Raw genomic sequence first — 57,671 nt, 5'->3', positions numbered from 1 at the left:
CCGACATCCTGCTGGGCACCGACCCCGATTCCGACCGCGTCGGCATCGCCGTCAAAGACCACACCGGCAAATGGATCCTGCTCAACGGCAACCAGACGGCCGTGCTGCTCTTCAATTACATCGTGGAAGCGCGCAAACGTAAAGGCCTGTCCAAACCCAACGACTACATCTGCAAAACCATCGTTACATCTGACCTGATCGATGTATTCGCCGCCAGCAACCAGATCAACTGCTATAATACCCTCACCGGCTTCAAATGGATCGCCGACCTCATCCGCAGAAAGGAAGGCTCGGAAAATTTCGTGTGCGGCGGTGAGGAATCGTACGGCTATATGATCGGCGACAACGTGCGCGACAAAGACGCCATCGCTTCCGTGGCCATGATCTGCGAAATGGCGGCCTATGCGAAGAACGAAGGCCGTTCGCTGTACGAACAGCTCATCGATATCTACCTCCGTTACGGATTTTACAAGGAATCGCTCATCAGCATCACCAAAAAAGGGATGAAAGGCGCCGAAGAAATTGCCGCCATGATGACGCGTTACCGCGAAAATCCGCCGGCCGTGATCAACGGTTCCAAAGTGGTGAAGATTTTCGACTACCAGCTGCAACACGTGACCACGCTGGCTTCCGGCGAAAAAACACCGCTCGACCTGCCGAAGTCCAATGTACTGCAATTCCTCCTGGAAGACGGCAGCCGCATTTCGGCACGCCCTTCCGGAACGGAGCCGAAAATCAAATTCTATTTCAGCGTGCATGAATCGCTGGACAGCGTTGCCGACCTGGAAAGAGTAGAACAGGCCCTCGACGCGAAGGTGACCCATATCATTAACGACATGCAATTGTAATGCGCCTCCAGGTCGTATCGATACACCTGACCCTGACATTATTGTATAGCTCGGTATCCGCACAGGAGGCCAGCCGCCTGGGATTCTTCGAACGGCCCGACACAACCGTTCCGGCCCGGATGCTAGCCCTCAGCGCGGGTACCGTTGCTGTATCTGCGGGCTCCATGCTGGTACTGAACGAGTATTGGTACAAAGGGTTCCCGCGGCGGCAGTTCCATTTCTATAACGACGCCGGCGAATGGCTCCAGATGGACAAAGCCGGCCACGTTTTCACCACTTACTTCTTTGCCAAATATAGCCGTGAGCTCTGGCGCTGGACCGGCCTGCCGCGCAAAAAGCAGATCTGGTACGGAGGCCTCAGCGGGCTGGCCTACCAATCGGTGATCGAGGTGCTGGACGGGGGCTCCACGAAATGGGGGTTTTCGTGGTCAGACATGGCCGCCAATACGCTCGGCGCCGCGGCAATGGTCAGCCAGGAATTGTTGTGGAACGAACAGCGCGTGCAGCTGAAGTTTTCCTGGTCGCCCAATCGCTATCCCGACCCCGTGCTGCAACGGCGCGCCAATGATATTTACGGCGTGAATTTGCTGGAAAGGATGTTGAAGGATTACAACGGACAAACCTATTGGGCGTCGGTGAACCTGTCGCGCTTTTTCCCGGGGTCGCGCTTGCCGGAATGGCTCAATATTTCGTTCGGGTACGGTGCAGACGGGCTGTACGACGCGTACGAAAATGTGTGGGACGTGGCGGAAGGGCACCCCGCCGATTATTCCCACATCCGGCGGGTGCGCCAGTTTTATCTTTCGGCCGACATCGACCTCACGCGCATCCCTACACGGCGCAAAGGCATCAAAGTGCTGTTGCAGGCGCTCAATATGATCAAAATACCCGCACCTGCGCTGGAGCTCACCAGTGCCGGGAGGTTCAGGGCGCATGCCATACAATTCTAATGCTGACGGATTTACACCAAGTAGGCGGAAGCGATCTCCTCCCCTTCCACATCCACCATCACCATATTTTGCGGCGTAGTGGCCAGGCTGTAGCCGACGAAGTCGACCGACAGCGGGAAGGACTTATGCCGGCGGTCTACCAGCACGGCGGTCTGTATTTTTTTAGGGAGATAGGCGAGGAAGGGCTTGATGGCGTAGAGCATGGTGCGGCCGGAATTGGCCACGTCGTCGATCACGACGATGACTTTCCCGGTGAAATCGGCCGTTTTGGACAGGGTTACTTCTCCGGGCGACAGCTTATCGAGGCGGATTTCCATTACTTCCACATCGAACGGGGCGATGCGGCGGAGGTGGTCGGCGATCTTTTGGGTGATGAGCGATCCCCGGTCCCAGATGCCCGCGAGGATGATGGAGGGCTCGTCGTAATTGTGCTCGTAGATTTCATACGCGATCCGTTCGATCTTCTTTTCAATTACTTCCCCGGTGAGGATGACGTTCCGATTTTCCATACTAAAAAATTGTTCAGCCGTAAAAATACATAAATTGCGACAACAACCGGTCAAATCAAGGATATGCAAATTGTTTCGCAACTGCTCTTTTTCGCAGCCCTGGCCGCTGCCGTTTATTTCTTCAGCCGCAGGGCCGCGGGCATCCGCCGCAACATCCTGCTGGGGAGGGATATTGACCTGACGGACCAGCCCGGCCGCCGCTGGAAGAACCTGCTGCTGCTGGCTTTCGGCCAGAAGAAGATGTTCCGCAACCCGCTGGTGGCCGTACTGCACTTCTTCGTGTATGCGGGCTTCGTGATCATCAACCTCGAGATCCTGGAGATCATTATCGACGGGCTGGCGGGCACGCACCGGATCTTCGCGCCGGTGCTCGGGCCTGTTTACCCGGTGCTGATCGGCTGTTTCGAAATACTGGCGGTACTCGTGGCGGTTTCCTGCGCCATATTCCTCATCCGCCGCAACATCCTGAAACTAAAACGGTTCATCAGCCACGACCTCGACGGGTGGCCGCGGTCGGACGCCAATTATATCCTTATCACCGAGATCGTGCTCATGCTGTTGTTCCTCACCATGAACACGGCTGATGGCGTATTGCAATCACGCGGCGCGGCGCATTATACGGAAACCGGCAGTTTTTGGGTGACAGGGATGTTCCAGCCCCTGTTCGAAGGTTTTTCCGATGCCACGCTGGTGGGCATAGAACGGGGCGCCTGGTGGCTCCACATCCTTGGTATCCTCGCCTTCCTGAACTACCTGCCCTGGTCCAAGCACCTGCACATCATCCTTGCTTTCCCCAACGCGTATTTCGCGCGGCTGGAGCCGAACGGGAAGATGGAAAACATGCCTGCCATCCAGCAGGAAGTGCTGTACGCCATGCAGCCCGAACTGGCCCCGACCGACGCCCCGGCGGCGGAAGTGCCGAAATTCGGCGCCAAAGACGTGCAAGACCTCACCTGGAAAAACCTCCTCGACGCGTTTTCCTGCACGGAATGCGGCCGGTGCTCGGCAGCCTGTCCCGCCACGCAAACCGGCAAAGCCCTTTCCCCGCGCCTCATCATGATGAAAACGCGCGACCGGGCCGAGGCTGCGGGCCGCGGCGAAACCGATAAAACGCTGCTGCGCGATTATATCACCGAAGAAGAGCTCCGCGCCTGCACCAGCTGCGGCGCCTGCGTTCAGGAATGCCCCGTGAGCATCAACCCGCTGGATATCATCTTCCAGATGCGGAGGCACCTGGTGATGGAGGAATCCAGCGCCCCGCAGGAATGGACCCTCATGTTCTCCAATATCGAAAACAACATGGCACCCTGGAAATCGTCGCCCGACGAAAGGGACGCCTGGATACACGCTTAAAAATATGAGTATGCAGATCAAGACCATGGCCGAATACTTTGCCGAAGGCGAAACGCCCGAAGTGCTTTTCTGGGTGGGATGCGCCGGCAGCATCGACCAGCGTTCGCAAAAGATCACGCGCGCCTTCGCCGAAATCCTTACCCGCACCGGCACCAGATTCGCCGTACTGGGCAAGGAAGAAGCCTGCACCGGAGACCCCGCCCGCCGCGCCGGCAACGAGTTCCTGTTCCAGATGATGGCGTACAACAACATCCAGGTACTGAATAATTATGGCGTGAAAAAGATCGTGACGGCCTGCCCGCATTGCTTCAACACGCTTAAAAACGAATATCCCGAACTGGGCGGCCATTATGAAGTGATGCACCACACCACTTTCCTGCAGGGCCTCATCAACGAAGGCCGCATCAAAATGAAGGAAGGCGGCAGCTTCAAAGGGAAAAAGATCACTTACCACGACTCCTGCTACCTGGGCCGTGCCAACGGCATCTACGAAGCCCCCCGCGCCGTGCTCGAAGCCCTCGACGCCGAGCTCGTGGAAATGAAACGCTGCGGCAGCCGCGGGATGTGCTGCGGGGCCGGCGGCGCACAGATGTTCAAGGAAGAGGAAAAAGGGACGACCCGCGTCAATTTCGAGCGGGGGCGCGAAGCGGTAGGAACCGGCGCGGAGATCATCGCCTCCAACTGCCCCTTCTGCATGACCATGCTCACAGACGGGGTCAAGGAAACCGGGAAGGAAGACAGCGTGAAAGTGCTGGACCTGGCCGAGCTCATCGCCCGCGACATGCAGGAATAGCCCCATTTGCCCGTGATTTCGTAAATTTGCCATTATGGACCAGACTAACATCATACAACAACTGCCCGAAGGGTTCGCCCCCGAATCCCGGGTTTGGATATACCAGAGCAACCGCCCCTTTCACGAAAAGGAAGCCGTGGAGATCGAAGAACAGCTGCACCAGTTCACGTCCCAATGGAACGCCCACGGCGTACCGGTAAAAGGCTGGGGCAAGCTCCTCTTCAACCAGGTGATCGTCCTCATCGCCGATGAAACCGAAACGCATGTGAGCGGTTGCAGTACCGACAGCTCCGTCCGCATCGTGAAAAGCATCGAGCGGCAATACGAAGTAAACCTGTTCGACCGCCTGCTGCTGGGATTCATCGTGAAAGACAAATTCCAGCTGCTGCCCCTGCAACAAGTGGCATACGCGCTGGAGAAGGAGTATATTACGAAAGACACGCTGTATCTCAACAATACCGTGCTGACCCTCGGCGAAATGAAAGCCAAATGGCTGGTGCCGCTGAAAGACAGCTGGATCATGCAGCGCATCGGTCAAACCGCCTGATAACAGCTGCACGAAATTTTTCGAGGAAGCCCCCCGCCCGGGGGCTTCTTTCGTTTATGCCCGGCGTCGTAACAACTTCATCGTGCATCACTCCCTCTACCGCCACCGTACAACTACTCAATCGGAAAGCAAGGTGCTTTTACGGTAGTAATCCCCCTTCCTCCAGATTACTTTTGCGACCGGTCGGAAACGCATCGAACCGATGACGGTTTCCAAACCGATACACCTGCATATCATCATATCCCTTCGTAAAAACCAAGAAGTACATCCGTTCGAGTTATTACCCGCATTCAGCAAGGCCGCCTGGTATGGGCGGCCTCTTCGTTAAGTACAACTACTCAGGAAAAAATTGAGCCTTTTTACTGAAAAATCCCCCTTCCCCCAACCCTAGATTTGCATCGTAAATAATGCTTCATCATCATGCAAAAACATTTCACCCCAACACGGAAACCATCCGGTAATCGCCTCAACATTCAAAAGTCACGATCATGAAAAAACTCTTTATTTGTCTTACCGTTTGCACCGTGGCCATCTGGGCCGGTTCCTGCGGCGTAGATTCCCTCCCCGAGCCCGACCGCCAGCAACAGGACGATGACGACGAAGCGCCCGACTGGAGCGGTGAGTTCGAGCTGTCCCCCATCATTTACGTGGGCGCCCCCGGCATCGGTGTCGACACCACGGAGCCCTACTACCGGTCGGTAGACACCTGGCCCGGTGTTAAACTGGTACGCCGGCCCGGGCACGTTTTCGACCCGGCATTGACCAAACTCTACGGCAACACGAATACGTTTTATGTAGACGTGCATTTCGTGAACACGACGCAAGCGCCCCGCGAGCACAAACTCCCCGCCGGCACACTGTTCTATTCTTTCCGGAGGAACGATGCCGGGAAACGCTACCAGACCGGCATGCTCACGCAAGACGTAACCGTCACGGTTCCGCCCACCGGCCCGCAGAAAGATACCATGACGATCTATGTAGGCGTGGTCAGCATCAACAAAAACGCACCTTCGCCCCTATCCGCGAAGAACGCGAACAAGCAATACCCCATCCTGCTGAACGCATACGATATGATCGGCTGGACCGACCACAATTCCCTGCTCGAAATCGGCCAGTACCTCGATCATTTCCCGAAACTGAAGCTCAGCCGGCATTGCACCCCGGCAGACCTGGCGAAGCCCATCGCAGATCGCCCGGAATGGATGCGCGCGTACGGCCATATCCAGGAAGCGGTATACCAGGTCACGGATGGCGATGGCATGTCGCTGGAGGAAATGACGGAGTTGACGAAGAAATTGGTCCCGTACATGAAAGACAAGTAAGATTAAAGTACACATACATCCTGTAACAGTAACCCCGAAAATCCGCAACAAAAGCCGCCTCTACGGGCGGCTTTTTTATTTGAGTAGAATTACCGGAAAATGCATTCACGAATTAGTACGGTAAAAACGGGTGGTTGGATGGAATACCTTTGCCCCGATGCAGCGGCACAAACTGCATGCGGCGGACCGGTTGGGCTGAAGGGGCTATCCGGGCGCCGGTATCCTTGGAAATCATGCGCTGATGAGCGAACGCGCGAGCGCCTCCTTTGCGGGGCGCTTTTTCGTTTATTTTGAAGTACGGGCCGGCTTTGCTACATTAGCTGATATGCAAACTCACCTGGAAGTAATCAAGGGCGATATCACCAAAGTGAAAGCGGACGCGATCGTAAACGCGGCCAATACATCCTTGCTGGGCGGCGGTGGCGTGGATGGCGCTATTCACAAGGCTGGTGGCCCGCAAATCCTGGAAGCATGCAGGGAAATCAGGAACCGGCAGGGCAATTGCAAGGTGGGCGAAGCGGTTATTACGACAGCGGGCAACCTGGACGCGAAGTTTGTCATTCATACCGTCGGGCCCGTCTGGAACGGCGGCAAATCGGATGAAGCAACGCTGCTGGCCAACGCCTATCGCAACAGCCTCCGGCTTGCCCTGGAAAATGGCGTTACCACCATCGCGTTCCCGAATATCAGTACCGGTATTTACAAGTTCCCGAAAGATAAAGCCGCGGAAATCGCCGTTGCTACCGTCCGCGAATTCCTGCAACAGCCAGGAACGCTGGAACGGGTGATATTTGTTTGTTTTGATGAGGAGAATTATCAGCTATATGCCGGTCTGCTGAAAAACGCAACGTAATTATTTTTCTCACCCATTTCCTTGCCTTGAACGGCTAGCCGCTTCCCCCCTTAATTCCGCATCCAGCAACCGGTTCATCACATCAGCCACCTTTTTCGCGCGCATAATTGCTTCTGTACGCGGATAGCGGTTGCCGAAGTTAAAGATGTTAGTAGTGGGAAGATAAACCAACGCCACCAGGCGCCCGTTTTTCAGGCGTAGCCGCAAGGTGCGGGGAAGGGAACGGCGGATGTAGTGCAAAGGGCTCGGCCGGCTGCCGCGCTCACTGGAAGTGAGGCCTGTGACGGCCTTCAGGGGAAAGGTACGGCGTGTGAAAATGTTGGGCCGGACGGTGAGGGTTTTCGCTTTTTTATCGATCCATAAAATCTTGCCTGTCGGGCTCACCACCCGCGACCAGGCATCCGCCGCCAGCAGCACGGTGATGATCGTGATGAAAACCCCAAACACAAGGCTCCCTCCTCCCATTTCGTCTCTTTGAAAGACAAACACCGTCAGCCATGCGGCGCCAGCAGTAAAAAGTAGTGAAAAGAACAGGTCGAACCAATCCTTAAACGACCTGCGGAACCACAGTTCTGCGGCGTCGGGCGTTTCGATGATGCGGAAATTATCGATCTCGGTTTGCATGGAATTTTCGGGGGTATTTTCAAGGTCGCAAGGTAGATTTAATTCGCAGGATCAGGCCAGCCCGATTAACGGATACGCTTTCCCGGTTAACGAAGCGGATATTACTGTGTGTTGGGTGTTGTCTTAATCAACTAACCAACATGGTGCCTACGGAGAGATTTGATTGTGAAGCCAGGTATCACTTCCTGAAAAGAAATGCCAATACAATGAAAAATGTAAAACTCAACACGCCATAAACGATGAGCCATATTCCGCCCATCCTCACTTCCTTCACGCTGTAATGCAACTTCTTAATTTCTGCCGGTGGTGCCAACAAGAATACCACAAGAATCGCGGGCAATAAAACGAACAATACTTCCGCAGTCGGGAAAGGACGCATTTTATCGATAACAATCAACAGCTGGAAAAGATGCATCATTATCATTAACGAAACAAGGATCAGGGCATCAAAATATGCAGCACCCCGATATCTTCCTTTCGAATAGTACTGATAGAGGATAAACATGACAAATCTTAACAGTTTCATGGGTAGGTATTTGGGCACCTTCGCCAGGACATAAAAAAAGCAAACGCCATCCGACGTTTGCTTTATTCCTGAGCGGGAAACCGGGCTCGAACCGGCCACCCTCAGCTTGGGAAGCTGATGCTCTACCAAATGAGCTATTCCCGCTGATCTTCCCCGTTTTTTGCAGGGAAGAGGACAAATATACTATTGTTTGCGACACAAAAACAAATATCCCGGCGCGAAAATTTTAGCGGCGGCACAAACCCGCGCCGCCGCTATGTTTGCTATTTCTTCATAAGTTTCTGATGGATCGCTTTATTGCCATGCCGCAACTGCAGGATGTACATGCCGGATGGATGTTTCGCCACACCGAACGTAGCCCTGTGCCGGCCCGCAGGCTGCACGGCATCCGCCAGGAGCGCCACCTGCCGGCCCTGCACGTCGAACAGCGTGAGCTGCACCCTGCCCTCGTGTTGGAGCGTGTAGGTCACCGTCAACTCGTTGCCGAAGGGGTTCGGGAAGCTCGCTAACAACTCGCCTTCCTTCGCCAGTTCGGGCAGTTTCGCCATGGCGACCGCCGGCGGCGCGAGGCTTTGCGTATGCGTCAGGATGAGCTGTGGAACGTTGCCGCCCGCCTCGTCTGACCGGAACGTCAGGATCGGCGTGGAAACCGCTGTGGCCTGGATGGCGAACGATACCGTGTTCCTGCCGGCCGCCCTTTCGGCGTTTACATAACTGGTCACGTCCCAATCGTAGGACCTGGGCACGGAATCGGTCACCGTTACCGTCGCCAGTGCGGACGCGCCTGCGGCCGGCTTATTGTTCCAGGTGAGGGTATTTTCCGTCCACGAAGTAGTAGCCACGCTGCTGGCGGTTACGGGGATGTTGGCACTGCGATTGTCCGTCAGCCCGCCGAACAGCCTGATCTTCGCATCGCTCACCGTTCCGGTGATCCCGGCGGTATTGAAGGTGAGATAGGTAATACGGTCATTGCCCGCCGTGGGGGAACTGTTGAGCTTCACTACAAGCGCGTTGGGATCAGTGGTGCCATGCGTCACCGTCGCGTTGGTGCCATTGCGCACATAAGCGTCGTGAATGGCCGTCAGCGCCGTTTCCACCGTTCCTCCCCCACCACCGGTCGTGAATTTCACTTCGGTGTAACTGTTCCATAAGTTCACGCTGTTGCCGTGCCCGACGATGCGCATATACTTGGCCTGCGTTGCGGGAATATTGAACGTTTCCAGCGCCAGCGAAGTGCCGCTGCTGCTGAGGCCCGCCGCCACCGTGCTCCAGCTGCTTCCGTTGTTGCTCGCCTGGATGTCGAAGTTGGAAGACCGCACGTTGCCGTTGTAGAAAGCGATCTGCACCGCCGTCACGTTGAGCGTATCGCCCAGGCAGAATGCGATCCACTGGCCGTCGCCCTGGAACGACCAGCGCGTGGCCAGATCGTTGTCGAGCACATTGGCCGCCACGTTGCCGTCGTCGCCGCTCGCCGTTACCGGTTCACAGGGCGGTTCGGTACCGCCGTCTCCCGCGATTACCGACAATAGCGGCGGGTTGGACCCGAACTCGCTGGCGTTCCAGAATATCCGCGGATCGTGTGCCGCCTGGCTCTTCAGGGCAAACGATACCTTGTTGCGGCCGGCGGCTTTCTCGGCCTGCACATATGCCGTAACGTCGAATTCGTAATAGGCGAACGCCGCATTGGTGACGGTCACCGAAGCCAGGGGATTTGCACTGGTAGCGGGCTTGTTGTTCCAGGTAAGCGTGTTTTCCGTCCACGTGGTGTTCGCCACCGAATAAGCGCCTACGCCTACCGAAGGCACCGTCGTCAGATCGAGTTTTCCATACACCTTCAAAACCACCGATGCCAGCGGACCGGTAATACTGCCGAGATCGAATTGCAGATAGCTTTCGCGGGCGTTGTTCAATTGCCCTGCGGGCGAAACTTTGGTGATGAGCAGTGTGGAATCGGTGGTGCCGTGGGTAATGGCGGCATTCGCTCCGTCGCGCACGTAGGCGTCGTGCACCGGCAGGAGGTTCACGGGCGCGGGCGCGGTTTTGAACACTGCCGTGTAGGTAATGGGATTATCGCCGACCGTGATGTTCTGCACGCGCGGTCCGCCATGGGCCCAATAATCGAAAATATACGTGGTACCGTTCAGCACCTGCGGGCTCACGGCCGCCATGGGCCGCACCATGCCCGAAAGGGAATTCTGGACGTGGGGCGTGGTATAGGGAATGTCGTTCAGCGTGATGGTGAGCCCCGCCGGTACCGACTGCAGGCTTACATCCGACGTCACCGGGAAAATTTCGACGAACGTCGTGTCTTTACCACCCTGCGAGTCCGTTACTTCCAGATAAAGCCGGTACCAGATATCGGTTTCGGTATGGCCTTGCGTGGAAATGGGGAAACTGCCCGATACAGCGCCGGGCGTCAACGCGGGACCGGGGTGATGGTGATTGGCGTGATGGAAATCCACCCACCAAACGAACGCCGAAGCCGGCAAGGTGCCGTCTTCCGCATCGGAACCGGTGCCGCTGTAACTGATCACGTCCCCTCCCCTGAACACGGAGCCGTTCGCCGGACCGGTGATCGAAGCCACAGGCGCGGTGTTGGGCGCGGTTACGGTGAGGGTGGCACTGGCGCTGGTCACGGATCCCGCGCTGTTGGTCACCACCACGTTATACGAACCGGCGTTGGCGGGTTGAACGTTATTGATGGTGTACGCCGCAGCCGTGGCCCCGGCAATATTGGCAGCGCCTTTTCTCCATTGGAACGTGGGCGCCGGTGTGCCGTTCGCCGACACCGTGAAGGTGGCGTTGCCGCCCTGGGGCACGGAAATGCTTTGTGGTTGCGCGGTGATAACGGGTGCCGCGCTGCCGGTGTAAATGATCTTGTAAAGCGTGTTGTTGGCCCTCCGGAGGAAATACAGATCGCCGTCCGTGCCCTGCTTCATGGTGGTGAGCTCGTCGCTGAGCGCGGAAGCGAAGCCGTTCCGGGTACCGGGGGATGCGGGGTTGATGTAATCGATCCAGGAGCCGCAGTAATCGAGGAAGAAGTATTTGCCATGATAGGTAGCCGGCCAGTTAGTGTTGGTGGCCGCGAGGAACGTGCCGCCGTTGATGGCGCACCCTTGTCCGTTGGGCGGATTGGTGGTGCGGTTGGTGGCGTACACGTAGATGGGGTTGGTGAAACCGGTGCAGCCGGAGGTGCAGGTCCCTTCCTTGGTGGGCCATCCGAAATTGCGGCCGCCGGTGGTGGCGTCGTTGATTTCTTCCCAGGTGGCTTCTCCCACGTCGTTCACGTAGATTTTACCGCTGACGGGGTCTGTGGCGATGGTGAAGGGGTTCCTGAGGCCGTAGGCCCATACCCTGCTGCGCTGGGCGCCGCCGGTGAAGGGGTTGCCGGATGGCACGGAGCCGTCGGTGTTGATGCGGAGCACTTTGCCGAGGTAGCTGTCCAGGTTCGAAGAGTTGGCGCCTACCTTGTTATCGCCCGTGGCGATGAGGAGCTTGCCGGTATTGTCGAATGCCAGGCCGCCGCCGTTGTGATAGATGGCGCTGAGGATGGGCATATCGAGCAAAGCGAGCTCCGACTGCGCCAGGTCGCCGTTCATGGTGAAGCGGCTCACGCGGTTATGGGGGCCGGAAGAGGAAGTGTAATACAGGTAAATATAGCTATTGGTCGAAAAGGCGGGGTCCACCGCGATGCCGATCAATCCCCTTTCCCCGCTGGTATTCACCGATAGGGAAACGGCGGGGGTAGGCAGGAGGCTGCCGTTCTTGAACACCCGCAGCTGCCCGTTTTGCTGGCAAATGAGGATGCGCCCGTCGGGCAGGAAGGCGAAGGATGTGGGACCGGTCAAACCGCCCGTTACGCTCACCCGCGAAAAGTTGGCGGGCAAGGTTTGTGCATACGATTGCATTAAAAAGGAAAGGAATAGCGCGAGCAGGGCAGTGACTGGCCGCCGGCATTTGTCGAGGACAATTTTCGTCATAAGGGATCGGGTTTATAATTGTTAACAAAAAGCGGATAGCGGGTACGATGCTCGACTGCAGGGGATTTACGGCTAACAATCCATAACGGGGACAATACTTCCGGGTTTTCGGTTGTTTCAATACAGCATATAGTCAGGTTCGCAAAAACTTAAACAGACCGGCAACGGCACGGCCCCTGGCTCAGGTTCAACTCTTTCCTAAATTATGCAATCGTTTGCATACAACCAGATAGTTTTTTAACCTTTTCCGGTATCATTTTGCGGGACGTATATTCCCGTCCTCCGGATCCCGCCACCCGCCCGGGTGCGTTCCCGCCCCGTGATTAGTCCCTCTTTTTCCGTGATTCGCCCTGTCATTCTGTCATTTTTTTACTATTTTTGCTGTTCAAAATTTTGACAGGCATGCTGGAAACAGTTCAGAAAGTACATGACGAGAGCCGCCAGGGCGAAGCTATCGCCCCGAATTCGGGTGATAGCCAGACCTATGCAAAAAAATTCTATATCGAAAGCTATGGTTGCCAGATGAATTTCAACGATAGTGAAATCGTCGCCTCCATCCTCAATACACAAGGCTTCGGCGCCACCCGCAACGTCGAAGAGGCGGACCTCGTCCTCCTCAACACCTGCTCCATCCGCGAAAAAGCGGAACAGACCGTTCGCCAGCGCCTCACCGAGTTCAGGAAAACCAAGCAACAGAAACCCCACTTCCTCGTAGGCGTCCTCGGTTGCATGGCCGAACGCCTCAAATCCAAATTCCTCGAAGAGGAAAAACTGGTAGACCTCGTCGTAGGCCCCGACGCATACCGCACCCTCCCCAGCCTCATCGAGGAAGCCGGCACCGGCCAGAAAGCCATCAACGTGCTCCTCAGCCGTGAAGAAACTTATGGCGACATCAGCCCCGTGCGCCTGGACAGCAACGGCGTCACCGCCTTCGTGTCTATCATGCGCGGCTGCAACAATATGTGCACTTTCTGTGTTGTGCCTTTTACCCGTGGCCGCGAACGCAGCCGCGACCCGCATTCCATCATGGCAGAAGCCACCGACCTTTTCGAACGCGGCTACCGCGAAGTGACGCTCCTCGGCCAGAACGTGGACTCTTATTACTTCGTAGACGAAGCCAGCAACGAAACCGTCACCTTCGCCCGCCTCATGGAAAAAGTGGCCGGGATCAGTCCCCTCCTGCGTGTGCGCTTCAGCACCTCCCATCCGAAAGACATTACAGATGAAGTGCTGCACACCATGGCCCGGCACGAAAACATCTGCAATTATATCCACCTTCCCGTGCAAAGCGGCTCCACCCGCATTCTCCAATTGATGAACCGCACCTACACCCGGGAATGGTACCTCAAGAAGATCGACCGCATCCGCGAAGTCCTCCCCGATTGCGCCATTTCCACAGACGTCATCACCGGCTTCTGCACGGAAACGGAAGAAGATCACCAGGACACGCTTTCCGTCATGGAATACGCCAGATACGATCTCGCCTACATGTTCGCCTATTCCGAACGCCCCGGCACCCTCGCCGCCCGCCGGTACCAGGACGATGTGCCGGAAGACGTGAAAAAGCGCCGCCTCGCCGAAATCGTTGCCCTTCACCGCGGCCATTCGCTGGAGAGCATGCGCAAAGACGTAGGCAAAACCTTCAAAGTGCTCGTGGAAGGCACTTCCAAAAAATCGGACGCGCAATTGTTCGGTCGCACCGACCATAACAAAGTAGCCGTGTTCGACAAATCCGACCTCCGTAAAGGCGAATACGTGATGGTCAAAATTGATGACTGTACGGCAGGCACCCTCATCGGCACCGTTGTAGGCCGCTGCTGAAAAAACATATTATAGAATGGACAATATTCAAAGCATAAAAAACCGCTTCGGCATCATCGGCAATTCGCAGTCACTCAACTACGCGCTGCAGGTAGCCGCGCAGGTCGCCAATACGGACCTGACGGTGTTGATTTCCGGCGAAAGCGGGGTGGGCAAGGAAGTATTTTCCCAGATCATCCATGCATTGAGCGCCCGCAAGCACAATCCTTTCATCGCCGTGAACTGCGGCGCCATCCCGGAAGGCACGATCGATTCGGAGCTGTTCGGCCATGAAAAAGGATCTTTTACCGGCGCGGTAGATAATCGCAAAGGTTATTTCGAGACGGTGAACGGCGGCACCATCTTCCTCGACGAGATCGGGGAAATGCCGCTCGGCACCCAGGCGCGCCTGCTGCGTGTCCTGGAAACCGGCGAATACATCCGCGTGGGCTCCTCCAAGGTGCAGAAAACCGACGTGCGCGTGATCGCCGCCACCAACCGCGACCTGCTCGAGCGTACACAGCAGGGCAAATTCCGCGAAGACCTTTATTATCGCCTCAACACCGTTCCCATCCGCGTGCCTTCGCTGCGCGACAGGAAAGAAGATATTCCCATGCTCTTCCGCAAGTTCTGCGTGGATTTCGCGGAGAAGTACAAAACGACTTCCATCCAGCTGAACGAAGAAGCGCGGGACGTGCTCGTGAACTACCCCTGGCCGGGGAACGTGCGCGAGCTGAAAAACATCGCCGAGCAGATTTCCGTACTGGCACCCGAGAAGCTGGTGACGGCAAACGACCTGCAACACTTCCTGCCGGAGCAGCCCACCGTCAACCGCCTGCCCATGCTGGCGCCGGGCGGCCACCAGGGCAACGGCGACTTTGCTTCCGAGCGCGATATCCTTTACAAACTTTTCTTCGACATGAAAAAGGATGTGACGGAACTGAAAAAGATGTTCTTCGAGGTGCTGCAAAACCCGAATATGGCGCAACACGCCGCCTACGCGGATTCCGGCGTACTGGCGGGATCATATCAGCCGGCCGAAGCACCGGTGATGACAACCCCCAACATCATCGCCGCACCGGCCACCGCGCAGCCGATCATCCTGAAAGACAATGCCATCGATCATCATGAAGAGGTGGAAGAAACGCTTTCCATCGCCGACAAGGAAAAAGAACTGATCGAAAAGGCGCTGCGCAAGCATAAAGGGAAAAGGAAAGATGCCGCGCTCGATCTCGGTATTTCGGAACGCACCCTGTACCGTAAACTGAAGGAGTATAACATTCATGAATAAACGACCTATGTCCAGATACATCGCCCTGCTGGCGGGCCTGGCCCTTTGGGCAGGCATCGGTGGCTGTACCATCAAGTATTCCGCCAGCGGCGCCCGCATCGACCCAGCGGCAAAAACCGTACTGGTGCGCTTTTTCGAGAACCGTGCACCGCAGAATAACCCGCAGCTGAGCCAGAACATCACCGAAAAGCTGCGCCAGAAGATCCTCGCGCAGACACGCCTTGCCCAAACCAACGACCAGACGGCCGATTACGAGTTCCGCGGCACCATCACGGGCTATTCCGTGTCCAACTCGGCGGTGACCAATATCGATAAACCGGCTTCCGCCCGTTTGACGATCACCGTGAATGTGACCTTCATTACCCGGGTGGGCGACAAAAAAGGCGGATTTACCAACCAGTCGTTCTCCCGTTCGGCCGACTTCAACGCCCAGCGCACGATCGCCGAGGCGGAATCCGCGCTGATCGCCGAGATCGTCCCCAACCTGGTAGACGATATCTTCAACCGGGCATTCGCGAACTGGTAGCCTTTCTTTGATTTAGACATTATTTTCATATTTTAGCGCACATGACGCCAAACAGGATCATAGATCATATTTTTCATGAAGATGAGCTGCGGAACGTAGACCAGCAGGCGCTGGAGCGTTTGGTGGAGCAGTACCCGTATTTCGCGGCCGCCCGGGTCCTGCTGGCGCAAAAACAATTCGCTTACACACCGGATTTTCAGGACCCGGTTTTTAAGGCGGCACAGTTGTATACCAGCACGCCGCAATACCTGTACCAGCTGGCATCCGAAAATGCGCCTACCGAAGCCGCAGCCCCCGCGGCCGAACCGGCAGACGCCTGGCAGTCCGGCGAAATTGCCGTGCAAGACGCGGTAAACGGCCAGGACCAGGCCATTATCGATAACGTGGAAGCCGCGGCCGACCAGCAGCCTGCCCTTCACAGCCCGTCGCTGGAAGCGGAAGTGGACGAGGAAGCATCCGCGCTGCTCGACGAACTGGAAGCGCCCTCCCCTGCCGCTGATTCCCGGCCGGCCTGGGAAAGCGACCCTGTCGTGGAAGATTCGGCACTGCTGCCGGAAGAGAAAATCGTGTTGCAGACCGAGGAAGACGGGATCAGTGCCGAAGACCAGGCTATTCTGGACGAACTGGAAGCCGAAGACCGCGCCGCTGCTGCCGCCCTCGTTGCCGATACATCCCACATCGCTGCCCCGCCTATGGAAGTAGACGAAGTGGTAGCTGTGGATTATGAAGCGGAGGAAGAGAAAATCGCGTTCGACGCCGCCCGTAACCTCGAAGTGCCCGACGATGTGGTAGCTGTGGATTATGAAGCGGAAGAAGAGAAAGTCGCGTTCGACGCCGCCCGTAACCTCGAAGTGCCCGACGATGTGGTGGCTGTGGATTATGAAGCGGAGGAAGAGAAAGTCGCGTTCGACGCCGCCCGTAACCTTGAAGTGCCCGACGATGTGGTAGCTGTGGATTATGAAGCGGAAGAAGAGAAGGTCGCGTTCGACGCCGCCCGTAACCTCGAAGTGCCCGACGATGTGGTGGCTGTGGATTATGACTCCCTCCGGACGAAAGCCTCCGCCGGGTACGAACCGGAAATAGAAGAAGAGGAAATAGAAGTCCCGACGGGACATGCCCCCGAAGGCCCCGGCATCGCCATTCCGCCTGCGCCGGAAACCGCCCATCCCCAAGAGCCCGCTACTTACGAACCGGAGATCGAGGAGGAGGAAGTGGAAATCCCCACGGGCCACGCCCCCGAAGGCCACGGCATCGCCATTCCGCCCGCGCCGGAAACCGCCCATCCCCACGAGCCCGCTACTTACGAACCGGAGATCGAGGAGGAGGAAGTGGAAATCCCCACGGGCCAGGCTCCCGAAGGTCACGGCATCGCCATTCCGCCAGCGCCGGAATCAGAGCCGGCCGAAGACGAAGCGCCCATCCGCATCCACCCCATGGATGCGCCGGCCCAGGAAACCGAGCTTACCTTCCAGCCCCTGTTCACGGAAGACTATTTCGCATATAAAAAACTGAAAGAGCCGACTAACGCAGAAAGCATGACCGCAAAAGCCGCCGCTGAAATGAGAAGCTTTACCGACTGGCTCCGCCAGATCAAGGACAACTTCGCCGGTAAAGCCACTAAAGACTGGTACCATCAGCAATTGCACAAACTTTACGAAGACGATGACCCGGAAGTAACCGAACGAGTGGAAGCCATGGCCATACAGTCTATCACCCTGAACGACGACATCGTTTCCGAAACGCTGGCGGAGATCTGGGTACGGCAAAATCAGCCTGAAAAAGCCATTGCCGTTTATCAAAAATTAAGTTTGCTTAATCCGGGCAAAAAAGCGTACTTTGCGCAGAAGATTAAAGACTTACAAAACAATTGACAACTCATAACTAGTAGCTAATATGTTGATTTTCTTTGGAATATTGATTGTGATTGCCTGTATTCTCCTTGGCTTTTTCGTATTGGTACAAAACCCCAAAGGCGGCGGTCTCGCCGGTAACCTCGGCGGTTTTGGCAACCAGGTGATGGGCGTTCGCCAAACGACCGACGTGCTGGAAAAAGGCACCTGGGTACTGGCGGCCGTTATTGCCGTACTGTGCCTTACTTCTACCATGTTCATCGGTTCCGCAGGCTCCGGCAGCGGCAGCAACATGCCCCAGAGCGCCAGCGAACGCGCACACAGCGCAGCTCCGGCTACCAACGCCACTCCGCTCCCCGGCGCACAACAGCAGGCCGCTCCTCCGGTTCAGCCCGCCAACGACTCCGCCAAACACTAAATATTCCTTTCGAATAATATTTACAAAGACCTCGCCGTTAAAAGCGGGGTTTTTTGTTGACTGTACCGCCTTCTATCCAATATGCGAAACAAAACCAAAAAGAACACCTCTCCATGGGTGCGCCGGATCGCCATCATCGGCTCCTGCCTTATCGCAGGCGCCCTCGTGGTAGCGGCTTACCTGCTCATGGGGCCCAACACCCGCTCCTTCGGCGATAAAAAGTACTTCTACATCCCCACCGGCAGCCGGTACGAAGATGTGTTGAAAGGCTTGCAGGAACAGGAGATCATTTCCTCCCGCGCCACCTTCAACCTCGTAGCCCGCCAGCTCGGATACCCCTCACGCGTGAAAGCAGGACGTTACGAAATCAAAAAAGGAATGGGCAACCTCGAGATCGTCCGCATCCTCCGCAGCGGCCGCCAATCGCCCGTACGCCTCGTCATCAATAAACTCCGGCTGAAAGACGATTTCATCCGGCTCGTTTCCAATAACCTCGAAGCGGATTCCACCACCATGCGCGCCATTATGGAAGACGCCGTGTACCTCCGCCAGTTCGGGCTCGATTCCACTACCGTGATGTGCGCCATCGTTCCCAATACATACGAGTTTTACTGGAACACCTCCGCCGCCAAAGTTTTCGAAAAGATCGAAGAAGGCTACGCTGATTTCTGGAATGAAAAGCGCCGGAGCAAAGCCGCCGCGCTTAATCTCACCCCCGTTCAGGTAACCGTGCTCGCTTCTATCGTGGAAGAGGAAACCAACCGGCACGACGAGAAGCCCGTGATCGCCAGCGTATACCTCAATCGCCTGCGGACCGGCATGAAGCTCGGTGCCGACCCCACCGTGAAGTTTGCGTTAAGAAACTTCGCGCTGCGCCGGATTTACAATGTGCATACCGAATTCGATTCTCCGTATAATACCTACCGTTATTACGGCCTCCCTCCCGGCCCGATCTGTACGCCTTCCGCCAAATCCATCGACGCTGTGCTGACGCCCGCCGAAACGGATTACCTCTATTTCGCCGCGAGGCCCGATGGCAGCGGATATCATTCTTTCGCGGTGACGTTCAAGGAGCATCTCGACAATGCCCGCGCCTACCAGAAAGGCCTCAACGCGAGGGGCATCAAATAATTCGTATTTTTACGGCGGTCCAACTCCCAATAGATGATCGACGTAGAAAAACTCATCCTCGAATCCCGGCCCGTACGGTGGCTGACGCATAAAAGCAAAACACTGGTATTACCGGGGTTCGACGGCGCGCCCCTCTACGACGTCATCGTATTTTTCCTCAAGGAAACGGCGAAGGAAAGCCTCGTGGAAAGAGCGGCGGCCATTTCATTCAACTTCCTGCTGGCCATCCCCCCGTTTTTCATCTTCCTTTTCACGCTCGTGCCGTTCATTCCGCTGCAAAACGTGGAACCGACGCTGTACGACCTTGCGCAAACGATCACGCCGAATTACAACAGCTACATCATCGTGCGCGACATGATCCACGATTTCCTGTACACCCAGCGCAATACCCTGCTTTCCGTCGCATTCGTGCTCAGCTTTTACTATTCGTCGAACGGGGTGATGGGCATGCTGCGGTCGTTCGATAAATTGCTGCCCGGGTTCCGGCAGCGCACCTGGTGGCAAACGCGGCTCACGGCACTGAAGCTGACCATCTTCCTCGTTTTCCTCCTCCTGGCCACGGTGGTGCTCATCATCATGCAGGGCACGCTGTTGAAGAGCGTGCTCGAATACATCGGCATCGATAACGAATATTCGCAGTTTTTGCTGCAGGTAGTGCGGTGGACGCTCATCGTGCTGCTATTCTTTTCCATCATTTCGTTCATTTACCGGTTCGGGCCGGCGGTGCGGAAGAAGTGGAAATTCATTTCCGCGGGGTCCACTTTCGCTACCATCGCGATGATCGTGGTGACGCTCGGGTTTTCTTTCTGGGTGAACAACTTCGCGCGGTACAACCAGATTTACGGTTCGATCGGGACCATCCTCGTGCTCATGCTGGTCGTGTATTTCAACTCATTTATCCTGCTGATCGGCTTCGAGCTCAACACGAGTATCAGTACGTTGCGTGAGATTGCGGCGGAAAGGGAGAAGGAAGAATCGCCTGAGTTACAGGGACTTTCATAGTACCATCCGGAAAATAGGATGGATGGCTTTTGTTTGCACCCGAAATACCTTAATTTCATATCAACCAAATTATGGAGGCCTATGAAAAAGCAGTTCTTTTTCCTCCTGTTGATCGCGGCTGCAGCGGTTTCGTTCCGTTCGCCCGCTTTCCTTGACATCGGGGCGAAGTTGCCAAAAGCCGATGTGAAGATGAAGGATGTTTCCGGCAGGGAATTGTCGCTGAACGATGCGAAAAAAGCCAACGGATTGCTGGTTATGTTTTCCTGCAATACTTGTCCGTATGTTGTCCGCAACCAGGACCGTACCCGTGCCATCTGCCAGTTCGCGCAGAAGAACAATATCGGCGTGATCCTCGTCAATTCCAACGAAGCGGCCCGTACCGGCGGCGATTCTTTCGAAGCCATGCAGGCGTATGCGCGCCATCAATCGTATCAATGGCCTTATGTCGTGGATAAAGACAACCAGGTGGCGGATGCGTTCAATGCAGACCGTACGCCCGAATGTTATTTGTTCGACAAGAGCGGCACGCTTGTCTACAAAGGCGCGATCGACGATAATCCCGGCAGCGCGCCAGACGTAAAGGAGAAATACCTGCAAACCGCCATCCAGGCCATGGTTGCAGGAAAGCCCATCCCCAACCCTTCTACCGCCTCCGTAGGTTGCGGGATCAAGCGGAAGATGTAAATGCAATTGTTTTCGATATAAACAAAGCCGCCCGGTATCCTGGGCGGCTTTGTTATTTTTTGCTACATGGCAGCGGAAGTTGCTACAATGTGAACGGTATATTCAATTCCCATTCAAATTCACTGGATATGCCCGCCAATGCCAGTATTTCAGCGCTCGACTGGAATGAAAGATCCGAAATTGAAAATAAGTGGCCGGATGCTGAAAACACAATATTGGATCAGCTCAATACAATAGCCGACAGCATCGTTACTTTGATAATCAATCGTACCGGCGTTTCCTGATATACTTCGTATTGATTTTCCTGCATTACTGCCCCACGAAGAACACGGCGTTGCCGAAAAGCAGTTTACCGTTTTCCCAGAAGGAGCGGAAGAGCGGGTTATCCGTCATCAGCACCACTTCTCCGGTGCCGATTTCCTTGACGCCGAAAATGAGGCCGTCGCGGAGACGCTCCCGGGCCGTGGCGCCCACGAAGCCGGTCAGGTAGTCGTCGCCCTTGAGCGCGCCCACGTTCCAGCCATCGTCCTTGAAATACGCCAGCAACTGATCATTCTGTTTCAGCGTATAGTAATATTCAGGATAGCCGAATGCCAGCGGATGGGTTTTGTCCAGGTGCACTTTGTAGATCGCCCCGGGGATGAATCCCGATACGCTTTCGCGCTCCCGGTTGGCGTAGGATTTTAAGTTGACATATGGGCTTGGGACTGCTTTCTCGTCGGCTTCTTCCTTCTCATCTTCCTTTTCCTTCTTCATGGCGATCCCCCACTCTCCTTCCGCCAGTTGCGCCACCGCATCTTCCATCACGATCAGGCGGCCACCGGCAGCAACCCAGTCTTTCAGGCGGGAAGCCGTATTTTTATCTTTCAACGCTTCATATCTGCCGTCGGGGATGATCAGCACATCGAGATCCTTCCAGCTGGAACCGGGCAATGCCGCCACGGGCAACACCGTCAGCGGATATTCTATCTGTTCTTCGAAGTAATGCCAGACTTCGCCCATTCCCAGGGACGACACACCATCTCCGGCGAGCACGCCGACTTTGGGCTTGCGGATGAAGCGGATCTTATCTGAACCGAAATCGGCCCCTTTGTCTACAAACCCCGTTGGTACGCGGGTAACGTTCACGCCCATACGCGCAGCTAATGCGGGAACCGCATCCAGCGAGCTATTGCCCGATTTGGTAATGATCAGCGTACCGGCGGGATGGATTTTCCCTCCGATAGTGAACGGCGCCTCTGCATACCGGACCCGCATGTTGCGGTTGAGCAATGCGGCGAGGAATTTCACGTCTTTCATACTGTTCCAGGCGGCGAGGTAGGCGTACGTGGCACCCTCCGCCGGAGGGACCACTATTTTCTCCGGCGCATCCGAAACCGCAGGCTGCAGCCGCGCCTTCACGGCGTAGGCGGGCAATCCGTAAGCGTAAGGCATCGCCCAGGCGGTAATGTCGTAAGTGACGCTGTCCGTCAGCCGGGCTACCGGCTCAAAAAGCACGCGCACCATCGTGGAGCGCGGCTGGTAGGCGCTCACCACCAGGTCGCCTTTTTCGATGGAAAAATTCTCCGTTTTGCCCGTAAAATAATTGAAGCCATTACCGGAGGAGTTACCCGTCGCGAAGCCGTATTTAATATCGTTCCTGCGCAGCGTTTCCACCAGCGACATGAGCTTTTCGGTATTTCCACCACTCTTCACCACGAAAGTTTTGTATTCGCTAACCGGCTGCTGGCGGGCATCCCGGAAGAATTTCCCGAATTCGTCCACCAGTTTTCCCGCTTGTGCCACGGAAACTTCTATGGTAGCGATACCGGTCGTAAAGTGATGGTCGAGCCGGTCTTTCAACCGCAGCGTATCGCCTTCGCGGTTGAGGATCGCCAGGCCGGCGCGGCCGCTTCCTCCCTGCTCGTACGTCATCCCGATGGCGCCGTTGTAGGTGGGATAGGTATCGCCGTAACTGGGATAGAACAGGTCGAACTGCTCTTTGGTGAAATACAGCCAGCCGTTGGCATCGAAATAAGTTGCGTTATGTTTTCCGATCTGTGTCTGGAAGGCGCGCTGCCATTCGGTTACAGCATCGTGCAGCGGTTCCGCCGCCGGCGCGAAATAATACGGCGCGTCTACCCCCTGTTCATGAAAATCTACATGCACCTGCGGCATCCAGCGGTTATACTGGGCCACGCGCTGCCGCGACTCTACCTGCGATTGCCAGGCCCAGTCGCGGTTCAGATCGAAATAATAGTGATTGGGGCGGCCACCGGGCCAGGGCTCCACATGCTCCCGTGAGAAAGGCGTAGCATCGGGGATGCGGGCGTGCACGGAATTGTAGAAATTCACGTAGCGGTCGCGCCCGTCCGGGTTCAGGCAGGGATCGATGATGATCACTGCATTCTTCAGCAGTTCCTGGCGGTCGGTCAACAGCGAATGCGCCGTGCGCATGGCCGCTTCGGTAGACACGGCTTCGTTGCCGTGCACGTTATAGCTCAGCCAGATGATAACGGGCTGGTCTTTCGTGGCTCCGCCCTCCAGCAGTGCAAGGTTCCCTTTCCTGATATCTTCTATCCGCGCGATGTTTTCCGGCGTAGACAGCACTGCCAGGAAGAGGGGCCTCCCTTCGTAGGTTTGTCCGTACGTCTCGAGCTTTACCATGCGGTTGCCGTCGGCCAGCTTACGGAAATAATCCACTACTTTATGATGTGGCGTAAACCTCGTCCCCAGCGGATATCCGAGGAATTCCGAGGGGGATTGCTGCGCCCGGGCGGCCAGCAGGGAGATAGTCAGGATAATGGAGCAGAAAAAGGACTTCATATGGTCGTAGTATCCGGCTAAGATAGGGAAAAAGCGCATCGCGGTAGCGCCTCCCAACCCGGAAAATATCCGTATTTTAGGGCGAAACGCTCGAGACCTATGCGCATTTTTTTGTTCCCCCTGCTGCTGTTGGCCTGTCTTGTTTCCGTGGCGCAGCAGCCCGGCCCGTACCATTATTCCATTCGTAAATACATGGAAGCGAAGCGGTTCGCCGTATCGAGCGCCCATCCGCTGGCCAGCGAGGCGGGTGCGCGGATCATGCGGGAAGGCGGCAATGCCGTGGATGCGGCGATCGCGGTGCAACTGGCGCTGGCCGTCGTATACCCGGCGGCGGGGAATCTGGGCGGAGGAGGCTTTATGGTGGCGCGGCTGGCCGACGGGCGGACGGTTTCGATCGACTACCGCGAGAAAGCCCCGGCCAGGGCGCACCGTGATATGTACCTGGATTCCGCCGGGAACCCGGTAGTGCGCAAGTCGCTGGACGGGCACCTGGCCGCAGGTGTCCCCGGAACGGTAGCGGGGCTCGTGGCATCGCAGGAATATGGCAGGCTTCCCCTCTCCCGCCTCGCGGCCCCTGCCATCGAACTGGCGGAGAAAGGGTTCGTGATCACGGCGCACGAGGCGGACGGGCTAAACCGTTTACGGGAAGCATTCATCCAGCTGAACACGCGCCCCGTGGCGTTCGTGAAAGATACGCCCTGGAAACCGGGAGACACCCTCGTACAGCGGGACCTCGCCGGCACCCTGCGCCGGATCGCGCGGAAAGGCATGAAAGGATTTTATGCCGGGGAAACCGCGAAACTCCTGGCCGCAGAAATGAAACGCGGTGGCGGGATCATCACCGGGAAAGACATGGCCGCCTATAAAGCGGCTTCCCGTAAACCCGTGGAATTCGAATTCCGCGGGCATACCGTCATCAGCATGCCCCTCCCCAGCAGCGGCGGCATCGGGCTGCAGCAAATGCTCGGCATGGTGGATGCCACGCATCCGGAACGGTTCGCGTTCCACAGCCCGGAAGCCGTTCAGCGCATGATCGAAGCGGAAAGGCGGGCATATGCCGACCGTGCCGAGTTCCTGGGCGATCCCGACTTCGTGAAAGTTCCGGTAGCGCAATTGACCGGCAACGCCTATCTGCGGCAGCGCATGGCAGACTTCACACCCGGCAAACCCACGCCCAGCAAGGGCGTCAACGCCGGCGGGCCTTTCGAGAGCACGGAAACCACCCACCTCAGCGTTGTAGACGCCGAAGGCAATGCAGTAGCCGTTACCACAACACTGAACGGCAGTTACGGCAGCAAAGTGGTGGTCGGCGGCGCGGGGTTCCTGCTCAATAACGAGATGGACGACTTCTCCGTGAAGCCCGGCGCCCCCAACATGTACGGCCTCCTCGGTACGGAAGCCAATGCCATAGCGCCGGGAAAGCGCATGCTGAGCTCCATGACGCCTACCATCGTGCTGAAAAACGGGAAGCCGTACCTGGTGACCGGCACGCCGGGAGGTTCCACCATCATCACATCCATGTTCCAGACGATCATGAACGACATCGTGTTCGGCCTCGACGCGAAAACCAACGTCAACGCCCCTAAATTCCACCATCAGTGGTGGCCGGATGAAGTGCGCATCGAAAAGGAATTCCCGGAAGCCACGCGCCTCGCACTGGAAAAAATGGGATATACGTTGAAAACAGGCGTACCCTGGAGCCGGACGGAACTCATCCGCATCGAAAACGGGAAGATCGAAGCGGTAGGCGATTGGCGGGGAGACGACAGCGTGGCCGGTGAATAAATTCGTACATTTAATCTTCCAACAAAAAGATCAAACCGTATGAGACTTTACCTGGACAGTGCGAAGAAACGACTGCTCTCCTACAAGGACCTGGCCGAGAAAACCTTCCGGCAGCTGAACGATCAGCAGATCCACTGGCAGCCTGCGGGCCAGCCCAACAATATTTACATCATCGTCAAACATATGAGCGGGAATATGCTGTCGCGCTTCACGGATTTCCTTACCAGCGATGGTGAAAAACCCTGGCGCCAGCGCGACGCCGAGTTCATCGACGATGCGCCAGACGCTACCATGGCCGATTTGCTGGTTATGTGGAACAAGGGATGGGATTGCCTCATCAGCGCCATCGACAGCTTGTCGGAAGAAGACCTTGGCAAAACGGTCTACATCCGCACCGAACCACATACCGTGATGGACGCCCTCAACCGCCAGCTTTCCCATTATCCGTACCACGTAGGCCAGATCGTGTATCTCGGCAAGATCATGCGGGCAGACGCATGGGACAGTTTATCCATTCCCGTGGGGCGGTCGCAACAATTCAACGACGAAAAAGCCGCCGGCAAATGAAAATACCCATCCTCTTCCTTTCGGCCGCGATAGCGCTCGCCGCCTGCAATTCCGGTAAAACGAACGCCCTGCTGCAACACAAGAAATGGAAAGTCTACGATGTGACCGTTCCCGCGGGAAGTTCATATAATCACGTACAGGCTTCGCAGGCCAAAGACCTGAAAGACGGATATTACAGCGACGCTTACTACCAGTTTCTCGACAATGACCTCTTCATCGCCACCATCGGCGGTGTGCCCGACAGCGGGAAGTATTCCCTGCTCAGCAATGGCAAGATCATTTCGGTGACGGGCGCCAACGGATCGCGCGGGTCTGAGCATTTGGTGGAGGTAGTGAAATTGACGGACACGGAATTCGACATGAAAGTGACGACCGGCGAATATTATTTCGTACTCCGCACCCGCAAACAATAACATGGTCAAGATAACAGACAGTATGCCTGGCAGGACGGTCGTTTGCGACGGCCGTGAAATGCTGTTCTTCTCCGGGTTTTCGTACCTGGGGATGCACACGTCTCCCGTTTTCCGGCAATTGCTGGCGGAAGGACAGGAACGCTTCGGCAGCGTGTACCCCAGCAGCCGCATCGGCAACCTGCAACTGCGGTTGTACGAGGAGCTGGAACATGCGCTGGCGGTGCATACCGGCCAACAGGCGGCGGCCTGCTTCTCGTCGGGCTACCTTTCCGCCCAGGCGGCCGTTACCTACGCCGTTACCCGGGGAACGCCGTTGTATGCGCCCGGTGCGCACCCTGCATTGCGCTATCCCGGAGCGGCGGTGACTTCCGGCAATTGGGAAGCCTGGCTGGATACGACGGTAGACATGCTCAACCGCGAGCCGGACCACACTTACGTACTCATCAGCGACGCGGTGGACCCGTTGCGCGGCGAAGTGCATGATTTCAGTGCATTGGCGCGCCTGGAGCGTAAAGCCCTCGTCCTGATCGACGATTCGCACGGGATAGGTGTGTTGGGCGCGCGGGGTGAAGGGATTTCAGGGATGTTGCCGGCCTCGGAGAACGCGCATTACCTGATCACCGCATCACTGGCGAAGGCGTACAGCCTGGAAGGTGGCCTGGTGGCGGGGCACGCGGCGGATATCGCCGCCATCCGCCGGCTACCGCTTTTCACGGCCAGCACGCCGATCATTCCTGCGAACGCATACGCCTGGCTGAAAGCGGAGCATGCTTTTTCGGAGGCACGCAAACTGCTCCGCGGCAATATTACCGCACTGGAACGGCTGACCGGTCCCATCGATGAACTGCCGCATCCGTACGAACTGCCCATGTTCGTGCTGGAAGACCCGTCGGAAGCCGTGTATAGCTGGCTGCTGTCCCGCGATTCGCTCATTTCTTCCTTTGCCTATCCCGATCCCCAGGGCGACCGTATCAACCGGATCATCCTGTCGGCCCTTCATACACCGGACGATCTCGAAATGATCGCCGCCCAGCTCGTTCAATATTATTCCCATACTTAAATGCTCCGCTTCATGTTCAAAAAAACGCTCGCCGCCATCGCATCCCTCTGCCTCACGATCCCTGCTTTTGCCCAACAAACGCTGCTGTACAGGATTTCAGGCAACGGCCTCACACAGCCGTCGTACCTCTACGGGACCGTCCACCTGATCTGCGAGCAGGATTTCAAAATGCCCGGCGGACTGGAAAAAGCGGTCAAAACCACCCAATCGCTCTACCTCGAAGTAGATATGGACGACCCGAAGCTCATGCTGGCCATGGCACCGCTGCTGCAAAGCAACGAACCGGGCTATTCCCTGTCGGACGCCTTTACCCCGGCAGATTTCAAAAAGCTGGACCGTTTCATGAGCGACAGCCTGGGCATGGACCTCGTCAACTTTAAAAAGATGAAGCCCATGGTGTTGCTCAGCGTGATCCTTCCCAGGATGCTGGAATGCAAAACTTCCGTTTCCTACGAACAGAAGCTCATGGAACTGGCCAAAGGCGCCGGCAAGCCGGTGGAAGGGCTGGAAGACATCACCGACCAGATTGCCGTGTTCGACAACATGCCCGACTCGCTGGAGGCGCGCATGATCATGGACTATATTAATGACATTCCCAAGCAGAAAGCGATTTTCAGCCGGCTGATCGCCAATTACAAAAAGGGCGATGTGGCCGCGTTGCACCAGATGCTGGGGGAATCGCCCGAATTCAAAGGATATGAAGATGTGCTCGTGTACAACCGCAACCGCAACTGGATCCCTGTGATGGACAAGGCCATGCGGCAGAACGGGGCGCTTTTTGCCGTGGGGGCCATGCACCTGGGCGGTGAGAAAGGAGTGATCAACCTGCTGAAGAAGAAGGGTTTCAAGGTGGAACCGGTGAAATAAATAATTGATTATCAAATGCATTCAACGCCGTTTTCGTAGGAAGACGGCTTTTTTCTTTGTACTGCGGAGGTAGCGCGATTCGTCAACCGCAAACCGGTTTCATCATGTAAAACAGGCTGTTGGTGTATCGAATTTTTAGTCCGGCGAACGCCGGTATAAGTTTGCATCATCAAATTCAGTGTATGCAAACCTTTTTAACCGCTATCATTTCAGCAACTATTCTTTCCGCAGCTCCTTCCGCCCATGCGCAGCAAAAGAAAGACAGCATCCCCGCTCCTTCCGTCAAGCAGCTCAAGACCCATGAAGTCACCAGCACCACGCCCCCTGTTACCATGCAGGGCGGCACCATGATCGTGAACGTCGGGAAGTCGGTAACCGCCGCGGGCTCCAATGCCTGGGACGTGGTCACCAAATCTCCCGGCGTCATCACAGACAATAACAACAACCTCCAGCTCAACGGCAAGCCCGTGACCGTTTACCTCGACGGGCGGCCGGCGCGCCTCAGCGGGGAAGACCTCAAAACCCTTCTCGCCTCCACCGCAGGCAGCAACATCGACAAGATCGAGCTGATGAGCATGCCCAGCGGTAAATACGACGCGCAGGACGGCGCCATCATCAACATCAAAATGTTCAAGCCCAAAGACCTCGGCACCAACGGCAACATGACGCTGACCGGCGGCTTCGGGCGCTACCTCCGCACCACCGAGGGCATTACGCTGAACCACCGCAGCAAGGGCGTGAACCTGTACGGCGGGTATGATCATAACTATGCCCAAACGTTCACCCACAACACCAACGACCGGCTGTATACCGACGGTTATGTGCTCACCGAAAGCGATTATAACCGCGAAAACAAGCATACGCATAACCTGCGCGCAGGAGCCGACTTCGACCTCTCCAAAACCTCCTCTGCCGGGGTGCTCATGAAAAGCATGTTCAACCGCCGCACCCGGCTGGGCGATAACTACACCACCCTGCCGGACTCCATTTTCCGCCAGGGCGCCACCGGTACGCAGCGCCTCGTCAATCCCAGCGTGAACGCGTACTTCCGTACCGCCAGCGCCAAAAACAAGAACGAACTGACCATCAATGCCGATTACTTCAATCACCGTAAAGACTGGGACGACCAGTTTTCCGGCCAATACCACGCTTATGTGACGGAAGCACCCATCGGCAGCTCCACCCACATCCGCAACTTTACCGAATCCGCTATCGACCTGTATTCCCTCAGCGCGGATTACACCCAGCAGTTCAAAGCGTTCAAGCTGGAAGCAGGGTTGAAGACCACCTTCACCGAAACCGACAACAACATGCATTGGGAAACGATGGAGAGCGGCAAATGGGAAAACGATCCCAGCAAAACGAACCACTTCATATATAAGGAAAACGTGAACGCAGCGTATGCCGGCGCCACCAAAACCATCAAGAAATGGACGTTCAGCGCCATGCTGCGGATGGAGCACACCAATGCGAAAGGGAACAGTCTGACCATGGACCAACAATTCTCCCGCGATTACGTGCAGTTGTTCCCCAGTGCGTCTGCCTCCTATGCCATGAGCCAGACGGACCAGTTCAGTTTCAGCTACCGCAGGAGCATCAACCGTTTCGGGTTCGACATCGTGAACCCTTTCATCACCTACGTGAACGCTTACTCGCTCCGCCAGGGCAACCCGAACATCAAGCCCATGCTTTCGCAAGCGGTACAGGCCACCTGGAGCCACAAATACCAGCTGTTCACCACGGTGGCGTTTACCCGGATGACCGACAACCTGAGCATGACCTTCCGCCAGGACCCCGTCACCAAAGTGCAGATCATGAGCTTCGACAACCAGACCAATTTCAACCTGGCGTATGCGAACGTGGTGTGGGTGAAGCCCTTCACCCCCAAGATCCGCTCCACATTTACCGTGACCGGCCTGTACCTCGGTATTAATACCAAGCTGGACGGTATCGATTACAAGAAGAACAGCGTGACCGCCTTCGCCAATATCCAGAACTCCTTCACGCTGCCCAAGGGCTTCACGGCAGAGGTGAACGGCAACCTGCGCGGGCCTATCATGGCGGGCTACGCCGTCCTGAAAACACAGGGGAACGTAGACCTGGGGCTGAGCAAAGCCATCATGAAGGGCAACGGCTCCCTGAAACTGGCGGCGGTAGACATCTTCAACACGAACCAGATGCGATACAAAGTGCAATATTCATCCATCAATAACCTGGGCAGGATGAACATGGACACGCGCGCCGTGAACCTGACGTTCAATTACAAATTCGGCAACTCGAACGTAAAAGCCGCGAAAGCGCGGAAGAACAGCATCGAGACCGAATCCGGACGAACATCCACGCAACAGGGCTTTTAACCATTTAACCAGGAAGCCCCCGCATGGGGGCTTTCTCGTCTTATTTTCAGTATTTTTGAACGAAAGCACACCCTCCTGCACATGTTAATGGACAAAACCGGCCAATTTTTTAAACGGGAATGGAAAAGGATCCTGACGCTGTTCTCCATCGCGCTCGTCTGGAACATCATCACCTTCCTTTTCATTTACACCCTCGACCCCGACCTCACGGCGAACGCCTACGAACGCTTCGGGGGCACGTGGATCACCATTTTCCGGTCGGTCGTAGAGTTCACCATCACCTACTATGTGCTTATTTTCCTGGCCTGGCTGCCGGGCTTGCAGGAAAACCGGTGGGGGCGCTTCGTGGCGGTGGTAGCCATCCTCTTTGCCGTTAAGTTCGGGTACTCGATGTTATACGAATACGCCAAAACGGTGTATGAAGTAAATGGCCGGTCGGACAAGGTGACCAAATTCATGACGGCCAACAAAATGTTCGTTTTTTCCCTCACACAGATATTCACCTACCTGTTCAATCTCGCCATTACCTTCGTGGTGGCCGTTTTCATGCATTTCAGCCGCCGGGAGAAATTGCAGAAGGAACTGGAAAAGCAGAAGATGGACGCAGAGCTCAGCGCCATCAAGTACCAGATCAACCCGCATTTCCTGTTCAATTCGCTGAGTTTTATTTATAGCAAGACGGTGCCCCTCAGCGAGGAGGTATCCAACGCCGTACTGCTGCTTTCGGACATTATGCGGTATGCTTTGGGGAAGGAAGAAGACGCCGAGGGAAAGGTGGCCCTCACCAAAGAGATCACCCATATGAAAAACGTGATCGGGATCAACCAGATGCGGTTCAACAACAAGCTCAGCATCCAATACAGCGAGCAGCTCGAAAATCCCGGTGCGCGCATCGCCCCGCTCATCCTCATCACCCTCGTGGAAAACGCGTTCAAGCACGGCGATCTTCTCGACCCGGCCAACCCGCTCGTTGTCCGCACCGAAGCAGACGACCAGCGCATCCGGTTTTACATCGGCAATAAAAAGAAACAGGGGCCCAAGGAGCTCTCCACCAGCATCGGCCTCAACAACGTGCGCCAGCGGCTGCAATTGACGTACCAGGGAAACTACAGCTTCACCATCAACGAAACGGAACATTTCTATACCGCCGAACTGATCATTCAACTGCATAAAAAATGATTAACTGCATTATCATCGACGACGAGCAGCACGCCATCGACCTGCTGACGCACCACATCCGCCAAACGCCTTTCCTCAACCTCCTCTATTCCACCACCGACCCGCTGGAAGGCTTGCAGGTATTGCATCAGCATAAAGTAGACCTTATTTTCCTCGACGTCCAGATGCCCTCCATGACGGGGATCGATTTCATCAAGGCCATCAACGGCAAATGCAAAGTGATCCTCACCACCGCCTACAGCGAATATGCCATGGAAGGTTTCGAAAACGAAGTGGTGGATTACCTCCTGAAGCCCATCTCCTTCGCGCGGTTCATCAAAGGGGCCCAGCGCGCATTGACGCTTATCCAACCCGCAACACCGCCGGTGAAAGAAGACAGCGACTTCATTTTCGTGAAAACCGAACAGAAAGGGAAACTCATCAAGATCAATATCCGCGATATTATTTTCATCGAAGGATTGAAAAACTACGTGAAGATCCACATCCGGAACGGCGAAAAGATCATCGCTCTGCTGAACATGAAAGACCTGGAAGAACGCCTCCCTGCCGCCGATTTCGTGCGCACCCACAAATCGTTCCTCCTCGCCACCGGCTCCATCCGGATGATCGAAGGGAACACCGTCCACCTCGACAATTCCGACGAAAAAGTGCCCGTAGGCGATACCTACCGCGAAACGTTCATGAACCTCATGAAAGACAAAATCATGACCAACAAGAAATAACGCATTGCGGCCACGGAAAATTGAATCCCGGCGGCCCTTTTCATCCGATATTGCTAAACGAACGGCTAAAACGGCGGCTCCCGGCATGGGTGGCGCCGTTTTTTATATGCAAACCGGATATTATATTTGTTTACCCCCGGCGCTGGCAGCATGGCGTCCCGGTTCAACCAAATCCCATTTCAATTTTAGCTATGAAGAAGATCTTACTCCCCGTACTCCTATGCTGTTCCGTGACGGCTTTCGCCCAAACGCCGGAACAGTGGAAATCCATCAGCACCGAAATTGACCCGGCGGCCAGAACTGCGATCGACGAGATCGTCCGCCGCATCGGCGACAAGCGCGTGGTGGCGATCGGTGAAGAAACCCACGGCACCGGCGACTACTACAAATTCCGGCACGCCCTCACCCGGAAGCTCATCGAAGAAAAAGGCTTCACCGTGTTCGTCCTCGAAAACCCGCACGAAGACATGGCCAGCCTCCAGGCCGGCTTCGGCAAAATACCCCTGGACACCCTCATGCGGCGGCACCTGTTCGAGATCTACCAGTCTGCCGAGATGAAGGAGTTCCTCCAATGGCTGCAGGCATCTCCCCAGGGTAAGAAAATGAAGCTGGCCGGTTGTGACGACAGCTTCCGGGAAGTGACGCCGAACCTGCTGCAGGAGCGCCTGTCGAAATACAATAATGCGCTGCTCAACGAGCTTTTGGCCGATTACGCATTGCGTGGCAGCATGCGGGCGGCCCAGTATTATGCCCTCCCCGGCAAGCAGCGCGTGGTGAATTCCGGCAAATATAACGGGGCTTACGACTATTTCGCGGAAACGTACGGCGTTGTAGACAGGGTCGACAGCATTTACCGCACGCTCCCGGAAAAAGACGAGCTCGCGGAAGACCTGCTCTTCCACGCCAGGAGCACTTTCGCCATGGCGCCCGCCGCGCTGCGCGACGTGTATATGTCCAGGGATTCGCTCATGGCGGCGCGGATCAACCATTACGCGAAAAGGACCGGCGCCAAGGTGATCGTTTGGGCGCATAACGCACACGTCGCGAAAAAACCGGTGATCGATGATATCGGGCGGATGGGCCAGGAGCTACAGATCGCCCATGCCGGCCAGTTCATCAATATCGGCCTGAACTCGGGCGATGGCAGCACCTATTCCTACATTAAAGTCCGCAACATCAACGCAGACCACAACTTCCGCGACCCCATCTTCCAAAAAGAGCTCCTGCCGCTGAAAGCGGACTCCTGGAACGCGGCGATGCAGGCGTATGCGAAGAAAAGCGTGCTGTTCGATTTCAACCGGGCGAAACCGGCGGACAAATCCGCTTTCGAAACGCCGAAACCCTATCGTTTCGTAGGCTACGGCATAGAAAAAAGCGAAGACGATTCCTATTTCAAATCGGCGCCGGCGCTGCTGTACGACCTCGTGGTATTTATTCCCGTCACCCAACACACAAAACCGATATTCTGATGATCAAAGGGGCCGTCGTTTCCATATGCTGCCTGCTGATGCTGCGGCAGGCGGTTGCACAGCCGGTGATGGACAGCACCGGTATTTCCCGCCGGGCGCTGGAATATTATCTATCGCGGGCCGTTACCATGGCGGAGTTCCTGGCGGTAGACCCATACGGCAACGACGGCCCTTATCCCTACAAAGAAGACGACATCAGGCTCATCCGGAACATCGGCGCCAAGTTCATCGGCCGGGCCATTTACCGATGGGGCCACGAAACCGACCTCGGGAACGCGGATTTCCTCGCCAAAGCGCAGGGCCTCATGCGCAGGGTGCATGCCAACGATCCGGAAGTCATTTTCCAGGCGGCGGTGTTCGAAGCCATTTCCCGGCAAACCGATAGTCTTACCGTACCGGAATGGACTTTCCTGGCGATGGGGCTGCCCGTCGAGCACCGGCGCTTCCGGTATGCGGACATGCTCAATACCAACGGCAAATTCGTGGACCACTGGGGCAAAGGGAGGAGCGTTCCCGATATTACCCGCACCGAATCGCAGCTTTGGCTCATGTTCCTCTGCGGAACGTATATCCGTTTGGGCTGTGAGGCGCTGCACATGGGCCAGGTGAACCTGATGGCCATGGCCGACCGTGACTGGGCGGCCTGGGACGGGTTCCTGCAAAAGTTAAGGGCGTTCGCGCGGCAGGAGTCACGCCGTGGATGGGTATTGCTGGACGCGCATACGCCGCATGGCGGAATGGTGACCAAAGGCAGGAGCCTGCTGGATTTCAACTCTTTTCCACTGCGCATCAAACCGGTCGTGGATAAGCCGCAGCAAGGGGTGCTCCAGATGGGTTACCTCGACGCGCTGTACGGCCGCAGCAAAGGGTGTGTAACGCCTTCCGGGTGGGAATGCGCTTCCCTGCCCTATCTTGTTGAGTTCGATAACTTCGGGATCAGTCGCGCTCCGGGCGTGGCCGATACCACTTCCCATTACATCTGGGGGTACGACGAGATATCCTGGTTTTACCTTCAACCCGAATCTTACCGCAACCAGTGGCTGCGATATGCGTACGACTGGCTGAAAAAGAACGACAGCAACGGGTTTCTGCAAATGCCCATCGCGCGGGTGGTTACCATTGAACGGGGGAAGGGCATGATCCGCAACCGCGGTAATACGCGCTCACCGCAATGCCCGGACGGGTTGAATGTTGAGGAAACCGTCCGCCGGATCTGGCGGACGCGCTAAGCCGCGATCGCCCACAATCCCCAGGCTGCCAGTGCGGCTACAACGGTGTTGAGAAAATTGACGGCGTCGTTTTTGATCACGCCATTCCTTTCCAGCGTTGCTCCCAGCACGGAATCCGCGAGATTACCCAACGTTCCGGCGACTACAACGATCCAGCAGCCGGTCCACGAGCCGGTAAACGATACGAAAATACATCCGATCACTGCCGATGCGGCGATGCCGAAAAGCGTTCCTTCGCGGCTGACCACGCCATCGCGCCCATTTTCGTCTTTCCCGAAAGTCAGTATGTTGTAGAACCGCCGTCCGTACAGCGTTCCCAGCTCGGAAGACACCGTGTCCGCCGCTGCGGAAGCCATGGTGGCGGCCAGCATCAGCGGATAAGGAATGACTACGGATGGTGCGGCCACGATCAGCAAACAGATGAGTGCCGCTGCGCCGCCGTTGGCGAATACCTGACCGGCGTTCCGGCGTTGCTGCGCGTCGCCCGTGAGCGCCTTGCGGGATTTGCCGTGCGCCGTGGCGAGGGTGCCCATGGCGAAGAAGGCGATCAGCATGCCCAGGCCCAGGTAACCGGCGCCGGTGAATACGATGATCCCCGTGAACCAGGCTGCTACTGTCGCCGGCGGGGTCAGTTTCCCGAGGCGGAAAGCAGCCGCGGCGCCGGCGCCCAGGGCGAGGATGACGAGGAGGTATTCGAGCATGGGGGCAAAGGTAAATATTTACCGGGTTCCGGGACGTTCATTCCGGCGCAAAAAATAAGGGCGGTATTGCTACCGCCCTATCTTCTATGGTTCAGATTCAGGGTTTCGATCAGGGATAAAAAACCTTCCATGTAATCTTCCAGTTGCCGGGCCGGAATATTCTAAAATGTACTGCAGCGAACATATCGTAATGATCGTCTTTGCCGAAAGTAGCGCCTGGCACCCACCACTCAAATTCGCGGTCCTGGGTATTGAACGGATACGCTACATCGTATTCCAGGCGGTTATCGAACTTGCGGAAGGCGAATGTAAAATCTTCCATACGCTTACCTTTCTGTTTGCTGCCTTCGGGGAAGGATTTGGGATTTATTACTGAACCATCCGGTGCAATAAATTGGAAAGTCACGGTGCTACCCTCTCCCATATATTCTACTTTCTGAAAACGAATATTAATGGAATCGAAGTAGGGATAACATGCCTCGTCGTAATCTGCACAAACGATCCATGCATAGTCGTTACGGTATTCAAAATCGGCGCCTTTCACCACCTTTATCTCCAGAGCGTTGGTGATTACGCGGGAACCGGCGCCGTTAGTAACTTTTACGTCGATGAAATAAGTGCAGGAGTCCATTTCGTAGCTTTCCTTGCGGAAGATGATGCGGCCATCGTTCTTATTGATCTCGAACACGGGACGTTTCACTTTCTTCTTCTTTTTTTCGAGCTCTTCGAGGGTTTTCTCCTGTCCGGTGAATTCGTCGATCCACTCCACCGCGTCTACCTGTTGCAGCATTTCGGGAGCGGGCTGGCCGTTCCATTTGCGGATGGCGGCCAGTTCTACGGTGATGGGGCCGGTAGATCGATCGAGCAGCAGATCCCCTTTCATGACATCGCGCCCGGTTTCGAGTGTCATGATCTTGTCTCTATACCGGATATTTTCTCCGAAGTACCCGTCCTGCAAATCCACTTTTCTGCATCCGTATGCGAAGCTTCCGATGACGGCTGCTCCGAGTAGTATTTTAATTATAGTCGTCTTCTTCATGATTGCATTTTTTTTAATATCCCGCATGAAATATTATTTGAAGGGGAAATTGAAGGTATGCGTGCCGTTGAGCACCTGGATGTTCCCGTTGGTAGCCTGCAGATCTGTGGTGATCACGATACCGCTACTGATCCAGGGGTTCCAGCGCTTGCCATTTACTTCTGTTTCGGGCCATGTGTTGTTGGCATCGAAGCGGCGGCTAAAGAATTTCGCATAACCGTTGTGATACCAAACGCGGAAAAACTTTGGGCCGGCTTCTTTCACACCGTTGTAATCGTCGCGGCGGGGAGAGTCCAGGAAGAGGGAATCTCCAGACAGCGTTTTAACGAATTGTCCACCACCTTTTGCAGCTTCGTAATCAAAAGGCACTTCCTCCCGCCAGACCCTTACATTGGGGAGAATGTATTTCGACATTGCCTTGCGGAGGGTATCTGTATTCATCGTATCCAGTTTGGCGCCACCTATCTGTTTGAGGTATTTTACAACACAAAGGTCTTTGGGTGCGATGAAGGTGATATTGCTCTTCTTCACTTCCTCAGCCAATCCTGTTTTGTCCAGTATCCAAACAATGGTATCGAACTCCAGCGGCCGGCTTTTCAGGAAGTCGTATATGTTCATGTCGAGTTTGCCCGTATGCACGCCTCCATCGAAGAAATGTTCCTTCTGGCAGGCGGTGGTCATCACAATTGCCACCACCATTAACCAATATTGACGAATGTATTTTTTCATGTTTTCAGTTTTTTTTCGGTTAGTACCGTTGCCAGTAACGCATTTGTTCCATATTGGGGTTTTCTGAGAAAGCACGGTTGGAAACCGGCCATGTCCAGGCACCGTCATTGAACTCTTCCGTGGTCATATCGGGCCGGGTGGGCACTTTATTATAATCCGGGGAAATGATGAGCTTTGTGCGCACCAGATCGTAGTAATAATGCCCTTCGCCTATAAGTTCGCGGCGGCGTTCTTTGAAGATCTCCAGTGGCAGGTCGGTATCAGCCCCTGTCCATTCCTTCAGCCAAACTCTTTTGCGAATCTGGTTGAGATCCTTACGGGCATCATTAAAGTTCCCAAGGCGCGCATTACACTCGGCCCTGAGCAGCTGAATATCTGCCAAACGGAATATCACGATGTTGGCATGATAAATGAATCTTACGGGGTCTACCACCCATGCATATTTGGTGTAAACGTATTCATCTGGTTTGGTGCTGCTGCCTGTTTTAGGGAAGAAAGCTACAACCCGCTGATCTTTTGTTGAGTCCGGATATATTGTTTTTGGATCTTTCAGCCTGTCCAGCACGCGGGACCCTGCCGCGTTGGAGGGATCTTCGACCTTGAGGTTATTGATCGTCCACAACGGCTCGTTCCGGTTGGCCAGGTTGGGGCCATACAATGTGAGGTTCGCAAGTGAGGTATTTCTACCGACTTCACCGGTAGCAGGATCAAAGTCGATTTCCATAATCCCTTCCGAACTTCTGCCCCGGAATATGGTCGGATACTGGAGGAATACGGGTTTTTCAGGGGTGGGAATACTGTCCCAGATCAACTTGTAAACACCGCTGCTGATGACTTTCGTAGCAAATTGCACCGCCTCCGCATCTTTATGGCGCCATGCCAGCGAATGCGCAAGCGTAGCCTGCACCATACCCCTGGTAGCGCGGATGGCATTGATCGACGGGTTACTATATTGCAATGGCAAAACCGATTCAACGGCTTTCAATTCAGACTCCACAAAATCCAGCACCTTATTATAGTCAGTGCGGCCCAATTTCGCTGTAGTGCGGGGCGCCGTTACCAGCGGCACATTCCCCCATACACGTACCATATAGAAGTAGGTGAATGCACGTACAAACCGGGCTTCAGCCTCATAATGCGCACGGTTGAAGGTAATGAACTGTTTTTCGGGTACGCGGCCCGCATTTTCCAAAACGATATTGCATTGTTCTATCACCTGGTAAAACGGTGCCCAGTTAAACAGGATACCATCCCAACCATTGGTTGTTCCCCATTCGCTACGCAGCCTGTTTTTTTTCAGCGCAGCATCGGTACCAGAACGGATTGGGTCTCCGGTAGTATAGGAAGTAAGGTTCAGCCCCCTCCTGTCTCCGTACATAAAGAAACGCGGTTGATAACCGTTAGGGTCGTTCGTGTTCATCGGGCTTTCCACCAAAGTGGAGCGCAACAAGGCATAAGCTCCGGCCACTGCGCCGTCGAGATCACGCTCATTCGCCCAATATTTACCATCCGGAATGGCCTGGATCGTGTCTATGTCCAGCTGTTTGTTGCAGGAAAAGGCCGTTAATCCCACCATCCCCATCAGCAAATAATATATTCCTCTTTTCATACGATGCTAGTTGTTTGGATTAGAAAGTCAAGTTTAAGCCCAGGGTAATTTTGCGGGACAACGGATAGTTACGGCCGCGGTCGTACCCGGACGGGAACTCGATGCCTTCCGGATCTCTGCCGGAATATTTCGTCAGGATGAATACATTTTCCGTATTGGCGTAAACCAACGCTCTGTCCAGCCCGATCCTCCGAATGGTCTTCGAAGGAACGTTATAGCTGATCATGAGGTTTTTCAGGCGCATGAACGAAGCGTCTTCGACGAAAGCACTCTTGTAGTCATAAATGTTCCAGAATGTCTGAACAGAACCGGTCCAGTAATCGAGCGTCGGGAAACGTGCATCTTCCGCACCACGGCTGCCGGGAGCGAAGCCGAAAATGTCATATTCTCCGAGTGGGGGAATGCCGCCCCAATCGAGGGAGTTGCCGTTGAAATAATCGAAGGATTTGTAGTTCGGATTATAACCACCCGTTACTTTGGTAGAGTTCCAGTAGCGTTGCAACGCGGAGTTCACCACTTTAACACCAAATCGATAGTTGAACATCATGTCTACAGTGAAGTTCTTATACGAGAAGGTGTTCGTCCAGCCGCCTTCCAATTTGATGCTGGGATCACCTACCCACATACGGTCGTTCACTTCACGCCCGCCATCGCCGTTCAGGTCATTGATCTTGTAGTCGCCGTTAAGGTCGAGGAAACGGGGAGAACCGACGCGGTAAGGCAGATAGCCGTAATCGAAGTAGAGTTTTTTACCAGAGAAGGGATCCACGGGCACTTCGGCATCACTTTGCCAAACGCCGTCGTTCACCATGAACAGGTAACCATACGGTGCGGAGCCTACTTTTACCATGGTGAGCTGATCGAGGTACCAGGGCTGGTTGTTGTTGGGCAGTTTCGCAACTTTTGTGGTATTGCGGGCCAGCGTCACCCGGGTCGACCAGTTAAATCCACCTGGCTTGGTGGAATTAAACACCTTACCGGAGAGCGTCAACTCGAAGCCTTTGTTCAGCATGTCTACCCCGTTGCGGTTGATCATCGAATAGCCGGAGCTGGTGGGCAGCGTTTCAGCATAGGTGCCGCCTTCTGTATAGCGCTGATAGAAATCGGCAATTAAGCTGATCCGGTTTTTCAGCACGGCAATTTCAATACCGAGGTTCGACTGATCAGAATATTCCCAGTCCAGCTCTCGATTCTGCATTTGCGCAAAGTTCTGCACCGCTACAGGTGTGCCACCGTAAGTAGAAACATAGTTTTCCTGGGGTTCTCCGAATCCGCCGCCGATTGGCAACAGGCTGCTGATGCTTCCGTAGTCCTGCACGAACTGGTTCGCGGTTTTACCCCAGCTGTAACGCACCTTCGCTTCGTCGATCCAGGGAAGGTTGTTTTTCACGAAAGGCTCCTGGGTAATACGCCAACCCACCGAGAAGGTGGGGAAGTAACCCCAGCGGCGGTCGGGCGACAGCTTGGAGGAACCGTCTGCGCGAAGAGATGCATCGAACAGGTATTTTTCACGGAAACCATAGTTCACCTTACCGAGAACGGATGAGGTCGCGTTCGCGCCAAATCCCGTTTGGGTTACGGTATTCCTGCGCGAATATCCGTTTACGATCTGTATATAATCGGAACCTCCTCCTGTGCCCTGAATGATGGTGGATTCCATGGTGTTCTTGTTGAACTCCTGCACCACGAATGCACCGTAATTATGGTCATTGTTAGCTGAAGTACGGTTATAAGACAGCTGGTTAGTGATCGTATAAGCGTTGCTGGTGCCGTTGTACTGGCCGGCTTCGGAAATGCCATTGTTAGCCACACCTGCAAAGAAGTAATCACGCTTGTCCACTGCGTAGCTGATCGACCCTGTGGAGGTGAAAAGCAATTCAGGCGTGAACTGATACATTACCTGCAAGCTGGTGTTGACGGTATTGGTAAAGTTCTTGTCACGGTTGCGCGTATATGCATCGAGCATCCCCCCGCCATAGGGGCTCTTGTCGGGCACCATGTAAACAGATGAAGGAACGCTCCAGATACCGCGGGAACTGATACCCTGCCCGTTACGGCTGTTGCCGCGCGAACGGTCGGTGCGGCCCAGGTAAGATTGCAGCTGGATAGTCGTTTTCTTATTCGGCAACAGGCGGCCGGTGAAACTCGCCGAATAGCGTTTGAAACCGGTATTGAGTAAGATGCCCTGTTCGTTGTAATAACCACCGCCCAGGCGGAAGTTCCCCATTTCGTTGCCAGACGAAACGCTGGCGTCGTAGTTCTGGATACGGCCTGTACGGAAGTACATGCTCTGCCAGTCGGTAGAGTTGTTGAAATACGGGTTGAGGCTGTCCGTCATCTGGATAGGCATGCCCGTCATCTGCTGATCGTACGGCGCAAAGCGCTGCCAGATGTCGACTTTCGCTTCACGTTCGGCCTTGCCGCCCAGCATAGGGAACAGCTGCGGAGCAAAGTTCACGCCGTTATACGCGCGAAGGTCGATTTTAGGCTTGCCGGTTTTTGCCGTTCTGGTTTTGATGATGATAACGCCGTTGGCACCACGGGAGCCGTACACGGCAGCGGCGGCGGCGTCTTTCAATACGTCGATGGACTCGATGTCGTTCGGGTTCAGCCAGGAAATGGGGCTGTTGCCGGTGGCGAAATCGTTGGCGGAAAAGCTTTTCGAGCCCGCCCGGTCTGCCGGCACCTGGATACCGTCCACCACGTACAGGGGATCGGAATAAATCCGGTTGTCGTTAAAGCTGGAAGCCACGCTGGCGTTACCGCGGATAAACACTGGCGCGCCGATGCCCGGTGCACCCGAGTTGTTAATTACACCCAAACCAGCGATACGCCCCTGCAGCAAATTCACCACCGATGCTGCCGGGATGTTCTGGATCTCGTCGCCCTCAAGCCGCGTAACTGCAGTGGTCAGGGTTTTGCGTTTCTTCTGCTCGTACCCGGTGATCACAACGTCTTTCAGTTGTTGCGCATCCGATTGCAGTACAACCTTGAAATCGGTGCGCCCTTCCACTTTGATAGTGGTACGGGTGTACCCCATGAAGGAGAATTCCAGCGCCGGACTGGCAGATTTTAAGGTCAGGGTAAATTTTCCGTCGGCCAGGGTTGCCGTACCGTTGGTGGTCCCCACTTCCCGGATAGATACCCCGGGCAGGGCCTCACCTTTGGCATCCGTCACTGTACCGGACACCTTTCGGTCCTGAGCTAGGGCAACAGCATACGCTGCCCCTAGCAGGACCAACAAAAAGAGTAGCTTCTTGGTCATACAAATCTTGATTGATAAAACTGGTAATGATGCTGAACGTATTGCAACGAAGTAGAACTTCTTTTGCAAATCGTTCAACCGAAAAATAGAATGTTTAAAATTTTGTTAAATATCCGGGCATCAAATCATGATAATGCCATTACATTTCATCAATCGAAAAATATGTCTGACTTAAAACGTAAAAATTAGTTGAATTATTAGTTTGATTATCAATAATATACGTACTTGATAAATTCAAAGATATTCTTACGATTTTTTCGTATCACAATTTACCATCGATTTTGCATAAAATAACATCAATGCAAATATGTCTGCATGACAATAAGATGACATACGCTATTGGAAGATCATCACCTCCATCTTCCCATTTTCAGTAATAGCCGCCCGGTACATCCCCGCCGTGTTAAAAGGCATCGCGATCCGTCCGTTCCTGTCGATAGCGATCAGTCCACCATCGCCCCCCAGTGCCGGTACTTTCTTCATTATCAATTCGTTCGCCGCATCCCGGACGCTCATTCCCTTATATGCGACCAAGTCGCAAACCGTTTTCGCCACCGCCAACCGGATGAAATACTCACCCCAACCCGTACACGAAACAGCACAGGTCGCGTTGTCGGCATACGTCCCGGCCCCGATCACCGGCGCATCCCCCACCCGGCCGTATCGCTTGTTGGTCATGCCCCCGGTAGACGTAGCCGCCGCCAGGTCTCCCCGCCGGTCGAGCGCCACCGCCCCCACCGTCCCGAATTTATAGTCGCGCATCTCCGCTCCCAGCCTCGCGGAAACCGCCGTGTCCGCATGGTCCAGCAGCTGCCGCGTCGAATCCAGCTGCCGGGCGCGCAGCAGCCCCTGCCAACGTTCCTCCGTCCGGAAATAAGACGGGTCCACGATCTCCAGGCCCGCTTCCTTCGCGAACGTCTCCGCTCCTTTCCCGACCATCATAACGTGTTTACTTTTCTCCATCACCGCCCTGGCGGCGGATATCGGGTTCTTCACCACCGTAACGCCCGCCACCGCGCCGGCTTCCAGCGTTCTGCCGTTCATGATCGCCGCATCCAGCTCATTCTTCCCCTCAGCCGTGAACACCGCCCCCTTGCCGGCATTGAAAAGCGGACAATCCTCCATAGACCGTACCGCCGCCTCCACCGCGTCCAGGCTCGACCCGCCCTTGCTCAGCACATTATAACCCGCCGTCAGCGCAGCTTTCAGCGCATCGCGGTAGGCCGTTTCCTTTTCCGGCGTCAGTTGCGATCTCAAAATGGTACCGGCCCCGCCGTGAATGACGAGCACGTATTTTTCCTGGGCCGATGCCCAACCGGTTTGTACCAGGAGGCAAAAAATGAGTAAAAAGCGCATGGGATGGGTTTTATTCAAATTTATATGTAGCAGAATCAATTGGCAAACATTTTGGTAATGACTATTTTTGCCGGAATAAATCGGAGTTCCCTGAAAAAAGTTCGCAAAATATTGACCATTGCCCTGCTGAGCCTGCTGGGCCTGTTACTCCTCGTCAGTATCCTCGTCAATATTCCCTACGTTCAGAACCTGCTGGTCCAGGAAGTGACGGCGCGGCTGTCCAAACAGCTCAACACCCGGGTCGAAATCCGCCACGTCAACTTCCGCCTGTTCAACAGCATGCGCCTGGAAGGCACGCTGGTGGAAGACCGGAACAAAGATACCCTCCTTTACGCAGAAGCCCTCCACGTACGCATCACCGACTGGTTTTTCATGCAGGAAAAACCGGTGCTCAAGTTCGTAGGGCTCGAAGATGCGCAGGTCAACCTCATCCGCCCCCGGAAAGACTCCCTCTGGAACTATCAATTTATAATAGACGAATTCGGCGGCGCCCCCGTTCAGCCGGCCAAAAAACAGAAAACCGGCATTTCGCTCGACCTGAAAAAAGTGGATTTCCGCCGCGTGCGGTTCAACCTGGTCGACCAATGGGTTGGCGAAGACATGAACGCCTCCGCCGGCCGCATTTACCTCGACGCCGAACAGCTCGATCTGCTGACCCGCAACATCAAGATCAACGAGCTCCTGCTCGATCAGCCCTCATTCGTAGTGTCCAGCTACCCGGCCAGCCCCCTGCGAAAGCGCCGCGCACCTTCGCCCGCCGCACCGAAACCCGTGCTGGACTCCGCCACCATCGTGCCTTTGCGATGGAATGCCGACAACTGGAAACTGATCGTCAAATCCCTCACGATCAAAGACGGCGCTTTCGGCGTCAACAACCTCAGCGATTCGGTGCCTTCCACCGCCGGGCAATTCGACCCCTCGCGCATCCGGTTCGCCCAGATCAACCTCACGATCTCCAACAGCCGGCTCGTGAAAGACAGCATTTTCGCGGACCTGGCGCTCAGCACCCGCGAGCGCAGCGGGTTCGAGGTGAAATCGCTCAAGGCGAAATTCAAGATGTCGCCCGTAGAAATGGAATTCAACGATCTCGACCTGGTGACCAATAACAGCCACATCAAGGATTATTATACGATGCAATACGAGGACATGGCCGACCTGGGCGACTATGTAGACCTCGTGACCATGAAGGCCAATTTCCGCGAAACCCGCCTGTCGTCTGACGATATCGCGTTTTTCGCGCCGCCGCTGTCGGCCTGGGATACGGAAATCCTGGTGAATGGATCGGTGGAAGGGCCGGTGAGCAACCTTTCGGCAGACAGTATGCAGCTGCAGGGCGGAAAGGCGACGCGGCTCCGGGGGAACTTCAGCATGAGGGGGCTTCCGTACATCAACGAAACCTTCATCGATTTCAACGCGCGGGAGCTCACGACCAGCGGCGCCGACGTCCGCCAGTTCTTCCCCATGCTCAAAGACATCACGGCCGTGAAAACCGAGCTCATCCAGCGGCTCGCCTTCCAGGGGAGCTTTACCGGGTTCGTGAACGACTTCGTGGCCTACGGGAAATTCCAGACCAACCTCGGCAACCTCGATTCCGACATCAACTTCAAAACGAGCAAAGACGTGCCCGTATACTCGGGAAGCTTGACCACGTACGACTTCCAGCTCGGCGAGCTCCTCGGCAACACCATCGTGGACCGGGTAACGATGAAAGCCAAGGTGAAAGGCGAAGGTTTCAATTTCAAAAACCTGAAAGCCGCGGTAGACGCAGATATACAACAGATCGGGCTATACGGCTATCAATATCAGAACCTGAAGACCGAAGGCGAAATGAACCGGAAGTTCTTCAACGGTGCGCTGACCGTGAACGATCCCAACCTGGATATGGACTTCACGGGAACGATCGATTTCAACAGCCGGCTGCCCATTTTCAATTTCTATTCGGAAATACGCAACAGCGACCTGAAAGCGCTCCACCTCACGGAAGATTCCATCACGCTGCAAGCCAAAGCCGACCTCAATTTCGCCGGCAGCAACATCGATAACTTCGACGGCACCGCCCGGCTGTACGACCTTTCCCTGTTCAAAAACCGGAACCGGGTGGAATTCGACAGCCTTTCCGTCTACACCGGCACCGAAAACGGGCTGAAAACCTTACGGGTACGGGGGAACGAGGTAAACGGGTTCGTGCAGGGAAGCTATAGTTTCATGGAATTGCCGTACGCTTTCAAACTGTTCCTCAATAAATATTATCCCAGTTTCTTCAAATCGCCGCCCATGGTCAATGCCGGGCAGGACTTCACGTTTGCCCTGGAATTCGGGCAGGTGGATAAGCTCATCGCCGCATTCACCAACGATGTGAGCGGGTTCGACGGTACACGGATCGAGGGGGCGCTCAATACGCTGACGGGGAACGTTTCGCTCAACGCGGTGGTCCCTCAGGCAGCTTTCCGGGATTTCGGGGTGAGGAACCTCGTGCTCAAATCCACCGGCGATTTCAGCCGTATCAACGTAAGCACGAGCCTGGGCGAAGTGTTGTTCCAGGACAGCGTCATGTTCCGCAACCCGCTCATCCTGGCCAGTTCGGGGAAAGACACCTCGCTCATCAAGCTCGACCTGCAGGCGGAAGACACCACTTCCCTCAATGGTTTCTATGCGCGGCTGGTAACGGTTGGCGATGGCGTGAAGATCCACTTCCTCAACAGCTCCTTCACCGTGAACGGAAAGCCCTGGAACATGATGTCGGGGAACGAAGTGTATTGGAGCACCGATTTTCTCACCGTTCATAACCTGAAAATCACCCGCAACGACCAGGCCATTACCATCAGCACCAACGAATTCAATCCAGACGAGTCGCGGTTCATGATCAACCTGAAAGACCTGAACCTCGCCGACATCATCCCCCACGGCCTGACCAACTACCTCATCGAAGGCATGGCCAATGGCGATATCGACGTGCACGATCCATTCGGGCGGCTGAGCGTGGATGCGGACGTGCGCACGAGCCAGTTGCGGGTAGACAACGACTCCATCGGGCTGGTCAACTGGAAAGGAAATTACGACCATCCCAGCGGGCAGCTTTCCTTCGACGTATCGGCCGACAATTCGCTGGCGAGCTTTACGGCGAAAGGCACAGTGGGCCTCAGCGACAGCAACCGCGTCCTGAACGCGTCCACCGACCTGAACAACACTTCCATCAGCCTGCTCGATAAATACCTGGGAGATTACGTGAGCGAACTGACCGGTTCGGCTACCGGCCACCTCGACGTGACCGGCACTACCGACAAGCCATCTTTCCGGGGATCGGTGAAGGTGCAGGATATCGGGATGAAAGTCAATTATCTCGGAACGCGGTACAAAATCCCCCTGCTCCATGTGCATCATATGGACGATAACCTCATCGAAATGAAGCCGTTCACGCTGATCGACAAATTCAACAATAAAGCGGTAGTGAACGGGTTTATCCAGCACCAGAACTTTTACGATATGGTGTTCGAGTTCGACGTGCAGTCGGACAAGTTCCTGTTCCTGGATACGGGGCCGACGGATAACGACCTGTATTACGGAACGGTGCTGTCGCAGGGAAGGGTATATTTTACCGGTCCGCTCGAAAACCTCGAGCTCCGTGTGCTGGCGCGCCCGCTGAAGGGCACGCATTTTTACCTGCCGCTGAGCGACAGCAAGGATATCGGCAAGCACGAATACATCCGGTTCAAGCAATACGGGAAAGTGGTGGAAGAGCAGAAAAAGAAAAGCGACATCAAGCTGAACGTGAAGATGGACATCGCCGCCAACCCCGACGCGCAGATCGATGTGATCCTGAACGCGTCCACGAACGATGTGATTTCCGCCAACGGAACGGGCAACCTGGCCATCAATGTGAACCTGGAAGGGGATTTCACGATGTACGGCAACTATACGATCAATACCGGTACCTATAATTTCAGTTTCCAGCGGCTCGCCAGCTGGAAGTTCGATATCGACAAGAACAGTACGATTTCCTGGAATGGCGATCCTGGCGAGGCTTTGGTGAACATAACCGCGAAGTACAGCATTCCCAAGGTGAGTTTGTACAACCTCAGTACCGCCGCGGCCTCTGGCGCGGCAGGCGCATCGGCTACAGACGACAAGCTGATGAACCGTTCGGAGCGGGTGGATATTTTGCTGTACCTGCGGCAGTCGCTCACGCAGCCGACCATCACTTATGAGATCACTTTGCCGGACGTGGGTTCCATGGCGTATGAGAGCGGTGTGGCATCTCGGCTGAAGGAGATCAACTCCAACCAGAACCAGGCTTTGTACCAGATTTCGTACCTGCTGGCAACGGGGCAGTTCCAGCCGCCAGACGGCAGCGCCAATGTGGCGATTACGGGCAAGAACAGTGTGGGGCAGGCTTTGAGCGCGCAGGCTTCGGCGATCCTGAACAACTTCTCGAATACTTTCCTCAAGAATGCGGGGATCGGTTTCAATGTTAACTATACGGCATATAACTTCAATAACAGCGCCAGCAGTTCGTATGACCGGAACCTGGTGAGCACGGGCATCACGAAATCCTTCCTGAACAACCGGATACGTTTGTACGTAGGCGGAAATTATGACTGGGGAAGGGTTTCGGCGAGCTCTTCCACGCAAAACTTCGCGGGCGACTTCCGGATCGAGTATTTGCTGACGCCGGACGGGCGTGTCCGTCTGAATGCGTTCAGCAAGATGGATTATGATGCATGGTTGCTGGACAACCGGATCCGGAGTGGTGTGGGGATGTCTTACGTACGCGATTTCAACCGGTTCGGCGAGCTTTTCAGCGACCGGCGGTTACGGCGGGTCCAGGACAGCATTGCGCGGGCTGCGATGCTGCGGAGGATGCAGGAAGACAGTTTGCGGCACGAGGACCACGAGCATGAAAAAGACTCGGTGGACAGACCCTAAAAAGGTATACATACCACGTTTAAAAAATGAACGGAATGAACGGCTCCTAAAAAATTTTCGTATTCGATTTATGGCTACATTTTCATCAAAATCAGATGAAGATGCAAACTACTATTCATGTAACACAACCGGTGAAGATGGCTGAATTGTCTGCCATGACACATGAGCAGAAAAGGGATCTCATTCAGCGTTGTATTCAGGTAAATGCTAAAGGAAGGGATTTCTGGATGACGTATTCGGAGATCGCGGAATGCACGGGATTGACGCGGAAGGAAGTTAAAAAAACCATGTATGCCAGCGGGACGTGCTTTCTCGAATCATCCTGGAGAATGGCGGACGGCGAAATTCTCGTTACGGTGCGGCAACTGTATGAAGACCGGACCAGTTTTTTTGAAAAAGTGTTAGCGGCTTTTACCGGACAGCGAGACTAGTATTTCATGTCTTAAAACTTTAGCGAATGATGGAGCCATTCATCCATTCTCCTGCATTCTGTTGTATGCTGGGAGGGTTAACCGTTCCTATTGTTCAACAAATCGAACCTGGCCATACCGTCGAAAATGGGATACAGAGCGGCTTTCGCCTATTACCATTTTTGGGCTCCACGCTGATGTATGCAGCAGTCGGGGCGATTGCGGGGCACATTTTCTTTGAGGATTATGCAGTTTCTTCGAAGATCAGGTATTTTGTTACCGGGCTTATTGCGCCCATTATCATCAACAGGATGATCAATTCGGCCAGGGATTTGTTGAACAGGGTTAAAGCGACGGAAAAACTGAGACCTAAATAAGCGCGGTATGGTTTTATCGGACGGCGGTCAAGGTTGCGGAATTTTAGTGCAATGCCTGATCGCAGTTCCCTGACGGACATCCAGCGGTGAAAAAGATCAAGGCCCACGTTCCTTTCCGGACCGTGAGCCTTGATGCTTATATGTTATGAGCGTGAGCCGGTTATCCTTTCAGGATTTCGTGCCCGAGCTTATCGCGTTTCGTTTTGAGATAGAACTCGTTGTGGGGGTTGGGGTGGATTTCGATCGCCACGTTTTCCACGATCTCGAGGCCGTAGCCTTTGAGGCCCGCGCGCTTGCGGGGATTGTTCGTGATGAGGCGCATTTTCGTCACGTTCATATGGCGGAGGATTTGCGCGCCCACGCCATAATCGCGCTCGTCCATCCCGAAGCCCAATTCCAGGTTCGCTTCCACGGTATCTTTGCCTTCTTCCTGGAGTTTGTAGGCTTTGAGTTTGTTCATGAGCCCGATGCCGCGCCCTTCCTGGTTCATATACAAAATGAGGCCTTTGCCTTCCTTTTCCACCATTTGCATGGCAGCCTGCAGTTGTTCGCCGCAATCGCAACGGAGGGAATGCAGGATGTCGCCCGTAAAGCAACTGGAATGGACGCGCACCATCACCGGGTCTCCCTGGTTCCAATCGCCCTTTTTCAGCGCCATGTGCATGTCGCCGGAATTGACCTGCTTGAAAGCTACCAGTTCGAAATTGCCGTATTTGGTAGGCATCTGCACCCGTACTTCTTCCTCGATGAGGGATTCGGTACGGAGGCGGTACTCGATCAGGTCCTTGATGGAAATGAGTTTGAGGTCGAATTTTTTGGCGATCTCGCGGAGCTCGGGAAGCCGGGCCATAGTGCCGTCTTCATTCATGATCTCCACCAGTACGCCCGCAGGTTCGAAGCCGGCCAGGCGCGCCAGGTCGATCGTAGCTTCGGTATGCCCCGTTCTGCGCAGCACGCCGCCTTTTTTAGCCCGCAGGGGGAAAATGTGCCCGGGTTTGCCCAGTTCTTCGGGCCGGGTGTTGGGATCGATGAGCGCCTGAACGGTTTTGGCGCGGTCGGAGGCGGAAATGCCCGTGGTGCAGCCGTGGCCCAGGAGGTCGACAGACACGGTAAAAGGCGTCTGGTGCAATGCGGTATTGTCGCGCACCATCAGATCGAGCCCCAGCTCCTCACAACGCTCCTCCACAAGAGGGGCGCAGATCAGTCCGCGGCCGTACATGCTCATAAAATTGATCACTTCCGGTGTCACGTTGCGCGCAGCCGTAATGAAATCCCCTTCGTTCTCACGGTCTTCGTCATCCACTACAATGACCAGTTTCCCCTTCTTTATATCCTCAATGGCGGATTCGATAGTATCCAGCATAATGATTCTTCTATTGTGAAATGAATGTGCAAAGTTAGGATATAAAATCGACGTTTGACGCGCCCCAGCCCCCACCCTTCCCCTCCCGGCCACCCTTCACATATTAAACTTTTATTAATTTGAAAAAATAAAAATCTGTCCGGAAGACATTTAAACAAATCACACCTGTTTTCAGTTATAAAAGGAGGAAATCAAAATCTAAGGGCACAATTGTTTCCGAATATTCAACATGTAACAATTTGTTAAAGTCAAGTTAAATTTTACCCGGCATATTTCGTCATCTTTGCACCATCATCATCAAATCGGTAGTTATGGGATTTAAAAAGTTACTCATTACAAGTATCATGCTTGTGCTGGGAATGACCTGCGCATATGCACAGGTTACCACCGGCGGCATCACGGGAACCATTAAAGATGCCAGCTCCAATGAAATGCTTATCGGCGCCACCGTGAAGGCCGTTCACGTACCCACCGGCACCATTTATGGCACCACCACCATGGATAACGGCCGCTACAACATTCCGAACATGCGCGTTGGCGGTCCGTACACCGTCACCGTCACCTACGTGAGCTACAAAGAAGAAAAGATCGAGAACGTCGCCATTCCGCTCGGCCAGATCCTGCGGCTCGACTTCTCCCTCCAATCCGCCTCCACCGGCCTCCAGGAAGTAGTGATCACCGGCAGACAGGATAAAACCTTCAACGCAGGGCGCACCGGCGCCTCCACCGCCATCGGCCGCGAACAACTGGCCAACCTGCCCTCGCTCAGCCGCGGCGTCGCCGATTTCACGAAACTCACCCCCCAATCCGGTAAAAAACTCAACTTCGCCGGCCGCAACGGCTTATATAACAGCTTTACCATCGACGGCTCCACCTTTAATAATGCCTTCGGTATCACCGAGCTCCCGGGCGGCCAAACCAACGCCCAGCCCATCAGCCTCGACGCCATCGAGCAATTGCAGGTCAACCTCGCTCCCTATGACGTGAAACTCAGCGGTTTCACCGGCGCCGGCATCAACGCCGTTACCCGCGGCGGCACCAACGAATTCACCGGTTCGGTATATACCTTCATCCGCTCCAAAGGCCTCACCGGCAGCAAGGTAGACGGAGAAACGGTACAGAAAGACGATTTCAAGCAGAACCAGTACGGCTTCCGCGTGGGCGGGCCCATCATCAAGAATAAACTCTTCTTTTTCATCAGCGGTGAACTGGAACGCCAGGAATCCCCCGCCAGTAACTTCCGCGCCAACCGCGACCCCAACGCCAAGTCCGTGAACGACGTTCCCGCCGGCGTGGCTTTCGTAAACGCATCCGCCCTCGATTCCGTCCGCAACCTGCTCATCAGCAAATATGGCTACGACCCGGGACGATATGAAGATTTCTCGCTGCCTACGCACAACGATAAGGTAACCGCCCGCTTCGACTGGAACATCAACGACAAAAACAAACTGACCTTCCGCTACAGCTGGCTCAACGCTTACCGCGACATCGGCCCCAGTGCTTCCAACTCCAACAGCGGCCGCGGCCAGAGCAGCACTTCGCTGTATTTCGAGAATATGAAATACCGCCAGTACAATAAACTCAACTCCTTCGTACTGGAATGGAACAACAACATCAGCAACCGCTTCGCCAACAACCTCACCGCCACCTACTCCCGCTTCCGCGACCACCGCGAGATCTTCGGGCGGCCGTTCCCTGTGGTTGACCTCGAAGCCGGCGGCAGGAACTATATTTCCTTCGGCTCCGAGCCCTTCTCCGGCCTCAACAACTCCGGGCAGGACCTCTGGCAGATCACCAACAACTTCAACTGGTACATGGGCAAACACACGCTGCTGTTCGGCGTGAGCGGCGAATATTACAGATTCAGCAACGGTTTCGCGCAGTTCGTGTACGGTCAGTTCCGTTATGCCAGCGTGAACGATTTCTTCGACGCAACCGACGACAATACCGTGATGCCCTCGTTCTACCAGCGCACGTTCTCCGCCGTCCCCGGCAATCCCGCTCCTATCGCCAAGCTGAACACGGCGGCGATCGCCGCGTATGTGCAGGACGAATTCCAGGTCGCGAACAATTTCCGGTTGACGTACGGCGTCCGCATCGACGTGCCCTGGTACCCCAGCGATCTCGCCACCAATCCGAAAGTCAATGACATGACCTTCCGCGACGGCGAGAAACTGGACGTGGCAAAGCTCCCGAAAGCGCAGATCCTCTGGTCGCCCAGGCTGGGCTTCAACTGGGACGTGGCAGACAATAATACCTACCAGATCCGCGGTGGTACGGGCATCTTCACCGGCCGCATTCCCTTCGTCTGGGCCGTGAACCAGGCCGGTCAGAACGGTCTGCTTTTCGGTAACGAGTTCACCACGAACCCGACGAACCGTCCGTTCACCGACAACCCCAGCGCCTACATCCCCGCCAATCCCGCCGCATCGCCCACATATGCCATCAACGTCATCGATCCCGACTTCAAATACCCGCAGGTATGGCGGTCGAACCTCGCGGCAGATATTCGCCTGCCGGCAGACGTGATCCTGACCCTGGAAGGTATTTATACCAAAGACATCAACGCCGTCTTCCATCGCGACGCGAACCTGAAATACCCGACCGGCACGCTTCCCGGCCCGGACAAGCGCCCGCTTTTCCCAGGCGGCAGCGCCAACCGCATCAACAGCAGCCTCACCAACGCCATCGTGCTGGATAATTCATCGAAAGGTTATTCCTACGCCCTCACCGCGCAACTGCAGAAAACCTTCGACTTCGGTCTGAGCGGCATGGTCGCATACACGTATACCGACGCGAAAGACGTGACTTCCAGCCCGGGCTCCCAGGCGGCGAGCGCTTACAACGGCAACCAGATCGTGGGCGATCCGAACATCCCCGTGCTGGCGCGCACCAACTTCCTTGTGCGCAACCGCGTGATCGGTACGCTTTCCTACAACGTCAAATACGCCAAGCTCCTCGGCACCACGCTCTCCCTCATTTACGAAGGGCAACCGTATAACGACGGGTTCGACAACTCGCGCGTAAGCTACGTGTACGGCGGCAACGTGAACAGCGATAACGGCACCAGCAACGACCTGGTATATATTCCGCGCAATGCCAGCGAGATCATCCTCATCCCCAGCCGCGCCGGCTTCAACCAGCCGCCCGATACCCGCACGCCTGCACAGATCTGGGACGACCTCGATAAGTACATCCGCAGCAATCCCTATCTCGACAAGCGCCGCGGACAATACGCAGAAAGGAACGGCCTGGAATTCCCCTGGTACAACCGTTTCGACTTCCGCCTCGTGCAGGATATCGATTTCAGCAAGATCGCGCCGAAATCGAAAAGTAAGCTGCAGCTGACCTGGGACATCATCAACGTGGGCAACCTGCTGAACAGCAAATGGGGCGTAACGCAAACGTCCAACACGAGCAGCTTCCTCGCTTTCCGCGATTACAACGGCGCCGGCGGGCAACCGCGGTTCTCGTTCGACAAGCTGAGCGGCCCTTTCCGTACCAATACCGGCATCGCCTCGCGTTGGCAGATGCAAGTGGGCGTCCGGTACATTTTCAACAACTAAACCTCACCTGTAAAACGATAAAAGCCGCCCGGTGCATCCGAGGCGGCTTTTTTTATTGAAGGAAAATTTCAGCCATTAACACAAAAATTACATCTGGCCCCTATCCTGCTGCGTTAGTATTAACAGAACGGGCTTCCCGGTGCCGGGCGTACGATGCAGAACGAACGCTTCCAGGTTAAAGACTTTTGCTCCGGGACGACTTTTCTATCGAATTACAGAGGACAATGGCTGACGAGATAGCCGTTCCGCGTAGGGTGGGCGGCTTTCTTTTTTTTGTTTCCGGTGGAAGGGGCTCAACCGGGCATTACGGCCCGATCGGAAATCTGGCGGTTTCCTATTTTATCATCGGCTGAAGGGGCTCAACCGGTTTTAACGACCCATTCGAGGAAATCGGGCATCACCCCGGCCCAGGTTTCGGTATTGTGGCGGCCGCCGGGCACCAGCTCGTATTGTATATGCCGGCCTTTTTCATAGCCTTTGGTTTCGAGGATGCGCACGAGGTCTTCCGTATCGTCTACCGCGTCGATAACACCATTGGCGTTGCGGTCTGCCAGTTCATCTTCCGTGCCGGCTTCGAAAAAGAATTTCAGTTCCGGCTTGAATATTCCTTCTTCCACCTGGCGGTGCATGATGCGCGGGCCGCCGTCGGCCGAAGAACGCCACCAGAGCGACCCCGAGAAAACGCCGGCTTTCCGGAACTGGTCGGGGTGGTTCCAGACGATGTCGAGCGCGGAAAGTCCGCCCAGTGAGAACCCCGCGAAAGTGATATCCGGAAAAGCCTGGTGGTAGCGGTCCCGGAGGAACGGGAGCAGCTCCCGCAGCACGAATCGCGCATACAGCGAGGCTTTGCATCCTTCTCCCCTCGCCCCCACATGTTTTTCCGTCCCATATTCCTGGTTGCGCTGCGGGCCGGCATGGATAGCGGCCACCCACAACGAAGGATGGCTGTGGTTTTGCAAATGTTCCAGCATGGCAGCGAAACCCATCGCGTCCAGCTCCTGGCCATCGTTCACCAGCAACAGGCGGGGCGTTTCGCGCGGGGACGCGGGCAAATAACAATCGAATGTCACTTCCCGCTGGAGGAAAATCGAGTACTGGCCGAAGGATTCTTTTCTGGGATGCATAGCAGGTGGGTTGGGTTCTTCAGTAATTTAACAAATTGACGCCAGAAATGCGCCGCAGAAATGTTATTTTACAGTTGTGAAAAGAGGAAAAATGCCATTCAAACCATTCCTGTTGCCACTGGCGATGCTGATCTCGCAGGCAGTTTGGGCGCAACAGGCCGTACCGGGCACCGACAGGTCCGTTCCCAACACCCTCATCAAAGGCCAGGCGCCCGATGGCGCGTACCCCTTTCTGGTGGTGACGGAACTGACCCTCCCGGGCTGCAAGGGCACCGGGCAAACCGCCGAACAGGAAGAGACCCACGCATCCATCGCCGAATCCGCGTCTCGCCAGATGCAACTGCTCACCACCAACGTGGAAGCGGGTTTCAAAACGGAAGGCTGCAAACGCACCGATTACTATTACGTTTCCGATACGCTGGACCTGCGTTCGGTCATGAATATTTTCTATAAAGATAACTACGGCGCCTATCCGCATTCCGTGAGCATCCGGCCCGATCCCGGCTGGAAAGCGTACGGCTCGCTGCTGGAAGCCGCCGGAAAGTAAGCTGGACCTCAATCCTTTAACCTGTGAAAAACCGAACGGCGCATGCCAACATTTACCATTCCTTTACCTGGAAAACGTTTATCCGTAAAACCCGAAGCATTGACAGAAAACTATTACAAATGGCAATCCCCTTCATTGGGCCGCGAATTTGAAATGCTCGTTTTCGGCCATGCAGGCTACCCGCTGATCCTCTTCCCCACTTCCATGGGGCGGTATTACGAAAACAAGGACCGCGGGCTGATCGAGTCCGTAGCCTGGTTCGTCCAAAATGGACGGGTACGGATTTATTGTCCGGACAGCATCGACGCGTCGAGCTGGTTCAACCGGCACATCCACCCTTCCGAGCGGGCGCGCAACCACGCATTGTACGACGGGCTGCTTATGGACGAGCTCCTGCCCCGCATCCGGCAGGAAACCGGCCACGAGCGCGTTGCGGTAGGCGGTTGCAGTTTCGGCGGATATCATGCGGCCAACTTCGCCTTCCGGCACCCGGAATCGGTAGCGTACCTGTTTTCGCTGAGCGGTTTGTTCGACATCCGCTCGCGGGCGGAAGGGCATTACGACGATAACATCTACTATCATAACCCCATGGACTTCGTGCCCGACAACAGCCACCCGGACCTCTGGCGAATGGGGATCGTGCTGGGCGCGGCGGAACACGATATTTCCAGGGCGCAGAACGAGCAGTTCTCCGGCATCCTGCAACAAAAGAATATCCAGCACTGGCTCGACGTACGACCGAATTCGCACCACGACTGGCCCGCCTGGAAAGAAATGCTGCCGCATTATCTCTCGCTGTTAAAACATTGACGGATGAAGAAAATCGGGATCCTCTACGGCCAGGAAAACACTTTCCCGCAGGCGTTCATCGACCGGGTGAACCGTATCTGCGGACCAGACGTGCTGGCCGAATCTGTCATGATCGACAAGGCCGTCCAGGGCGGCGTTGCGGAATATACCGTTGTCGTAGACCGCATCTCGCACGACGTCCCCTTTTACCGCGCCTGGCTCAAAGACGCCGCGCTCCGGGGAACGGCCGTGCTGAACAACCCGTTCTGGTGGTCGGCCGATGAAAAATACTTCAACAACGCCCTGGCGCTCAGTTTAGACATCCCCGTGCCCAACACGGCGCTGCTCCCCGCTTTCGTACAGCCCGACAATACCAGTGCGCGGAGTTTCCGCAACCTGGCGTTCCCGTTGGA

The 57,671-nt window shown here is 55.3% G+C and carries 46 protein-coding genes and 1 tRNA gene (2 of these 47 only partly in view); 33 read left to right on the top strand and 14 right to left on the bottom strand.

Going from position 1 to position 57,671, the window contains the following annotated elements; genetic code table 11:
- On the top strand, positions 1–848 hold the 3' end of the coding sequence (locus tag ACQKLP_RS10230) for a phospho-sugar mutase (RefSeq protein ID WP_427322570.1). 874 nt of this gene lie to the left of the window's left edge; the window shows 848 of its 1,722 coding nt (coding positions 875–1,722); its start codon lies beyond the left edge, outside the window; its stop codon occupies positions 846–848.
- Positions 848–1,798, top strand: coding sequence for a DUF2279 domain-containing protein (locus tag ACQKLP_RS10225; protein ID WP_427322568.1), 951 nt, complete (start codon positions 848–850; stop codon positions 1,796–1,798). The genes ACQKLP_RS10230 and ACQKLP_RS10225 overlap by 1 nt, the downstream gene beginning before the upstream one ends.
- Before the next feature lie 11 nt (positions 1,799–1,809).
- On the opposite strand, the gene ACQKLP_RS10220 is transcribed toward ACQKLP_RS10225, so the two are convergent.
- Positions 1,810–2,307 carry a phosphoribosyltransferase family protein gene (locus ACQKLP_RS10220; RefSeq protein ID WP_427322566.1) on the bottom strand — a complete coding sequence of 166 codons (498 nt, stop codon included), beginning with the start codon at positions 2,305–2,307 and terminating at the stop codon, positions 1,810–1,812.
- A 63-nt stretch (positions 2,308–2,370) separates the two neighbouring features.
- Here ACQKLP_RS10220 and ACQKLP_RS10215 point away from each other — a divergent pair, with 63 nt between their 5' ends.
- The 5 genes from ACQKLP_RS10215 to ACQKLP_RS10195 all read left to right on the top strand — a co-directional run bounded on the left by ACQKLP_RS10215 (position 2,371) and on the right by ACQKLP_RS10195 (position 7,175).
- Positions 2,371–3,660 carry a 4Fe-4S dicluster domain-containing protein gene (locus ACQKLP_RS10215; protein ID WP_427322564.1) on the top strand — a complete coding sequence of 430 codons (1,290 nt, stop codon included), beginning with the start codon at positions 2,371–2,373 and terminating at the stop codon, positions 3,658–3,660.
- 10 nt (positions 3,661–3,670) lie between these two features.
- On the top strand, positions 3,671–4,453 hold the full coding sequence (locus ACQKLP_RS10210; protein ID WP_427322562.1) for a (Fe-S)-binding protein: 783 nt from the start codon (positions 3,671–3,673) through the stop codon (positions 4,451–4,453).
- Between the two features lie 34 nt (positions 4,454–4,487).
- A complete protein-coding gene (locus ACQKLP_RS10205) occupies positions 4,488–5,000 on the top strand; it encodes a hypothetical protein (protein WP_427322560.1) in 513 nt (170 codons plus the stop codon).
- Between the two features lie 488 nt (positions 5,001–5,488).
- Positions 5,489–6,322: a hypothetical protein gene (locus ACQKLP_RS10200; protein ID WP_427322558.1), complete on the top strand. Its 834-nt coding sequence runs from the start codon at positions 5,489–5,491 to the stop codon at positions 6,320–6,322.
- A gap of 325 nt (positions 6,323–6,647) precedes the next feature.
- Entirely contained in the window at positions 6,648–7,175 is a 528-nt protein-coding gene (locus ACQKLP_RS10195) for an O-acetyl-ADP-ribose deacetylase (protein WP_427322556.1), read from the top strand.
- A 9-nt stretch (positions 7,176–7,184) separates the two neighbouring features.
- On the opposite strand, the gene ACQKLP_RS10190 is transcribed toward ACQKLP_RS10195, so the two are convergent.
- The 4 genes from ACQKLP_RS10190 to ACQKLP_RS10175 all read right to left on the bottom strand — a co-directional run bounded on the left by ACQKLP_RS10190 (position 7,185) and on the right by ACQKLP_RS10175 (position 12,305).
- Positions 7,185–7,799 (bottom strand): hypothetical protein, encoded by a 615-nt coding sequence (locus tag ACQKLP_RS10190; RefSeq protein ID WP_427322554.1) that lies wholly within the window; start codon positions 7,797–7,799, stop codon positions 7,185–7,187.
- 178 nt (positions 7,800–7,977) lie between these two features.
- Complete coding sequence (locus tag ACQKLP_RS10185) at positions 7,978–8,325, bottom strand: hypothetical protein (protein WP_427322552.1); 348 nt, start codon at positions 8,323–8,325, stop codon at positions 7,978–7,980.
- Between the two features lie 71 nt (positions 8,326–8,396).
- Positions 8,397–8,469 (bottom strand) — tRNA-Gly (locus ACQKLP_RS10180).
- 119 nt (positions 8,470–8,588) lie between these two features.
- On the bottom strand, positions 8,589–12,305 hold the full coding sequence (locus tag ACQKLP_RS10175; protein ID WP_427322550.1) for a DUF7594 domain-containing protein: 3,717 nt from the start codon (positions 12,303–12,305) through the stop codon (positions 8,589–8,591).
- Positions 12,306–12,707: 402 nt separating this feature from the next.
- Here ACQKLP_RS10175 and miaB point away from each other — a divergent pair, with 402 nt between their 5' ends.
- The 9 genes from miaB (at position 12,708) to ACQKLP_RS10130 (ending at position 21,291) form a co-directional block, all read left to right on the top strand.
- Complete coding sequence (miaB, locus tag ACQKLP_RS10170; protein WP_427322548.1) at positions 12,708–14,126, top strand: tRNA (N6-isopentenyl adenosine(37)-C2)-methylthiotransferase MiaB; 1,419 nt, start codon at positions 12,708–12,710, stop codon at positions 14,124–14,126.
- Between the two features lie 16 nt (positions 14,127–14,142).
- Positions 14,143–15,396 carry a sigma-54 interaction domain-containing protein gene (locus ACQKLP_RS10165; protein WP_427322546.1) on the top strand — a complete coding sequence of 418 codons (1,254 nt, stop codon included), beginning with the start codon at positions 14,143–14,145 and terminating at the stop codon, positions 15,394–15,396.
- A 7-nt stretch (positions 15,397–15,403) separates the two neighbouring features.
- The gene (locus ACQKLP_RS10160; protein ID WP_427322544.1) at positions 15,404–15,922 is read left to right on the top strand and encodes an LptE family protein; all 519 of its coding nucleotides are present in this window, start codon (positions 15,404–15,406) and stop codon (positions 15,920–15,922) included.
- Between the two features lie 41 nt (positions 15,923–15,963).
- Entirely contained in the window at positions 15,964–17,793 is a 1,830-nt protein-coding gene (locus tag ACQKLP_RS10155; protein ID WP_427322542.1) for a hypothetical protein, read from the top strand.
- Positions 17,794–17,815: 22 nt separating this feature from the next.
- A complete protein-coding gene (gene secG, locus ACQKLP_RS10150; RefSeq protein WP_427322540.1) occupies positions 17,816–18,190 on the top strand; it encodes a preprotein translocase subunit SecG in 375 nt (124 codons plus the stop codon).
- A gap of 81 nt (positions 18,191–18,271) precedes the next feature.
- Positions 18,272–19,321, top strand: coding sequence for an endolytic transglycosylase MltG (gene mltG / locus ACQKLP_RS10145; protein ID WP_427322538.1), 1,050 nt, complete (start codon positions 18,272–18,274; stop codon positions 19,319–19,321).
- Between the two features lie 33 nt (positions 19,322–19,354).
- Positions 19,355–20,323 (top strand): YihY/virulence factor BrkB family protein, encoded by a 969-nt coding sequence (locus tag ACQKLP_RS10140; RefSeq protein WP_427322536.1) that lies wholly within the window; start codon positions 19,355–19,357, stop codon positions 20,321–20,323.
- An 81-nt stretch (positions 20,324–20,404) separates the two neighbouring features.
- Positions 20,405–21,007 carry a thioredoxin family protein gene (locus tag ACQKLP_RS10135; protein ID WP_427322534.1) on the top strand — a complete coding sequence of 201 codons (603 nt, stop codon included), beginning with the start codon at positions 20,405–20,407 and terminating at the stop codon, positions 21,005–21,007.
- Positions 21,008–21,135: 128 nt separating this feature from the next.
- The gene (locus tag ACQKLP_RS10130; protein WP_427322532.1) at positions 21,136–21,291 is read left to right on the top strand and encodes a hypothetical protein; all 156 of its coding nucleotides are present in this window, start codon (positions 21,136–21,138) and stop codon (positions 21,289–21,291) included.
- 25 nt (positions 21,292–21,316) lie between these two features.
- On the opposite strand, the gene ACQKLP_RS10125 is transcribed toward ACQKLP_RS10130, so the two are convergent.
- A complete protein-coding gene (locus ACQKLP_RS10125) occupies positions 21,317–23,812 on the bottom strand; it encodes a M14 family metallopeptidase (protein ID WP_427322530.1) in 2,496 nt (831 codons plus the stop codon).
- Between the two features lie 99 nt (positions 23,813–23,911).
- Here ACQKLP_RS10125 and ggt point away from each other — a divergent pair, with 99 nt between their 5' ends.
- The 10 genes from ggt (at position 23,912) to ACQKLP_RS10075 (ending at position 35,460) form a co-directional block, all read left to right on the top strand.
- Positions 23,912–25,597, top strand: a complete 1,686-nt coding sequence (ggt, locus tag ACQKLP_RS10120) for a gamma-glutamyltransferase (protein ID WP_427322528.1) — start codon at positions 23,912–23,914, stop codon at positions 25,595–25,597.
- A gap of 39 nt (positions 25,598–25,636) precedes the next feature.
- The gene (locus ACQKLP_RS10115) at positions 25,637–26,164 is read left to right on the top strand and encodes a DUF1572 family protein (RefSeq protein ID WP_427322526.1); all 528 of its coding nucleotides are present in this window, start codon (positions 25,637–25,639) and stop codon (positions 26,162–26,164) included.
- Complete coding sequence (locus ACQKLP_RS10110; protein WP_427322524.1) at positions 26,161–26,577, top strand: hypothetical protein; 417 nt, start codon at positions 26,161–26,163, stop codon at positions 26,575–26,577. Before ACQKLP_RS10115 ends, ACQKLP_RS10110 begins: the two co-directional genes overlap by 4 nt.
- Before the next feature lies 1 nt (position 26,578).
- Positions 26,579–27,637, top strand: coding sequence for an aminotransferase class I/II-fold pyridoxal phosphate-dependent enzyme (locus ACQKLP_RS10105; protein WP_427322522.1), 1,059 nt, complete (start codon positions 26,579–26,581; stop codon positions 27,635–27,637).
- A gap of 12 nt (positions 27,638–27,649) precedes the next feature.
- The gene (locus ACQKLP_RS10100; protein WP_427322520.1) at positions 27,650–28,504 is read left to right on the top strand and encodes a TraB/GumN family protein; all 855 of its coding nucleotides are present in this window, start codon (positions 27,650–27,652) and stop codon (positions 28,502–28,504) included.
- Positions 28,505–28,686: 182 nt separating this feature from the next.
- Entirely contained in the window at positions 28,687–30,861 is a 2,175-nt protein-coding gene (locus ACQKLP_RS10095; RefSeq protein ID WP_427322518.1) for an outer membrane beta-barrel family protein, read from the top strand.
- A gap of 81 nt (positions 30,862–30,942) precedes the next feature.
- Positions 30,943–32,040: a sensor histidine kinase gene (locus ACQKLP_RS10090; RefSeq protein ID WP_427322516.1), complete on the top strand. Its 1,098-nt coding sequence runs from the start codon at positions 30,943–30,945 to the stop codon at positions 32,038–32,040.
- The gene (locus tag ACQKLP_RS10085) at positions 32,037–32,762 is read left to right on the top strand and encodes a LytR/AlgR family response regulator transcription factor (RefSeq protein ID WP_427322514.1); all 726 of its coding nucleotides are present in this window, start codon (positions 32,037–32,039) and stop codon (positions 32,760–32,762) included. The genes ACQKLP_RS10090 and ACQKLP_RS10085 overlap by 4 nt, the downstream gene beginning before the upstream one ends.
- A 191-nt stretch (positions 32,763–32,953) precedes the next feature.
- Positions 32,954–34,231 (top strand): erythromycin esterase family protein, encoded by a 1,278-nt coding sequence (locus ACQKLP_RS10080; RefSeq protein WP_427322512.1) that lies wholly within the window; start codon positions 32,954–32,956, stop codon positions 34,229–34,231.
- A complete protein-coding gene (locus ACQKLP_RS10075) occupies positions 34,231–35,460 on the top strand; it encodes a hypothetical protein (RefSeq protein WP_427322510.1) in 1,230 nt (409 codons plus the stop codon). The genes ACQKLP_RS10080 and ACQKLP_RS10075 overlap by 1 nt, the downstream gene beginning before the upstream one ends.
- Here the strand turns inward: ACQKLP_RS10075 and ACQKLP_RS10070 are convergent.
- The 6 genes from ACQKLP_RS10070 to ACQKLP_RS10045 form a co-directional block, all read right to left on the bottom strand.
- On the bottom strand, positions 35,457–36,161 hold the full coding sequence (locus ACQKLP_RS10070; protein WP_427322508.1) for a DUF92 domain-containing protein: 705 nt from the start codon (positions 36,159–36,161) through the stop codon (positions 35,457–35,459). The two genes, ACQKLP_RS10075 and ACQKLP_RS10070, sit on opposite strands and share 4 nt — an antisense overlap.
- 109 nt (positions 36,162–36,270) lie before the next feature.
- Positions 36,271–37,200, bottom strand: a complete 930-nt coding sequence (locus ACQKLP_RS10065) for a DUF5007 domain-containing protein (protein WP_427322506.1) — start codon at positions 37,198–37,200, stop codon at positions 36,271–36,273.
- A 33-nt stretch (positions 37,201–37,233) separates the two neighbouring features.
- Positions 37,234–37,929 (bottom strand): hypothetical protein, encoded by a 696-nt coding sequence (locus ACQKLP_RS10060; RefSeq protein ID WP_427322504.1) that lies wholly within the window; start codon positions 37,927–37,929, stop codon positions 37,234–37,236.
- Between the two features lie 19 nt (positions 37,930–37,948).
- Complete coding sequence (locus ACQKLP_RS10055; protein ID WP_427322502.1) at positions 37,949–39,538, bottom strand: RagB/SusD family nutrient uptake outer membrane protein; 1,590 nt, start codon at positions 39,536–39,538, stop codon at positions 37,949–37,951.
- A 19-nt stretch (positions 39,539–39,557) separates the two neighbouring features.
- Entirely contained in the window at positions 39,558–42,803 is a 3,246-nt protein-coding gene (locus ACQKLP_RS10050) for a SusC/RagA family TonB-linked outer membrane protein (protein WP_427322500.1), read from the bottom strand.
- Positions 42,804–43,139: 336 nt separating this feature from the next.
- On the bottom strand, positions 43,140–44,159 hold the full coding sequence (locus ACQKLP_RS10045; RefSeq protein WP_427322498.1) for an isoaspartyl peptidase/L-asparaginase family protein: 1,020 nt from the start codon (positions 44,157–44,159) through the stop codon (positions 43,140–43,142).
- 111 nt (positions 44,160–44,270) lie between these two features.
- Here ACQKLP_RS10045 and ACQKLP_RS10040 point away from each other — a divergent pair, with 111 nt between their 5' ends.
- From ACQKLP_RS10040 to ACQKLP_RS10030, 3 genes are all read left to right on the top strand, one after another.
- Positions 44,271–49,082: a translocation/assembly module TamB domain-containing protein gene (locus ACQKLP_RS10040; protein ID WP_427322496.1), complete on the top strand. Its 4,812-nt coding sequence runs from the start codon at positions 44,271–44,273 to the stop codon at positions 49,080–49,082.
- Positions 49,083–49,183: 101 nt separating this feature from the next.
- Positions 49,184–49,513: a hypothetical protein gene (locus ACQKLP_RS10035; protein WP_427322494.1), complete on the top strand. Its 330-nt coding sequence runs from the start codon at positions 49,184–49,186 to the stop codon at positions 49,511–49,513.
- 26 nt (positions 49,514–49,539) lie between these two features.
- Positions 49,540–49,869 (top strand): hypothetical protein, encoded by a 330-nt coding sequence (locus ACQKLP_RS10030; protein ID WP_427322492.1) that lies wholly within the window; start codon positions 49,540–49,542, stop codon positions 49,867–49,869.
- A gap of 160 nt (positions 49,870–50,029) precedes the next feature.
- On the opposite strand, the gene ACQKLP_RS10025 is transcribed toward ACQKLP_RS10030, so the two are convergent.
- The gene (locus ACQKLP_RS10025; protein ID WP_427322490.1) at positions 50,030–51,232 is read right to left on the bottom strand and encodes a bifunctional 3,4-dihydroxy-2-butanone-4-phosphate synthase/GTP cyclohydrolase II; all 1,203 of its coding nucleotides are present in this window, start codon (positions 51,230–51,232) and stop codon (positions 50,030–50,032) included.
- Positions 51,233–51,576: 344 nt separating this feature from the next.
- Between ACQKLP_RS10025 and ACQKLP_RS10020 the strand changes: the two genes are divergently transcribed.
- Entirely contained in the window at positions 51,577–54,798 is a 3,222-nt protein-coding gene (locus tag ACQKLP_RS10020) for a TonB-dependent receptor (RefSeq protein ID WP_427322488.1), read from the top strand.
- A gap of 359 nt (positions 54,799–55,157) precedes the next feature.
- Here ACQKLP_RS10020 and ACQKLP_RS10015 read toward each other — a convergent pair whose 3' ends face one another.
- Positions 55,158–55,922: an alpha/beta hydrolase gene (locus ACQKLP_RS10015; protein ID WP_427322486.1), complete on the bottom strand. Its 765-nt coding sequence runs from the start codon at positions 55,920–55,922 to the stop codon at positions 55,158–55,160.
- Between the two features lie 91 nt (positions 55,923–56,013).
- On the opposite strand from ACQKLP_RS10015, the gene ACQKLP_RS10010 reads away from it, so the two are divergent.
- The 3 genes from ACQKLP_RS10010 to ACQKLP_RS10000 all read left to right on the top strand — a co-directional run.
- Entirely contained in the window at positions 56,014–56,469 is a 456-nt protein-coding gene (locus tag ACQKLP_RS10010; RefSeq protein ID WP_427322484.1) for a hypothetical protein, read from the top strand.
- 99 nt (positions 56,470–56,568) lie between these two features.
- Positions 56,569–57,279 carry an esterase family protein gene (locus tag ACQKLP_RS10005; RefSeq protein ID WP_427322482.1) on the top strand — a complete coding sequence of 237 codons (711 nt, stop codon included), beginning with the start codon at positions 56,569–56,571 and terminating at the stop codon, positions 57,277–57,279.
- A gap of 3 nt (positions 57,280–57,282) precedes the next feature.
- Positions 57,283–57,671 carry the 5' portion of an ATP-grasp domain-containing protein gene (locus ACQKLP_RS10000; RefSeq protein WP_427322480.1) on the top strand. 562 nt of this gene lie beyond the right edge of the window, so only the first 389 of its 951 coding nucleotides appear in the window; it begins with the start codon at positions 57,283–57,285; its stop codon lies beyond the right edge, outside the window.

The organism is Chitinophaga sp. NPDC101104 (genome assembly GCF_050277495.1).
Classification (GTDB): domain Bacteria; phylum Bacteroidota; class Bacteroidia; order Chitinophagales; family Chitinophagaceae; genus Chitinophaga.
The sequence above is the reverse complement of the archived record's forward strand: the minus strand, read 5'-3'. Positions and strand labels throughout refer to the sequence as shown.

Bases quoted from the DNA above. Each gene is read 5' to 3' on its own strand.
- ACQKLP_RS10185 (WP_427322552.1), bottom strand. From the start codon at position 8,325: ATGAAACTGTTAAGATTTGTCATGTTTATCCTCTATCAGTACTATTCG.
- ACQKLP_RS10220 (WP_427322566.1), bottom strand. From the start codon at position 2,307: ATGGAAAATCGGAACGTCATCCTCACCGGGGAAGTAATTGAAAAGAAG.
- ACQKLP_RS10125 (WP_427322530.1), bottom strand. From the start codon at position 23,812: ATGAAGTCCTTTTTCTGCTCCATTATCCTGACTATCTCCCTGCTGGCC.
- ACQKLP_RS10165 (WP_427322546.1), top strand. From the start codon at position 14,143: ATGGACAATATTCAAAGCATAAAAAACCGCTTCGGCATCATCGGCAAT.
- ACQKLP_RS10190 (WP_427322554.1), bottom strand. From the start codon at position 7,799: ATGCAAACCGAGATCGATAATTTCCGCATCATCGAAACGCCCGACGCC.
- ACQKLP_RS10210 (WP_427322562.1), top strand. From the start codon at position 3,671: ATGCAGATCAAGACCATGGCCGAATACTTTGCCGAAGGCGAAACGCCC.
- ACQKLP_RS10080 (WP_427322512.1), top strand. From the start codon at position 32,954: ATGAAGAAGATCTTACTCCCCGTACTCCTATGCTGTTCCGTGACGGCT.
- ACQKLP_RS10155 (WP_427322542.1), top strand. From the start codon at position 15,964: ATGACGCCAAACAGGATCATAGATCATATTTTTCATGAAGATGAGCTG.
- ACQKLP_RS10200 (WP_427322558.1), top strand. From the start codon at position 5,489: ATGAAAAAACTCTTTATTTGTCTTACCGTTTGCACCGTGGCCATCTGG.
- ACQKLP_RS10160 (WP_427322544.1), top strand. From the start codon at position 15,404: ATGTCCAGATACATCGCCCTGCTGGCGGGCCTGGCCCTTTGGGCAGGC.
- ACQKLP_RS10050 (WP_427322500.1), bottom strand. From the start codon at position 42,803: ATGACCAAGAAGCTACTCTTTTTGTTGGTCCTGCTAGGGGCAGCGTAT.
- ggt (WP_427322528.1), top strand. From the start codon at position 23,912: ATGCGCATTTTTTTGTTCCCCCTGCTGCTGTTGGCCTGTCTTGTTTCC.
- ACQKLP_RS10195 (WP_427322556.1), top strand. From the start codon at position 6,648: ATGCAAACTCACCTGGAAGTAATCAAGGGCGATATCACCAAAGTGAAA.
- ACQKLP_RS10105 (WP_427322522.1), top strand. From the start codon at position 26,579: ATGGTCAAGATAACAGACAGTATGCCTGGCAGGACGGTCGTTTGCGAC.
- ACQKLP_RS10015 (WP_427322486.1), bottom strand. From the start codon at position 55,922: ATGCATCCCAGAAAAGAATCCTTCGGCCAGTACTCGATTTTCCTCCAG.
- ACQKLP_RS10035 (WP_427322494.1), top strand. From the start codon at position 49,184: ATGCAAACTACTATTCATGTAACACAACCGGTGAAGATGGCTGAATTG.
- secG (WP_427322540.1), top strand. From the start codon at position 17,816: ATGTTGATTTTCTTTGGAATATTGATTGTGATTGCCTGTATTCTCCTT.
- ACQKLP_RS10095 (WP_427322518.1), top strand. From the start codon at position 28,687: ATGCAAACCTTTTTAACCGCTATCATTTCAGCAACTATTCTTTCCGCA.
- ACQKLP_RS10225 (WP_427322568.1), top strand. From the start codon at position 848: ATGCGCCTCCAGGTCGTATCGATACACCTGACCCTGACATTATTGTAT.
- ACQKLP_RS10090 (WP_427322516.1), top strand. From the start codon at position 30,943: ATGTTAATGGACAAAACCGGCCAATTTTTTAAACGGGAATGGAAAAGG.
- ACQKLP_RS10085 (WP_427322514.1), top strand. From the start codon at position 32,037: ATGATTAACTGCATTATCATCGACGACGAGCAGCACGCCATCGACCTG.
- miaB (WP_427322548.1), top strand. From the start codon at position 12,708: ATGCTGGAAACAGTTCAGAAAGTACATGACGAGAGCCGCCAGGGCGAA.
- ACQKLP_RS10065 (WP_427322506.1), bottom strand. From the start codon at position 37,200: ATGAAGAAGACGACTATAATTAAAATACTACTCGGAGCAGCCGTCATC.
- ACQKLP_RS10130 (WP_427322532.1), top strand. From the start codon at position 21,136: ATGCCCGCCAATGCCAGTATTTCAGCGCTCGACTGGAATGAAAGATCC.
- ACQKLP_RS10175 (WP_427322550.1), bottom strand. From the start codon at position 12,305: ATGACGAAAATTGTCCTCGACAAATGCCGGCGGCCAGTCACTGCCCTG.
- ACQKLP_RS10110 (WP_427322524.1), top strand. From the start codon at position 26,161: ATGAAAATACCCATCCTCTTCCTTTCGGCCGCGATAGCGCTCGCCGCC.
- ACQKLP_RS10215 (WP_427322564.1), top strand. From the start codon at position 2,371: ATGCAAATTGTTTCGCAACTGCTCTTTTTCGCAGCCCTGGCCGCTGCC.
- ACQKLP_RS10010 (WP_427322484.1), top strand. From the start codon at position 56,014: ATGCCATTCAAACCATTCCTGTTGCCACTGGCGATGCTGATCTCGCAG.
- ACQKLP_RS10055 (WP_427322502.1), bottom strand. From the start codon at position 39,538: ATGAAAAGAGGAATATATTATTTGCTGATGGGGATGGTGGGATTAACG.
- ACQKLP_RS10075 (WP_427322510.1), top strand. From the start codon at position 34,231: ATGATCAAAGGGGCCGTCGTTTCCATATGCTGCCTGCTGATGCTGCGG.
- ACQKLP_RS10020 (WP_427322488.1), top strand. From the start codon at position 51,577: ATGCTTGTGCTGGGAATGACCTGCGCATATGCACAGGTTACCACCGGC.
- ACQKLP_RS10115 (WP_427322526.1), top strand. From the start codon at position 25,637: ATGAGACTTTACCTGGACAGTGCGAAGAAACGACTGCTCTCCTACAAG.
- ACQKLP_RS10135 (WP_427322534.1), top strand. From the start codon at position 20,405: ATGAAAAAGCAGTTCTTTTTCCTCCTGTTGATCGCGGCTGCAGCGGTT.
- ACQKLP_RS10070 (WP_427322508.1), bottom strand. From the start codon at position 36,161: ATGCTCGAATACCTCCTCGTCATCCTCGCCCTGGGCGCCGGCGCCGCG.
- mltG (WP_427322538.1), top strand. From the start codon at position 18,272: ATGCGAAACAAAACCAAAAAGAACACCTCTCCATGGGTGCGCCGGATC.
- ACQKLP_RS10205 (WP_427322560.1), top strand. From the start codon at position 4,488: ATGGACCAGACTAACATCATACAACAACTGCCCGAAGGGTTCGCCCCC.
- ACQKLP_RS10100 (WP_427322520.1), top strand. From the start codon at position 27,650: ATGTTCAAAAAAACGCTCGCCGCCATCGCATCCCTCTGCCTCACGATC.
- ACQKLP_RS10025 (WP_427322490.1), bottom strand. From the start codon at position 51,232: ATGCTGGATACTATCGAATCCGCCATTGAGGATATAAAGAAGGGGAAA.
- ACQKLP_RS10045 (WP_427322498.1), bottom strand. From the start codon at position 44,159: ATGCGCTTTTTACTCATTTTTTGCCTCCTGGTACAAACCGGTTGGGCA.
- ACQKLP_RS10030 (WP_427322492.1), top strand. From the start codon at position 49,540: ATGATGGAGCCATTCATCCATTCTCCTGCATTCTGTTGTATGCTGGGA.
- ACQKLP_RS10140 (WP_427322536.1), top strand. From the start codon at position 19,355: ATGATCGACGTAGAAAAACTCATCCTCGAATCCCGGCCCGTACGGTGG.
- ACQKLP_RS10060 (WP_427322504.1), bottom strand. From the start codon at position 37,929: ATGAAAAAATACATTCGTCAATATTGGTTAATGGTGGTGGCAATTGTG.